The organism is Ferrimonas sp. (assembly GCF_048263965.1).
GTDB lineage: Bacteria > Pseudomonadota > Gammaproteobacteria > Enterobacterales > Shewanellaceae > Ferrimonas.
In genome coordinates this window covers 1-43,351 of record NZ_JBLXDO010000029.1, presented here as the reverse complement: position 1 = coordinate 43,351, position 43,351 = coordinate 1, and the positions used below count along the sequence as shown (strand labels likewise).

31 protein-coding genes are annotated in these 43,351 nt (G+C 57.3%); 28 read left to right on the top strand and 3 right to left on the bottom strand.

What is annotated here, in order from left to right; genetic code table 11:
• The first annotated feature begins 198 nt into the window (after positions 1 to 198).
• From ACN0RV_RS18270 to ACN0RV_RS18180, 19 genes are all read left to right on the top strand, one after another.
• Entirely contained in the window at positions 199 to 1,167 is a 969-nt protein-coding gene (locus tag ACN0RV_RS18270; RefSeq protein WP_417349890.1) for a LysR family transcriptional regulator, read from the top strand.
• Between the two features lie 85 nt (positions 1,168 to 1,252).
• Positions 1,253 to 2,659, top strand: coding sequence for a reductive dehalogenase (locus ACN0RV_RS18265; protein ID WP_417349888.1), 1,407 nt, complete (start codon positions 1,253 to 1,255; stop codon positions 2,657 to 2,659).
• A 1-nt stretch (position 2,660) separates the two neighbouring features.
• Positions 2,661 to 2,936 (top strand): tetrachloroethene dehalogenase, encoded by a 276-nt coding sequence (locus ACN0RV_RS18260; protein ID WP_417349886.1) that lies wholly within the window; start codon positions 2,661 to 2,663, stop codon positions 2,934 to 2,936.
• 288 nt (positions 2,937 to 3,224) lie between these two features.
• The gene (locus tag ACN0RV_RS18255; RefSeq protein WP_417349884.1) at positions 3,225 to 4,592 is read left to right on the top strand and encodes a sodium-dependent transporter; all 1,368 of its coding nucleotides are present in this window, start codon (positions 3,225 to 3,227) and stop codon (positions 4,590 to 4,592) included.
• A 159-nt stretch (positions 4,593 to 4,751) separates the two neighbouring features.
• Complete coding sequence (gene pepN, locus ACN0RV_RS18250) at positions 4,752 to 7,331, top strand: aminopeptidase N (protein ID WP_417349882.1); 2,580 nt, start codon at positions 4,752 to 4,754, stop codon at positions 7,329 to 7,331.
• A gap of 37 nt (positions 7,332 to 7,368) precedes the next feature.
• Entirely contained in the window at positions 7,369 to 7,587 is a 219-nt protein-coding gene (locus ACN0RV_RS18245) for a DUF2835 domain-containing protein (RefSeq protein ID WP_417349881.1), read from the top strand.
• A 302-nt stretch (positions 7,588 to 7,889) separates the two neighbouring features.
• The gene (locus tag ACN0RV_RS18240) at positions 7,890 to 9,965 is read left to right on the top strand and encodes a DUF1302 domain-containing protein (protein WP_417349880.1); all 2,076 of its coding nucleotides are present in this window, start codon (positions 7,890 to 7,892) and stop codon (positions 9,963 to 9,965) included.
• A 15-nt stretch (positions 9,966 to 9,980) separates the two neighbouring features.
• Positions 9,981 to 11,345, top strand: a complete 1,365-nt coding sequence (locus tag ACN0RV_RS18235) for a DUF1329 domain-containing protein (RefSeq protein ID WP_417349878.1) — start codon at positions 9,981 to 9,983, stop codon at positions 11,343 to 11,345.
• 41 nt (positions 11,346 to 11,386) lie between these two features.
• Entirely contained in the window at positions 11,387 to 12,421 is a 1,035-nt protein-coding gene (locus ACN0RV_RS18230; RefSeq protein ID WP_417349876.1) for a WD40/YVTN/BNR-like repeat-containing protein, read from the top strand.
• Positions 12,422 to 12,430: 9 nt separating this feature from the next.
• Complete coding sequence (locus ACN0RV_RS18225) at positions 12,431 to 14,794, top strand: efflux RND transporter permease subunit (RefSeq protein ID WP_417349874.1); 2,364 nt, start codon at positions 12,431 to 12,433, stop codon at positions 14,792 to 14,794.
• 253 nt (positions 14,795 to 15,047) lie between these two features.
• Entirely contained in the window at positions 15,048 to 19,874 is a 4,827-nt protein-coding gene (locus ACN0RV_RS18220) for an NAD-glutamate dehydrogenase (protein WP_417349872.1), read from the top strand.
• Positions 19,875 to 19,934: 60 nt separating this feature from the next.
• The gene (pyrD, locus tag ACN0RV_RS18215) at positions 19,935 to 20,960 is read left to right on the top strand and encodes a quinone-dependent dihydroorotate dehydrogenase (protein WP_417349870.1); all 1,026 of its coding nucleotides are present in this window, start codon (positions 19,935 to 19,937) and stop codon (positions 20,958 to 20,960) included.
• A gap of 192 nt (positions 20,961 to 21,152) precedes the next feature.
• Positions 21,153 to 21,701, top strand: a complete 549-nt coding sequence (locus tag ACN0RV_RS18210) for a cell division protein ZapC (protein WP_417349868.1) — start codon at positions 21,153 to 21,155, stop codon at positions 21,699 to 21,701.
• A 95-nt stretch (positions 21,702 to 21,796) separates the two neighbouring features.
• Positions 21,797 to 23,920, top strand: coding sequence for a bifunctional 23S rRNA (guanine(2069)-N(7))-methyltransferase RlmK/23S rRNA (guanine(2445)-N(2))-methyltransferase RlmL (gene rlmKL / locus ACN0RV_RS18205; protein WP_417349866.1), 2,124 nt, complete (start codon positions 21,797 to 21,799; stop codon positions 23,918 to 23,920).
• On the top strand, positions 23,913 to 24,140 hold the full coding sequence (locus ACN0RV_RS18200) for a glutaredoxin family protein (RefSeq protein ID WP_417349864.1): 228 nt from the start codon (positions 23,913 to 23,915) through the stop codon (positions 24,138 to 24,140). The genes rlmKL and ACN0RV_RS18200 overlap by 8 nt, the downstream gene beginning before the upstream one ends.
• Positions 24,137 to 26,050 (top strand): ABC transporter ATP-binding protein, encoded by a 1,914-nt coding sequence (locus ACN0RV_RS18195; RefSeq protein WP_417349863.1) that lies wholly within the window; start codon positions 24,137 to 24,139, stop codon positions 26,048 to 26,050. Before ACN0RV_RS18200 ends, ACN0RV_RS18195 begins: the two co-directional genes overlap by 4 nt.
• A gap of 9 nt (positions 26,051 to 26,059) precedes the next feature.
• Positions 26,060 to 27,991, top strand: a complete 1,932-nt coding sequence (locus ACN0RV_RS18190) for a DUF3466 family protein (protein WP_417349862.1) — start codon at positions 26,060 to 26,062, stop codon at positions 27,989 to 27,991.
• Positions 27,992 to 28,187: 196 nt separating this feature from the next.
• Positions 28,188 to 28,364 carry a ribosome modulation factor gene (rmf, locus tag ACN0RV_RS18185; RefSeq protein WP_084643812.1) on the top strand — a complete coding sequence of 59 codons (177 nt, stop codon included), beginning with the start codon at positions 28,188 to 28,190 and terminating at the stop codon, positions 28,362 to 28,364.
• A gap of 102 nt (positions 28,365 to 28,466) precedes the next feature.
• Positions 28,467 to 28,952, top strand: coding sequence for a glutathione peroxidase (locus ACN0RV_RS18180; RefSeq protein WP_417349860.1), 486 nt, complete (start codon positions 28,467 to 28,469; stop codon positions 28,950 to 28,952).
• A gap of 66 nt (positions 28,953 to 29,018) precedes the next feature.
• Here the strand turns inward: ACN0RV_RS18180 and fabA are convergent, their stop codons facing one another.
• Both fabA and ACN0RV_RS18170 read right to left on the bottom strand, forming a co-directional pair.
• The gene (gene fabA / locus ACN0RV_RS18175) at positions 29,019 to 29,558 is read right to left on the bottom strand and encodes a bifunctional 3-hydroxydecanoyl-ACP dehydratase/trans-2-decenoyl-ACP isomerase (RefSeq protein ID WP_417349858.1); all 540 of its coding nucleotides are present in this window, start codon (positions 29,556 to 29,558) and stop codon (positions 29,019 to 29,021) included.
• Positions 29,559 to 29,623: 65 nt separating this feature from the next.
• Positions 29,624 to 31,222 carry a S16 family serine protease gene (locus ACN0RV_RS18170; protein ID WP_417349856.1) on the bottom strand — a complete coding sequence of 533 codons (1,599 nt, stop codon included), beginning with the start codon at positions 31,220 to 31,222 and terminating at the stop codon, positions 29,624 to 29,626.
• A 126-nt stretch (positions 31,223 to 31,348) separates the two neighbouring features.
• Between ACN0RV_RS18170 and ACN0RV_RS18165 the strand changes: the two genes are divergently transcribed.
• From ACN0RV_RS18165 to ACN0RV_RS18125, 9 genes are all read left to right on the top strand, one after another.
• Positions 31,349 to 32,629: a tyrosine-type recombinase/integrase gene (locus ACN0RV_RS18165; RefSeq protein ID WP_417349855.1), complete on the top strand. Its 1,281-nt coding sequence runs from the start codon at positions 31,349 to 31,351 to the stop codon at positions 32,627 to 32,629.
• Between the two features lie 302 nt (positions 32,630 to 32,931).
• Positions 32,932 to 34,470, top strand: coding sequence for an AbgT family transporter (locus ACN0RV_RS18160; protein ID WP_417349854.1), 1,539 nt, complete (start codon positions 32,932 to 32,934; stop codon positions 34,468 to 34,470).
• A 107-nt stretch (positions 34,471 to 34,577) separates the two neighbouring features.
• Positions 34,578 to 35,099, top strand: a complete 522-nt coding sequence (locus ACN0RV_RS18155; RefSeq protein ID WP_417349853.1) for an adenylate kinase — start codon at positions 34,578 to 34,580, stop codon at positions 35,097 to 35,099.
• A 199-nt stretch (positions 35,100 to 35,298) separates the two neighbouring features.
• Positions 35,299 to 36,552 (top strand): efflux RND transporter periplasmic adaptor subunit, encoded by a 1,254-nt coding sequence (locus ACN0RV_RS18150; protein ID WP_417349852.1) that lies wholly within the window; start codon positions 35,299 to 35,301, stop codon positions 36,550 to 36,552.
• 11 nt (positions 36,553 to 36,563) lie between these two features.
• Complete coding sequence (locus ACN0RV_RS18145) at positions 36,564 to 37,277, top strand: ABC transporter ATP-binding protein (protein WP_417349850.1); 714 nt, start codon at positions 36,564 to 36,566, stop codon at positions 37,275 to 37,277.
• A 10-nt stretch (positions 37,278 to 37,287) separates the two neighbouring features.
• On the top strand, positions 37,288 to 38,601 hold the full coding sequence (locus tag ACN0RV_RS18140) for an ABC transporter permease (protein ID WP_417349848.1): 1,314 nt from the start codon (positions 37,288 to 37,290) through the stop codon (positions 38,599 to 38,601).
• Between the two features lie 9 nt (positions 38,602 to 38,610).
• Positions 38,611 to 39,813: an ABC transporter permease gene (locus ACN0RV_RS18135; RefSeq protein ID WP_417349846.1), complete on the top strand. Its 1,203-nt coding sequence runs from the start codon at positions 38,611 to 38,613 to the stop codon at positions 39,811 to 39,813.
• A gap of 66 nt (positions 39,814 to 39,879) precedes the next feature.
• Complete coding sequence (locus tag ACN0RV_RS18130) at positions 39,880 to 41,211, top strand: sigma-54-dependent transcriptional regulator (protein ID WP_417349844.1); 1,332 nt, start codon at positions 39,880 to 39,882, stop codon at positions 41,209 to 41,211.
• Positions 41,208 to 42,530 (top strand): sensor histidine kinase, encoded by a 1,323-nt coding sequence (locus ACN0RV_RS18125; protein WP_417349842.1) that lies wholly within the window; start codon positions 41,208 to 41,210, stop codon positions 42,528 to 42,530. The genes ACN0RV_RS18130 and ACN0RV_RS18125 overlap by 4 nt, the downstream gene beginning before the upstream one ends.
• 30 nt (positions 42,531 to 42,560) lie before the next feature.
• Here ACN0RV_RS18125 and ACN0RV_RS18120 read toward each other — a convergent pair whose 3' ends face one another.
• Positions 42,561 to 43,091, bottom strand: coding sequence for a GNAT family N-acetyltransferase (locus tag ACN0RV_RS18120; RefSeq protein ID WP_417349840.1), 531 nt, complete (start codon positions 43,089 to 43,091; stop codon positions 42,561 to 42,563).
• Between the last annotated feature and the right edge of the window lie 260 nt (positions 43,092 to 43,351).

Genomic DNA, 43,351 nt, shown 5'->3' with positions numbered 1-43,351 from the left:
CCGGCCCAGCTCTGAGCAGTGTCTGTTCGAAGCTGTTGGGTGGGGTTCAACAGTTACTTAGGACACAGCCCTTTTTTATGGATGGCTGCCAGGCTTTTCAGTAACTCCTAGTATGGGACAACAGCCAGAGCCAGCTCACACCAATGTCAGGGGAAACCGGTTAGAACGGGTCACTGTTAATTATCAACGGAGCCTGACATGGCAAGACGCCCCCCTCAGCAGGAGTGTAATGTGGAGCAGTTGGCGAGCCAGCTGCGCCTGGATGAACTGACCCTGTTTAACCTTGTGGCCAAACATGGCAGCTTCAGCGCCGCAGCCAAGCAACTGGGGATCAGTCAACCTACGGCAAGCCGGCGCATACGTCGACTGGAGGAGAGTCTCAACTTGCGGCTTTTCGAGCGCACCACCCATTCGGTTACCCTGACCGAAATGGGCGTCGGTTTTCTGAGTCATAGCCGCAGGCTGAGCAGCGACTTCGAAAATGCCATGAGCTTTGTCCGTCGACTTCAGGAGGAGCCGGCGGGGGAGCTGTCCGTGGGGATGCCCCAATGGGTGTTACAGATACTGGAGAGCGGTTTCTTCAGACGATTTTTAGAAAAGTATCCAAAAATCCAATTGGATTTTCATAACCTTTCGCCAGGTCGACTGCTGGTGGATGGCATAGAGTCGGTAGAGATGGATCTGATGATCCACGCATTTCTTCCCGCAGACCGTAAAGTGATTGCTCGCCCAATCAAGGGGTTTACTCTCGACTTCTTTGCCAGCCGCGATTATCTGGCGGCCAAGGGCCCCATTGATCACCCGCAGCAGTTAACCCAGCACCCCTGCCTCTTCGTTAGAAATCAGTTCTGGCAACGAGGAGAGTGGCAGTGGAGTGAAGAGGGTCAACCCCGCTCCATGCTGATAAACCCCTTTGCCAGCTTCGAAACCTTCTCTCCTGCGCTGGATTGGGCCTTGAACGGGGCAGGGGTGATCTGGTGTCCAGAGGAACTGGTGAGTCGCATGGATGTTGACCAGCGGCTGGTCAGGCTGTTCGGCGGTGGGCATGGCACCAGGTTGACCTTACACGGCATCTATCCCACCCGGCGGCTGTTGGCCCCCAAGGTCAGCGTGTTTCTTGACGAGCTTACCGATTACTTTCGTCACCTTGATGCACCAGGGGCATGAGCGGTTTCGATTGGGCCATCTAAAAACAGATAAATTTCAAAAATATAATTCTGAATTACCGAGATGATGATGCAGAGGTAATTCAATGACATCCAAACCAAATCATAACCAGTCCGATACCCCGGAGGACCTTGGGCGACGTAAGCTGTTCAAGTTAAGTGCCGTCGCAGCTGGCCTGGCCGCAACCGGGGGCGCTGCTGCCTGGGTGGGTGGCCGTATACAGGGCGTACCTTTTGATGGCGGCTTTCCCATGCCCGTGGATGAGGCGTTACTCAAACCGTTCAGCCAGCGAAACTGGATCTTTTCCCAAGGGGGATCAGAGAAAAACTGGGCCCAGTTTCCTGAGCGGGACACGGCATTTGCCGAGCTGATTGGCGAACCCGGTTGGTCCTTTCGCGACGGCATGTTTGCCGCCTCAGACTACACTCGTCCGCCGGAGCAGTGGGATGACAGCAAACCGGGCTACCAACAGATCGACTGGGCGCTGTTCTGTGCCGCCTCACACCCTCTGGAGTATCTGGGCAAGATGGCGAAGTTCGGTCAACCTGATGCTCCTGGCATCTGTGGGTGGCAACAGAAGAATCTCGCACCGGTGCAGTGGAAATTCAGCTCCAGACAGGATGCCGCCACGCGCATCAAGCGGGCTGCGTCGCTGTTTGGCGCGACACGGGTCGGCATTACCTACAACGATCCCCGCTGGAACTACGAGCCCATGTACAACATCATGGAATCGAAAGAGGTGTCCTGGGAGGAGTACCCTTTCAAGCCCAAGACCGTCATCGTCATGTTGCATGAGATGGATTACGACGGCATCCGCACCTCTCCGGCGGCCACCTCCGTGGGAGCGGTGAATAAGGCGTATACCGACATGGCCCTGGTTGCCGGCTCTCTGGCCGATTTCATACGGCGACTGGGGTACCAGGCCGTGGCCTCTCACAACGATTCCATCAACAAGGTGGCGTACGGCATTATGGCCGGGCTGGGGGAGGGAGCTCGAAACGGCGCTTTGGTCGCCCCCGGACTGGGCCCCAGGGTGCGGATCTCAGCGGTTCTGACCGATCTGGATTTTGTCGAGTATGACAAGCCCAGAAACTTCGGCATTATGGAGTTTTGTCGCCACTGCAAATTGTGCGCGGATCGTTGCCCATCCAAGGCGATCACCTTCGACGACGAACCCAGCTACCAGCCCACCTTCGAGGGTGCGGACAACCCTGATCTGGCCTGGCATGGGCAGAAAGGGGTACTCAAGTACTACAACGACGCGAAGAAATGCTACAAGTTCTGGGCGGACAATAACGTGGCCTGTACCAACTGCATTAAATCCTGTCCCTGGAACAAGCCGGACTTCTGGCATCACCGCCTGATTGACGCGTCCAACACCTTCACCAGGGGGCCCATCCACTCCTTTATGAGGGAGATGGACAGCCTGTTTGGCTACGGCAATATGGACGTGGCCAAGGCACACAAACTGTTCTGGCACAAGGAGGTCTAAGATGATGGCATTGCAGTGGTATTTGTTGGGGGTGATGACGGTGGCAGCGGGAGTGGGGTATCGAAAGCTGGCGCTCTCCTATCATCTGGGCTGGCAGGCCAGGGGAGTATTGGCGGTATCGGCGCTGCTGTTGGCCCTCTGTTTTGGCTGGTCCTGGGCATCCTTTGCTGAGGGTGAAGCCCAGTCCGGCGCCATGGGCCTGGTGATCTTTGGCCTGGGAGGGCTGTTGCTCCTTGCCGCCGGGTGGCGACGCTGGATTGCGCCTTTTCCGAGGTAGCTGACCGAATTAAGGTTGGTAAAGGCCGCTTAGCGGCCTTTTTTTCGTCTGCAGGGATCGTTTGTGATCCCGCTCTCATTCCGATGGCCGTGCCACCGGCTGTCACTGAAACAGAAGATGGCACTGGCCACTTGCTGGCTGAATAGGGTTATCCCCTGAAAATCCACCTCGCGCCCTCCTAGTCAGCGACCCCCAGCTATGGTAAAGCTATAATAAATAAACAATATATTAACAAAATAAGCCGGATGCATGCCCATGCAGCGAGGTACCGGTGGAGGGAGTCACAAGATGTCTGAGTATCACGGAAGGTGGTCCAACCGATTTACCTACATTCTGGCCGCCACCGGCGCCGCAGTCGGGCTGGGTAATATCTGGAAGTTTCCCTACATCATGGGTGAAAACGGCGGCGGTGCGTTCGTTTTGGTCTATCTGGCGTGCATCGCCCTCATCGGGGTGCCGGTGATGATGGCCGAAGTGATGATAGGTAAGTATGGCCGTCTTGCTCCCTCCAAGTCGGTGATCAAACTGGCCAGGGACTCTGGCCGTTCCAGCGCCTGGCGTGTCACTGGCTGGGGTGGGGTGATTGCCGGTTTCCTGATTCTTTCCTTCTATGTGGTGATCGCCGGCTGGGCGGTGGCCTACACCTGGTACGGGTTCACCGGCAGTTTTACCGGCCGCAGTGCCGATGAGATAGGCCAGCTGTTTTCCAACCTCAATGCCAGCCCCTATCCGCTGCTCGGCTGGAGTGGGGTGATTGTGCTGGGCACCAGCATCGTGGTGGGCAAGGGGGTCCAGAAGGGGCTGGAGAAGGCGGTCAACTATATGATGCCCATTCTCTTCGTGCTGCTGACCATCATGGTGCTCTATGCCGCCAATACCGGCGAGTTCGCCCAGGCGGTGCGGTTCATGTTCGAGCCGGATTTCTCCAAGTTGAGCTGGAACGGGGTGTTGATCGCCCTGGGGCACAGCTTCTTTACCCTGTCTCTGGCGTCGGGAATCATGATCATGTACGGCGCCTATCTGCCCGAGGGCACCTCCCTGGTAAAAACCTCGGTTTATATTGCCCTGATGGATACCCTGGTGGCGTTGATGGCCGGCCTGGCTATCTTCCCGGTGGTCTTCGCCAACGGGTTGCCCGCCGGGGCGGGGCCGGGGCTTATCTTCCAGAGTCTGCCCATCGCCTTCGGACAGATGCCCCTGGGGTCGTTGTTCGGCGGCAGCTTTTTCCTGATGGTGGTGGTGGCAGCCTTTACCTCCTCCATTGCCCTGATCGAGTCCAGCGTGGCCTGGCTGGTGGAGCACCGCGGTCTGCTACGCTGGCAGGCAGCGGCTCTGGCTGGGTTCGCCATCTGGCTGGTGAGTCTGCTAACGGTGTTCTCCCTCACCGGTGCCGAGTGGAGCGTGGTCTCCCTCTGGGGTGACATCAAGATGAGCTATTTTGATCTGCTGGATTACATTACCGCCAACATCATGCTGCCTCTGGGAGGGTTGATCATCTCGGTATTCACCGCCTGGGCAGTGAAGGAGGAGATCAGCCGGAAAATGCTGGACACTGAGCCAGCACTCTACCTCTTGTGGCAGACCTGCCTGAGATACATCGCGCCTGTGGCCATCATGCTGGTATTCCTCAACCTGATTGGGGTCCTCGATCTGTAGAGGTTTCAGCCGAACGCTGAGCAAATCTACAGCAAACGCGCCGCTGCCAACTGGAGCGGCGCGTTTTGTTGTTATAATGCCGCATTACTCTATATCCGGGCGATCACCGACATGGATTCGGTGGCGACATCCGCCCGGCCAGTTCCCAGGAGGAGAACCATGTCGCAGCCGACAGCCCGCCACCGCCTAGATTATCAGGCCAGCCCCTTCCAGATTGACACCCTCCACCTGACCTTTCAGCTGGAAGATCATGCCACCCTGGTGATTGCCCAGAGTGCCATCCGTCGCGCTCAGGCCGGTGCCACCGAGTTGACGCTGGTGGGGGATGAGCTTGAGTTGGTCTCCGTGTCCATCGATGAAGTTGCCCTGGCAGCCGATGAATACCGCATGGAGGAGGGCACTCTGGTGTTGCCAATGGACAGGGATAACGCGGTTCTGACTCTGGTAACCCGTATTGACCCGGCCAACAACACCGCCCTGGAAGGCTTGTACAAGTCGGAAGGCACCTTCTGCACCCAGTGTGAGGCGGAAGGATTCAGGCGCATTACCTACTTCTTGGACCGGCCGGATGTGCTGGCTCGCTACACCACTCGCATCGAGGCAGACAAGGCGGCTTATCCCTACCTGTTGGCCAACGGCAACAAGGTGGACAGCGGCGATCTGGACGGCGGCCGCCACTTTGCAACCTGGGTCGATCCTTACCCCAAGCCCAGCTACCTGTTTGCCCTGGTGGCCGGCGACTTCGATCTGCTGGAAGACAGTTTCACCACGGCCAGCGGCCGTGAGGTTGCCCTGCAGCTGTTTGTGGACAAAGGCCAGAAAGAGCGCGGCCATCACGCCATAGCCAGCCTGAAGCGGGCGATGAAGTGGGATGAGCAAAGGTTCAACCTGGAATATGACCTCGACATCTATATGGTGGTGGCGGTGGATTTCTTCAACATGGGCGCCATGGAGAACAAGGGGCTTAATGTCTTTAACTCCAAATGCGTGTTGGCAGACAGCGACAGCGCCACCGATGCCGAGTTCGACCGCATCGAATCAATCATCGGCCACGAGTATTTCCACAACTGGACCGGTAACCGCATCACCTGCCGCGATTGGTTCCAACTGAGCCTGAAAGAGGGGCTGACCGTGTTCCGGGATCAGGAGTTCTCTTCGGATCTGGGCAGCCGGGCGGTGCATCGCATCGAAGCGGTTAAGGTAATTCGCGGTATTCAGTTTGCCGAAGACGCCGGCCCAATGGCCCATCCGATCCGCCCTGATAAGGTGATCGAGATGAACAACTTCTACACGGTGACCGTGTACGACAAGGGCGCCGAGATCATCCGCATGATGCACACCCTGTTGGGCGAGCAGGGCTTCCAGAAGGGGATGGCTCTCTATGTGGAGCGACATGACGGTCAGGCGGTCACCTGTGACGACTTTGTCCAGGCGATGGAAGATGCCAGCGGGGTGGATCTGACTCTGTTCCGTCGCTGGTACAGCCAGTCCGGTACCCCGGTACTGACCGTGGAGGAGGAGTTTGATGCCGAAACCGGCCAGTACCAACTGCATCTGAGCCAGCACACTCCGGCAACCGCCGATCAGGCTGAGAAGTTGCCGCTGCACCTGCCGGTAAGACTGGAGTTGCTTAACGCTTCGGGGCAGGCCCTGAAACTGAATCTGGGTTGTCAGCCTTTCGACGGCCTCTACAGCCTGACCGAGGAGAAGGCGACCCTGACCTTTGATGATGTGAAGGCTAAGCCGGTGGCCTCCCTGCTGCAGGAGTTCTCTGCTCCGGTGAAACTGAGCTTCTCCCAGAGCGAAGCCGAGCGCATTCACCTGATGAGCTACGCCAACAACGCGGTAGCGCGCTGGGATGCGGCCCAGGGGATCCTGGCCAGTGCGGTACTCGCCACCTTGGACGGCGACCGCCTTGACAGCGGCGCCCTGGTACAGGCCTTTGGCCAGATCCTGGCCGATGGCAGCCTGGACGCCGCCCTGGTGTCTCAAATGTTGACTCTGCCCTCCGTCTCCACCCTGATGGAGATGCGCAGTGGCTGCGACGTGGTGGCCCTGTATCAGGCACGCCGTCAGTTGCAACAGACCCTGGGATGCGCCCTGGCGACCCAGATGGCAGAGGCTTATCGGCGCTGCGTTGCGGCGAACGATGCCCCTCATCGTGCCCTGAAGAATCTGCTGCTGGAGTTTATGGCTCTTTGCGGAGAGTCTGAATTGGTGCTGGCTCAGTATGAGCAGGCCACCAATATGACCGACACCCTGGGGGCGCTGCGTGCCGCCAATCAGGGGCTGCTGCCCCAGCGCCAGCAGATGATGAGCGCGTTTGAGGCCAAATGGCGCCATGATCCTCTGGTCATGGACAAGTACTTCAGCCAGTTGGCCACCACCCCCATGGAGGTGGCGCCGCTGCTTGAGGAGATGACCGAGGCGATGACGCACCCCGCGTTCGACATCAGCAACCCCAACCGGGTCCGCGCCCTGGTGGGTGCCTTCGCCGATGGCAACCCCAAGGCATTCCACCATGACTCCGGTGCCGGCTATCGTTTCCTCACCGAACAACTGACCAAGCTGAACGGCATCAACCCCCAGTGTGCGGCACGCATCATCACCCCGCTGATTGGCTTTAAGCAACATACACCACAGCGCCAGCAGCAGATGCGTCAATGTCTGGAGCAGCTGATGGCACTGGAGGATCTCTCCAAGGACCTGTATGAAAAAGTCAGCAAGAGCCTGAGCTGAGTCGAGGAGGGCGGCCGGTAACGGTCGCCCGTTTTTTATGGATTACGTCTTTGATCTGGCCATAGGTTGGCAACAGATGCAGCGCTATTACCAGGGTCAGGCCCAGGTGGTAATCGTACGATGTTTGCAGGGCAGGGTGATCCACCTGCACCCCAGATATCTGCGCCCCTTCCTCTCGGCTCGAGGCATCCATGGTCGTTTTCAACTGACCCTGGATAACGAGGGCCAATTCCTGAATTTGCAACGACTTGCGTAACAATTGATTAATAGAGCAATAACTTCAAACGCTTGTTGTAATTCTAACTTGCCCAACATTTCCTCATAAAGCCTGATGAATTCAATGGTTTACGCATCTGCGGAATGCAAATGTGTGACATGAATCAAATTTACCCTCCTTGTTTACTGGAAAACTTTACTTAAGCTCCTAAAAATTCAACGGATTCTCTCATCTAAAAAGGTTGCTCCCTCACCGCCGTTGTTGTAACAATGGGGTTAATGTGCCGTTACAGTGACGGCGCACAACAAAACTATAAATTCAGGGATGGGAGAACCGCGACAATGAGACAAGGCGCTAAGGTTTTTCGCCGCTCCGCGCTGGCAGCCAGCATCTGTACGGTGTTAGCTGCTCCGGCCTCAGCAGTTACCTTTAATTGGGGAGAGATAGAGGGGAGCTTTGACTCCACCTGGACAGTAGGTGCGGCCTGGCGAGTCGAGGACCGTGACTATGGTAAGGTTGCCAAATCCAGTCAGCCAGGTCTGGACTGGACTGGCTACGGGTTTGATTTCGCTGGCGGAGGCTTCAATGAAGTCTACGGCGGCGATCAGCTGTTCGCCCTGCCGGGTTCCTACTCTGCCAACCAGGATCTGGGCAACCTGCTTTACGACAATGGCGACACTTTCACTGAGGTGTTCAAAGGTCTGCACGAACTGGAACTGGTGTACGACAACATGGGTGTGTTCATCCGTGGCATGTACTTCTATGACAAGCGACTCGAAGATTCGGACTTCGACTACCGCAACCCGGTGTCCGGCGCAAAGTACGACGTATGTGAAGACTCCAAGGCGGCAGAGTATGCCTGCTCTGACATCCGTCTGCTCGATGCTTACTTCTTTGCCGATTGGGATCTGGGCGACATGCCCCTCTCCATTCGAATCGGTGAACAGGTGGTCAGCTGGGGTGAGAGCACCCTGATTGCCCACGGCATCAACTCCATCAACCCCGTTGACCTTGCCCGACTGCAGGCGCCGGGTGCCGAACTTAAAGAAGCCTTTATTCCCGTTGGCATGGTGTGGGCCTCCCTGGGCCTGACCGAAAACCTCAACGTGGAAGCCTTCTACCAGTACCGCTGGGAACAGACCCGTCTGCCGGTAACCGGCACCTACTTCTCCAGCAACGACTTTGCCGGAGCGGGCGGTTACGTGAACAACGCCCAACTGGGTTTCACCTCCAACCCGGACAATACTCTGGACTGGGTGCTTGAGCAGTATGCGCAGCTGAGCTCGGTTGCGGCGCAAACCGTCGAAGCCGGTGGCCCTGCGGCTCTGGCCGCGCTGGGTTCCGCCGCCATTGCCTACCCAACCAAGGTCACCCTGATCAACTACGAGCAGGAACCCGACGACCAGGGTCAGTACGGTATCAAGCTGGGCTACTTTGCCCCTGAGCTCAATGACACCGAGTTTGGCTTCTACTACATGAACTACCACAGCCGTCGTCCGCTGATCAGCGGCCAAACCGCCAACTTCGGCGCCGAGGCCGTTGGGGCAGACTTGGCCACTCTGGCTGGTCTGAACGGCGAGGTATCTCGTAATGATCTTCTGCAGCTCAACTCCTTCTCCAAGGCGACCCTTGAGTATCCGGAAGACATCAAGCTGTACGGCGTTTCTTTTAACACCACAGTGGGTGATACCTCGGTAGCCGGTGAAATTGCCTACCGTCAGGATGAGCCTCTGCAGATCGATGACGTAGAGCTGCTGTTCGCCGCCATGCCGGAACAGTTGTACAACGCAGATCCCGAAGCTTTCGCCATCTTCGAAAACCTGTCTCAGTACGTGAAGCCGGATGGCACCAAGGTGGGACCAGGAGAGTATGCACCCGGTTATGTGCTGACCGACAGCACCCAGGCGCAGGTCACCCTGACACACATCTTCGGCCCCAGCATGGGCGCAGACAACTTTCTGATGCTGGCCGAAGTCGGCGGTGTCTGGCTGCACGACATGCCCGATTCTGCGGTGTTGAGGATGAACGGACCTGGTACTGAGCGTGCCGGCGCGGAAGGACGTGAAGATAACCTGGCGGTGCTGGATATTCTGCACAACGGTCCGGAAGAGGACGCGTTCCCCACAGACAACGCCTGGGGCTATCGTCTGGTGGCCAAGTGGGACTACTCCAACGTAGCCTTTGGCTGGAACATGTCTCCACGAGTGGTGTTCTCACACGATGTGAGCGGTACCACGCCGGATCCACTGTTCCTGTTCGTCGAAGATCGTAAGTCTGCTTCTTTGACTTTCTCCTTCGACTATCAGAGCCGTTGGTCAGCTGACCTGGCATACAACGCTTTCTGGGATGGAAAGGGTTCCACCAACTCTATGGACGACAAAGATTTTGTCTCCTTTAACCTGAAGTTCTCAATCTAAGAGGGGAGAGGAGTAATGCAAGTTAAACCACTTTTCGCGGCCATGCTGGCCCTGAGCTGCAGCTTTGGCGCCATGGCCAAGGTGACCCCGGAACAGGCCAAGGCCCTGGGCGACACCCTGACGCCCGTCGGTGCTGAGAAGGCCGGCAACCAGGATGGATCCATTCCTGCCTGGACCGGCGGCATCACCGAGGCACCCGCCGGGTATAAGCCCGGTGACTTCCACGTCGATCCCTATGCCGGTGATCAGGCGCTCTATACCGTTACTGCCCAGAACATGGGCGAGTATGGTGCGCTGCTGACACCCGGGGTGAAGAAGATGTTCGAGATGTATCCGGACACCTTCAAGATGACCGTTTATCCGTCTCATCGCAGTGCGTCCTATCCGCAATTCATCTATGACGCTTCCGTTGCCAACGCCACCACCGCCGAATTGGTGGCCGGTGGTAACGGCCTGAAGAACGCCGCCATCGGTGTGCCGTTCCCCATGCCTCAAAATGGCCTGGAAGCGATCTGGAACCACATCCTTCGTTATCGTGGTGCCGACGCCCAGATCCTGCGGGGCCAGGCAGCCCCCACCGCCAGCGGCAGCTACACCCTGGTGAAGACCGATGAGAAGATCAAGTTCCTCTACTCCCGCCCTGATGCCAACGCGGATCAGCTGCAGAAAGACAACCTGCTGTTCTACTTCAAGCAGGTGGTAACCTCTCCGGCTCGCCTGGCAGGTACCGCTCTGCTGGTTCACGAGACCATGGATCAGGAGAAGGAGCCCCGTAAGGCCTGGACCTACAACACAGGCCAGCGCCGGGTACGTCGTGCCCCCAATGTGGCGTTCGATACTCCGGGAACGGCGTCCGATGGCATGCGGACCACCGATGACTTCGACATGTATAATGGCTCTCCCTCCCGTTACAACTGGGAACTCAAGGGTAAGAAGGAGATCCTGATCCCCTACAACAACTACAAGTTGCACGGGGCGGATGTGAAGTACAAGGACATCCTCAAGCCTGGTCACATCAACATGGATCTGGTTCGCTGGGAGAAGCACCGGGTGTGGGAAGTGGAAGCGACCCTCAAAGATGGCATCAGCCACCTGTACAAGACCCGTACCTTCTACCTGGATGAGGACAGCTGGCAAGTGAGCCTGGTGGACCTCTACGATAAGCGTGATCAGCTCTATCGTGTCGGTATGGCCCATGCGGTGAACTACTATGACCTGCCCACTCTGTGGACCACTCTGGAGGTGTTCTACGATCTGAGCTCGCGCCGTTACCTGGCGATGGGCCTGGATAATGAAGATGGCGTAGCCAGCTTCGAAGAGGAGTTCAGCGTTAAGAAGGAGTTCACCACTAACGCACTGCGTCGCAGCGGTCGACGCTAAATCTTAAAACTACAATAAGGGGGCAGGAGACTGCCCCCGGTATGGATACCATTATGCGGTTATTGATGTTGATTCCGCTTGCCCTGATGGGTGGTCACGCCATGGCGGAGCCACCGGCTCCCACTTCCCAGGCGGCGATCCAAGCCCCTAAAGCCCAAACCAGTCCCATGATGAGCCTCTCCCCGGCGGGGAACTCTCTGGTGGCCGTGGGCAGTCGGGGCCAGATCCTGTTCAAGACAAGCGGTAATGAGGGGTGGCAGCAGGCCAAAGCGCCGGTAAGCACTCTGTTGACTCGAGTGTTCATGCTGAATGATCAGCTGGGGTGGGCGGTTGGCCATGATGCCGCGATACTTCACACCGTCGACGGTGGTCAGAGTTGGAGCCTGCAACAATGGCGCCCGGATCTGGAAGTGCCCCTGTTGGATATCCATTTTCAGAATGAGAGGGAAGGGGTCACCGTTGGAGCCTATGGCCAGTTGTTCAGAACCCGGGATGGCGGCAAGTCCTGGCAGTTTGAATACCTTGATAGTCTGCTGATTGAGGACGACCGCCTCTACCTCGAGGAGATTCGGGCCGACAGTGAGGAAGACTATCTGGCGGAACGCGCGGCCATGCTGCCTCACATCAATCGCATCTTGCCTCTGCCCGGGGGTGACCTGTTTGCCGTGGGCGAAATGGGCCTGATGGCGCGCTCCAGCGATTATGGTCGCACCTGGCAACGACTTCCCGAGATCTATTTTGGCTCCCTGTCCGATATGGCCATGGACGCCGATGGGCGCTGGGTGGCGGTCGGCCTTCGTGGCAACGCCTTCGAAAGCCGCGATCAGGGGGAGAACTGGACGCCTCTTGATATGGGCACCAAAGGCACCTTTAACAGCATCCGGCGTTTGTCCGATGGCACCTTGGTGATGGTGGCCAATGGCGGCGACCTTGCCTATCGAAAACCTGGAGAATCTGACTTTACCCTGGTGCGCGTAGCCAAGGGGCAGGACCTGGTTGATCTCGTCGAAAACGGTGAGGGCAACCTGTGGTTGGCCGGCAGTCACGGCGTTCAACCATTCACCATTGAGAAGTAAGGAGTTGTTATGACCACAAGGATGGTGAACTGGGTTGAGCAGGTGCTGTTCCGCAGCAGAAAGACCGTTCTTATCTTTTTCGTGCTGGCTACTGTCGCTTTAGGCTACAGTGCTGGTCAGCTAAAGATGGACGCGGCTTTCACCAAAAATATTCCCCTAAATCACCCCTACATGGAGACTTACCTCAAGCATCGTGAGCAGTTTGGCGGGGCCAACAGCATCATGGTGGCGGTGGAGGACTCCAGTGGAAACATCTTTAACCCTAAATTCTTCGAAGTGCTGCGTGAGATTCACGATCAGCTGTTCTTCATCGAAGGGGTAAATCGCAGCCAGGTTAAATCCCTCTATTCGCCGTCGACCCGATTTACCGAAGTGGTGGAGGACGGCTTCCAGGGCGGACCGGTGATACCCGCCGATTTCCGTCCCACGGAGGAGGGGCTGGCCATTGTCCGTGCCAACATCGAGAAGGCGGGCGCCGTAGGCCGGCTGGTGGCCGATGACTTCAGCGCCGCCATGGTCAGTGCCCAGCTGATGGACAGGATCTCACTCAACGAAGAGGAGCGGGCCCAGGCTCAGGCGGAAGGTCGCAGTGATATGACCAAACCCCTGGATGTGCTCGCCCTGGCTGAGACTCTGGAGCAGGAACTTCGAGAGAAGTACCAGGATGACACCATCGAGGTGCACATCATTGGCTTTGCCAAGATGGCCGGGGATGTGGCCGAAGGCGCCGCCGGCGTGGTGGGCTTCTTTGCCGTGGCTTTGGTGATCACCGCGCTGATGGTGTACTACTTCTGTCACTGCCTCAAGCTGACGATACTGCCTTTGTTCTGCTCCCTGGTGGCTGTAGTCTGGCAGCTCGGCGGCTTGACGGTGCTTGGCTTTGGCCTGGATCCCATGTCGATTCTGGTGCCCTTTCTGGTGTTCGCCATCGGCGTGAGTCATGGGGTGCAGATGATCAACGCCGTGGGTCATAAGGTGGCGGAAGGGCAGAGCGCCAAGGGCGCAGCTCAGTTGGCATTTCGCAGCCTGCTGGTGCCCGGTGGTGTGGCCCTGCTGTCTGACACCATCGGTTTTCTGACCCTGCTCTCCATCGACATCGGCATCATCCGAGAACTGGCCATTACCGCTTCTTTGGGTGTGGCGGTGATCATTCTGACCAACCTGGTGCTGCTGCCGATCCTGCTCTCCTACGTGAACTTTGGTGAACGCTATCTGGACAGGGTCAGGCAAGAGCACGCCAAGGTGTCGCCGGTCTGGAAGGCGATCTCGGTGTTTGCGTCCAAGCCCTGGGCTCTGGTGATCGTAGTGATTGCCGGCCTTGCCTACCTGGTGGGTTATGAAAAGTCCCAGGAGATGAAGATTGGCGATCTGCATGCCGGTGCGCCGGCACTGAAATCGGACAGCCGCTACAACCTGGATACGGCGTTCATTACCGACAACTTCACCATCACCACGGACGTGTTGACGGTGATTGTCGAAGGTTTCCCCGAAGCCTGTACCTACCACCATGTATTGGAGCGCATCGACCGCTTCCAGTGGCAGATGGAAAACGTCCCCGGTGTAGAGTCCGCCGCCAGCCTGGCCTCTGTAGCCAAGGTGGTCAACGGTGGCTTTAACGAGGGCAACCCGAGATGGCGGGTACTGCCTCGTACCACGGCCACCCTGGTGCAGTCCGTGGCGCAGATCCCCACGTCGACCGGCCTGCTCAACAACGACTGTTCGGTGATGCCGGTGTACCTGTTCCTCAAAGATCACAAGGCGGTGACCATTAACACCGTGGTGGACGAGGTCAAGAGGTTGCAGGGAGAGTACGACACCGACGAGCTGAAGTTCCGGCTGGCCTCCGGTCCCGTTGGGGTGATGGCGGCCACCAACGAGGCGGTGGAAAAGGCTCAGGGTCCAATGATGCTCTACGTCTACAGTGCGGTATTCCTGCTCTGCCTGATGAGCTTCCGCTCCATTCGCGCCACCATTTCGGTGATTGTGCCTCTGTACCTGGTGTCGACTCTGGCCCAGGCGCTGATGAGCATGCTGGAGATTGGCCTGACGGTGAGCACCTTGCCGGTGATTGCCCTGGGTGTCGGCATCGGGGTGGATTATGGCATCTATATCCTGTCGAGCATGTCCTCAATGTTGCGCAGCGGTCACTCGGTACAGGAAGCCTACCTCAAGGCCCTGTGCGATCGCGGTAACGCGGTGGTCTTTACCGGCATCACTCTGGCGGTCGGGGTCAGCACCTGGGTGTTCTCCGCGCTGAAGTTCCAGATGGATATGGGGATAATGTTGACGTTTATGTTCCTAGTGAACATGTTAGCCGCGATTATTCTCCTTCCGGCAATGGTTAAGTTGTTGTGGTTTAATCGAAAAGCCTGATTGCTTAAATAGCACTCCTGAATAAAAAGGCCGCATATGCGGCCTTTTTTGCATAGAAAGCGTACATTATTGACGCTTTTTTCAGAAGTTCCTCATTAACCACTTATAAAGCCCAATTTTGAAAGTGGATTCCGCTCACAGATCCCGAAAAATGGTGATACACTTCGCTGCATCCGAGGTGCCGAAGGGGCGCCGATACGGAGCTAAAAAACTACAAAAATCTGGTGCCATAGCAGCAGAGGGAATCAGCAACATGGCTAATAACGACACTATCCCTTCCGTCCTACTCGAAAACGTTGTGGGCCTCATCCACAACAACCTCCCCAAGCAGGATGCCATCCTGCTCGAACGATTTGCCCACGCACTGTATGGCACCCTGTCCCGGGACGATCTCTACGCCCGTAGCGACAGCGATCTCTATGGTGCCATCCTCAGTCTGTGGAACAGCCTGAACCAGGTCTCCGGCGGCAAGACCTTCAGCCGGGTATTTAACCCGCTGCAGAGCACCCATGGTTGGCAGTCCAACCACACGGTGATCGAGATGATTCAACCGGATATGCCCTTTCTGGTGGATTCGGTCTCCATGGCGTTTAATCGTCTGGGGGTCACCTCCCACCTGATGATCCACGTGCCTCTGGCCATACAGCGGGACAAGAAGGGCAGGGTCGTTGAGCTGCGCTCCCTGGCAGAAGCCAAGGCAAACGACGAACGCATCGCCGTCTTCCTCATCGAAGTGGACAGCCTCTCCACCGAGGAGGAGGTCAATACTGTCCACCAGGAGCTGAACTCCGTGGTGACCGACGTGGCCGCCTCAGTAAGCGACTGGGATGCCATGCGTGCCCAGCTCGGTGCCACCGTCCGAGAGATGGAAGAGAACGACAAACAGGGTCAGCACGCTGAAGCCACCGAGTTCCTCAAGTTCCTGCTCAATCACCATTTCACCCTGCTCGGTTTCCGCCGATACGATCTGGTTCCGGTTTCCGGGGACGTTGAGCTTTCTCCCCAGATGGAGACCGGTCTGGGCATGATGCGTTCCAAGGACGACACTGCCCGACACCTGCTGCTTTCCACTCTGCCCGAGTCCGCCCGCAGGGAGGCCCTGGGCCCCGCACCTCTGGTGCTGACCAAGACCAACTCCAAGAGCCGGGTGCACCGTCCCGCTTACATCGATTACATCGGCGTGAAGCGCTTCGATGAAAATGGCAAGGTGGTGGGCGAAGACCGCTTCATCGGTCTGTACGCCAGTTCGGTGTATAACCGCAGCCCCCGTGAAATTCCTCTGCTCTCCGCCAAGCTTAACCGGGTCATGGAACGTTCTCGCCTGGCGCCCCGTTCCCACGACTATAAGGCCCTGCTCAATGTACTGGAGACCTACCCAAGGGATGAACTGATCCAGGCCAACGAGCAGGAGCTGCTGGAGATTGGCCTGGGCGTTCTGCAGATGCAGGACAGAGACAAGGTCCGCCTGTTCCTGCGCAAGGATCTGTTCGGCCGCTTTATCTCTGCCATGGTCTATGTCTCCAAAGACAGGTACAACACCCAGCTGCGGGTGAATACCCAGAAACTGCTGGCGGAATACTTCAGTGCCGAAGAGGCGGTGGAGTTCACTACCTTCTTCTCCGAGTCGATCCTGGCTCGAACCCACTACCTGGTAAAAGTTGAAGATAACGATATGGATATTGATGTTCCTGCGCTGGAAAACAACCTGGTGGAACTGACCCGCTCCTGGGAAGACAAGGTAGACAGCGCCCTTCGCAAGACCTTCGGTCAGGCCAAGGGTAAGGCAATCGCCAACAACTACCTCCCCGGCTTCCCTCGCAGCTACAAAGAGGATGTATTACCCTCCGCCGCGGTAGTGGATGTGGCCAAGCTGGAGAAGCTGAACGACTCTGACCACCTGGGCATGCTGTTCTATCAGCCCCAGGAAGCGGTACTGGACGCCAATCAGGTGCGCCTGAAGCTGTTCCACAAGGATGAACCCATCCACCTGTCCGACGTTCTGCCCATGCTGGAGAACTTTGGCCTGCGGGTGATCGGCGAGCGTCCTTACTGCATCAATACCGCCGACGGCCAGGTGTACTGGGTGCTCGACTTCAACATGACTTTGTCGGGCAAAACCGAAGTAGACATCAATGCGGCTCAGGCCCGATTCCAGGAAGCCTTCGCCAAAGTGTGGGCCAGGGATCTGGAAGATGATGGCTTTAACCGCCTGATCCTGTCCGCCGGCATGACCGGTCGCGAAGCCAGTGTGCTGCGTTCCTACGCCAAGTACATGCGTCAGATTGATGGCACCTTCTCCCAGACCTATGTGGAGGAGACTCTGGCTGAGTACCCTCACATCGCCTCCCTGCTGGTGAAGATGTTTGAGCGCAAGTTCAATCCCAGCTCCAAGGCCAAGCGGGACCTGGAGAAGCAGATCGAGCAGGCCAACACCTATCTGGACGACGTGTCCAACCTGGATGACGATCGCATTATCCGCCGTTACATCGCACTGATTCAGGCGACTCTGCGGACCAACTTCTACCAACACGACGATAAAGGCCACCCGAAGAGCTACATCTCCTACAAGTTCTCCCCGGCGGAGATCCCCGAGATGCCGCTGCCACTGCCCAAGTTCGAGATCTTTGTCTATTCACCGCGGGTAGAGGGTGTGCACCTGCGCGGTGCCAAAGTCGCCCGTGGCGGCCTGCGCTGGTCCGACCGTCGTGAGGACTTCCGTACTGAGGTGCTGGGCCTGGTAAAAGCCCAGCAGGTGAAGAACACCGTCATCGTTCCTTCCGGCGCCAAAGGCGGTTTCGTGTGCAAGAATCTGCCCACCGATCGCGACGGCATGCTGGCGGAGGGTCAGGCCTGTTACAAGATCTTCATCAGCGCTCTGCTGGACATCACCGATAACATCGTCGCTGGTCAGCTGACCCCACCTGATCGTGTGGTCCGTCATGACGAGGACGACCCCTACCTGGTGGTGGCCGCGGATAAAGGCACGGCGACTTTCTCCGACATCGCCAATGCCATCTCCGAAAGCTACGATTTCTGGCTGGGCGATGCCTTTGCTTCAGGCGGCCAGTATGGCTATGACCACAAGAAGATGGGCATTACCGCCCGGGGTGCTTGGGAGTCGGTGAAGCGTCACTTCCGTGAATTGGGCGTGAACTGCCAGGCTACCGACTTTACCGTTCTGGGTGTGGGTGACATGGGCGGCGACGTATTTGGTAACGGTATGCTGCTTTCCAGGCACATCCGCCTGCAGGCTGCCTTTAACCACATGCACATCTTTATCGACCCCAACCCGGACTCAGCCACCTCCTATGCCGAGCGCGAGCGTCTGTTCAAGCTTCCCCGTTCCACCTGGGAGGATTACAACAGCGAGCTGATCTCCGAAGGCGGTGGTGTATTCAATCGCAGTGCCAAGTCCATCAAACTGACCCCTCAGATCAAGGCGATGATCGGCACTACCAAGAATCAGATGGCACCCAATGAACTGATTCGCCAGCTGCTGATGATGGAGGTGGACCTGCTGTGGAACGGCGGTATCGGCACCTATGTGAAGGCAGTGTCCGAGACAGACGCCGATGTGGGTGATCGCGCCAACGACGTGCTGCGGGTAAACGGCAACGAACTGCGAGCCAAAGTCGTGGGCGAGGGCGGTAACCTGGGCCTGACCCAGCTGGGCCGCATCGAATACGCCAAGCGCGGCGGTCGCATCAACACCGACTTCATCGACAACGTAGGTGGTGTCGACTGTTCAGATAACGAAGTAAACATCAAGATCCTGCTGAACCAGCTGGTGGCCCAGGGCGATCTCACCATCAAGCAGCGTAACCAGCTGCTGGAGAAGATGACCGATGAGGTGGCCGAGATTGTGCTGCAGGATTGTCGAGATCAGGCTCAGTCCATCTCTGTCACCGAAGTGATTAACTCGGATCAGCTTAAAGAGCAGATCCGCTTCATGCAGCATCTGGAGAAGGCGGGCAAGCTGGACCGCGCCCTTGAGTTCCTTCCCAATGAAGATGAACTCAATGAGCGTCAGCTCTCCGGCGTCGGCCTGACCCGCCCCGAGCTGTCTGTGCTGGTAGCCTACGCCAAGATGGTGCTTAAGGAGCAACTGGTCTCTGCCGAGATCACCGACAACGAGTTCCTGGCTCGACGTCTGGTGGAGTATTTCCCGGTAGAATTGCAGAAGCGATTCTCCGAGCAGATGGCCACTCACCCCCTGCGAGGCGAGATCATTGCCACCAGTCTGGCCAATGACATCATCAATGAGATGGGTCTTAACTTCATCCAGCGTATGCAAGATGAGACAGGCGCCGCAGTTGAGGAGGTGGCAATCTGTTACACTGTCGCCTGTCAGGTCTTTGATCTCGAAGATCTAAAGCGACAAATCAACGCTCTTGATGACGTTGATGCCCACAGGCAGAGCGAACTGCTTAATCAGGTGCGGCGCACCTTGAGGCGGGTAACCCGTTGGTTCCTGCGTCATCGTAACCGCAGCCTCAGCATCGAAGCCGAAGCGGAATTTTACCGCGGCGTGGTGGAGGAGCTGGATGCAGGCTTCGACGGATTCCTGGTGGAGGACGAAGTGGCGCAACTCTCAGAAGACGAAAGCGCCATGGTGGAGCAGGGCATTACGCCAGAACTGGCACGCCGCATGTCCCACTTGAGTACCCTGTTCTCCGCACTGGATATCGCCGAAGTAGCGAAGTCCGAAGGCAAGCCGGTGGCCCTGGTGGCCGAAACCTACTTTAAGCTGGGTGCCGGTATCGAACTGCACTGGTTCCTGAATCAGATCAGCCAGCAGCCGGTGACCAACCACTGGCAGGCACTGGCGCGGGCAGCGTTCCGTGAAGATCTGGATTGGCAACAGCGCATGCTCACCTCGGTGGTTCTCAAGAACTGTCAGGGCGAGTGCAGCGCCGACGCCATCATTAACCAGTGGGTAGAAGAGAATGAACAGACCCTGGATAGATGGTTACATATGATGGCTGAATTCCACAGTTCCAAGACACATGAATTTGCGAAATTCTCTGTTGCCCTGCGGGAGCTGAACCTGCTCATCATGCGTTGTAATTCCCATGGTTAACCCATAACACCAGAAGCCTCGGCAATCAGCCGGGGCTTTTTTTCGGTAGGAGAAAACACATTGTTCTATAAGATTGCACAAAAGTTCTTGTTCCAGACCAATCCGGAATTCGCCCACAACTTTGCAATCACTTCCCTGCGATGCACCGCCGGCACGCCGCTGGCGATGTTCTACAGCCAGAAGCTGCCTGCGGCCCCGGTTGAGTGCATGGGCCTGACCTTCCCTAATCCTGTGGGCCTGGCCGCCGGCATGGACAAGGATGGTGAAAGTATCGATGCTTTCGTTGCCATGGGCTTTGGCCACATTGAAGTGGGCACGGTGACGCCACGTCCTCAACCTGGTAACGACAAGCCCCGCGCTTTTCGTCTGCGTCCGGCCAAGGCGATCATCAACCGCATGGGCTTCAACAATCTCGGCGTCGACAACCTGGTCAAAAACATAAAAAACAGTAACCGGGGCGATGCCATTATTGGGGTGAATATTGGAAAGAATAAGACGACTCCGCTCGAAGAGGGTAAGAATGATTACCTCTTCTGTATGGATAAAGTCTATGAAGTGGCCGATTACATTGCGGTGAATATTTCGTCACCCAACACTCCCGGTCTGCGTTCTTTACAATATGGTGACATGCTGGATGACCTGCTTGGCTCGCTGAAAGAGAGACAAGAAACTCTGGCTAAGCAATATAGCCGTTATGTGCCTATCGCACTCAAAATTGCACCTGACCTCAGTGATGAAGAACTCAAGCAGATTTGTGACGCCCTGATCAAATTTAAATTTGATGGGGTTATCGCCACCAACACCACCCTCGACAGGGAAGCGGTCAAACACCTGCCTGAACATGTAGAGGCGGGCGGGTTATCTGGTGCACCATTGACCCAACGAGCTACTGAAGTCATTGCCAAGACTGCAGAATACCTTGATGGTGCCATGCCCATCATCGGGGTAGGGGGCATCGGCAGCGGTAAGGATGCCATGGATAAGATCGATGTGGGTGCCAAGATCGTGCAAATTTACACTGGTTTTATCTACGAAGGTCCAGAATTGATTAAGTCGATCACCGAAGATTTCCTTAAGAGAAAATAAGGATCGAACAAATAATGATCAGGCCACCGAGTGTGGCCTTTTTTATTTATTAGATCAAAAAACGATCGAGGATCCATAAGATCTCTATTTTTGATCTTTTCTTTTAATAATAAGATCCGTAAAATAATTTGTTTTATTTCTTGCTCATTCCTTAATAGATGGATTAGTATAAAATTCATCCATAAAGAAAGGATGCCTCTCATGTTGCTTATGCCCACATCAAATTGGCGTTGGTTCTTCGAACCGCAACACTCCAGGTTGGCTCTCGACCTCGGAGATGAAATGGTATTCCTCACTCCCTACGATTCGGGACAGTTAATTCCCGATGCTCTCCGTGGCATGCCATTCTGTGCCGAGCACGCCGAGTTCTACACCCGTTGCCTGCAGGAGCTGGGCAAACAGCTGAACCTGGCGGAACCCCAATTGGTGCAGATTGCGCTCAATGCCACCGCCCTGAGCTTCTTCGCACTGCCAAGGATGCCTAAGAGCTGGTACTTCAATCACAGCCAGAGCATTGTCTACAGCAAGCCCGTCAAGGTGTGCACCCTCAATACTGAGCAAGGCACCGGCCTGTTCGTGGTGGTCCAGGCGGAGGAGCGCAGTTCCCTGCTGATGCTGATCTCCGAAACTCTGGAACTGGGCGGCAACAAGCGCATGGCCCCCTTCGATGCCATCAAGGTGATGAACGATCGCCTGGCACCGGCCCCAAAGGTTGTGAGCCGGGCCTTCACTGCCGCCTGATTGGTGGTATTTCCATCAGCTTTAGGCCATTTCGGTCAGCTCTCCTCGGCACTTAAGGGTATACTACTCCCTTTAATATCAACTGCCGGAATAGCATGAAGCGTTTTTACGCCGCCGTCCCCAAGGGTCTTGAGTACCTCTTGGTGGATGAGCTGAAAGAATTGGGGGCCCAGGAGGTCCGAGAAGGCCTGGCCGTGGTTCATTTTCAGGCGGATCTGACCACAGCTTACCGTATCTGCCTCTGGTCTCGACTGGCCAGTCGGGTGGTGATGGTGATCACCGACCTGGAGTTCGACGATGCCGACGATCTCTACTATCAGGTGAAGGATATCCACTGGCCCTCCCTGTTTAACAGTCTGCGCGGCTTCATGGTGGATTTCCACGGTACCAACCGGGAGATCCGCAACAGCCAGTTTGGTGCCCTGAAGGTGAAGGACGCCGTGGTGGACTGCTTCATGGAGGAGTGCGGCCAGCGCCCCGGGATCACCAAAAAGGATCCTGAGATTCGCATTGATGCCGTGCTCAAAGGCAACAAGCTGAGCCTCGGCCTGAACTTCGCTGGCGCCCCCCTGCATCAGCGCGGCTACCGCACCGAACGTGGTCAGGCGCCCCTGAGGGAGAACCTGGCGGCCGCCATGCTGATCCGTTCCGGCTGGTCTAAAGACACCGCGCTTCCCCTGGTGGATCCCTTCTGCGGTTCCGGCACTCTGCTGATCGAAGCGGCGATGATGGCTGCCGACAAGGCGCCAGGTCTGCTTCGTGAGCACTGGGGCTTCTATGCCTGGCTGGGCCATGATGAGGCCTTGTGGCAACAGATGCACGCCGATGCCTCCCTTCGTGCCAATCGTGGCCTGAAGGCGTGCCAAACCCCTCTGGCCGGTCGCGACCTGGATGGTCAGGTGCTGACCCTGGCCAAGCACAACGCCAAACGTGCCGGCGTGCGCCATCTTATCGAGTTTGAGCAGGGTGATGCCCTGGAGGCGCGCCCCATCGGCGAACAGCCCGGTTTTGTGGTCACCAACCCTCCCTATGGCGAGCGTCTGGGCAATCTGTCCGGGCTTATCGGCCTCTACAGTGAGCTGGGACAGAACTTCAAGCGTCACTGGGGCAACTGGCGTCTGAGCCTGCTCTGTTCCGAGGAGATGCTGTTCAACGCTTTGCGGATGCGTGCCGACAAGGAGTACCGCCTGTTTAACTCCAATCTGGAGGTGAAACTGTGCAACTACGTCATCAAGGACCGATCCGAAGAGGAACTGGCCAAGGCGGCGCCGGCCCCCTTGGGTGGCGAAGAGTTCGCCAACCGTCTGCGTAAAAACCTGAAGCTGCGAAATCGCTGGCTGAAAAAACAGGATATCGACTGCTACCGCCTCTACGATGCGGACCTGCCCGATTACAATGTCGCGGTAGACCGATACCAGGACTGGATCGTGGTGCAGGAATATGCGCCGCCAAAGAGCGTTGACGAGGCTAAGGCCAAGGCACGCCTGGTGGACATCATGGGCCAGATCCCCATGGTGCTGGAGGTGGACCCTGCCCGTATCATCCTTAAGACGCGTCAGCGTCAGAAGGGCAAGAATCAGTACGAAAAGCGCAACACCCGCTCGGTAGACCTGGTGGCCAACGAGTATGGCGCCAAGTTCAAGGTGAACCTCACCGAATATCTGGATACCGGCCTGTTCCTGGACCATCGCCTGGCCAGGCAGATGATTCAGCAGAACAGCAAGGGCAAGTCCTTCCTCAACCTGTTTGCCTACACCGGCAGTGCCTCGGTGCACGCCGCTCTGGGGGGGGCCAAGTCCACCACTACAGTGGACATGTCCAACACCTACCTGGGCTGGGCCGAGGAGAACTTCGAGCTGAACGGCATTAGGGGGCGTCAGCACCAGTTTATCCAGGCAGATTGCCTGCAATGGCTGGAGCGCTGCAATCAGCAGTACGACTTCATCTTCATCGACCCGCCAACCTTCTCCAACTCCAAGCGGATGCAGGCCAGCTTCGATGTGCAGCGCGACCACCTGGTGCTGATGCGCAACCTCAAGCGCCTGCTGCGTCCCGGCGGCACCATCTTGTTCTCCAACAACAAGCGCAACTTCAAAATGGATCTCGAGGGGATGGCGGAGCTGGGTTTGAATGCCAAGAACATCAGCGCCCAGACCCTGTCCGAGGATTTTGCCCGCAACAAACAGATCCACAACGCCTGGCTGGTCAGCCATGTCTGATCCGGTTCTCTACCATACCGACGGCTGCCACCTGTGTGAGCAGGCCGCCGGTTTGCTGGCAGAGTTGGGCCAGCCATTTTCCCGGGCGGACATTGTGGACTCGCCGGAACTGGTAGAGCGCTACGGCGTCCGAATCCCCGTAGTTCAGCGCAGTGATGGCGCTGAACTGGGCTGGCCTTTTGAGCTGGCCGAACTAGAACGATTTTTGGAAGACTCATGAGCCTGATACGCATTAATGATGGCCAGCTCGCCTTTGGCCATATCCCCATGCTGGACCATGCCGAGTTCGTGTTGGAAAACCGAGAACGGGTGTGTCTGGTGGGCCGTAATGGCGCCGGTAAATCCAGCCTGCTTAAAGTCCTGGCCGGTTTGCAGGAGTTGGATGATGGCACCATCACCAGCGACAGTGGGGTGAAGATCGCCTACCTGCCCCAGGACCCGCCCAGGACCCAACAGGGCAGCGTATACCACTACGTGGCCCAGGGCCTGGCCGAAGTAGGGGACCTGCTGGAACGTTATCAGACCCTGAGTCAGAAGGTGGCCGAGGACCCCAACGAGTCCAACCTGGCCAAACTGCACCGTATCCAGGAGGAGATGGACCAGAAGGGGGCCTGGAGTGCCGAGCAACAGATTGAACAGACCCTGAGTCGCCTCCATCTCAATGGTGAGCTGCCCATGTCCGATCTCAGTGGCGGCTGGCAGCGCCGGGCCGCGTTGGCGCGGGCCCTGGTGCGCCGTCCCGATGTGCTGCTGCTCGATGAGCCCACCAACCACCTGGACATCGACGCCATCGAGTGGCTGGAGGAGCTGCTTAAGGGCTTCGACGGTAGCATCGTATTCGTCTCCCACGACCGTGGATTCATTCGCCGTGTGGCGACCCGCATTGTGGATCTGGATCGCGGCCAGTTAAACAGCTTTCCCGGCGACTACGAACGATACCTGGTGTCCAAAGAGGAGCTGCTCCGGGTAGAAGAGGACCAGGCGGCAGAATTTGACCGTAAACTGGCCCTGGAGGAGACCTGGATTCGTCAGGGGATCAAGGCCAGGCGGACCCGCAATGAAGGTCGGGTTCGGGCGCTGAAGGCTATGCGTCAGGAGCGTGCTGAGCGCATTGGGCGTCAGGGTAACGCCAACATGAAGATGGAGGAGGGCGCTCTCTCCGGCAAACTGGTGTTCGACATCAAGGGGCTGGGTTTTGCCTGGGAGGAGAAGACTATCGTCTCTCCCATGGACCGCCTTGTGACCCGGGGCGACCGCATCGCGTTGATCGGCCCCAACGGCTGTGGCAAGTCCACCTTAATCAAGCTGCTTCTCGGTAAGATCACGCCTCAGCAGGGTGAAGTGAAGCAGGGCACCAAACTGGAAGTGGCGTACTTCGATCAGCACCGTAGTGATCTGGACCTGGATAAGTCGGTGCAGGACAATGTCGCCGACGGCAAGCAAACGGTCACCATCAATGGTAAAGACCGCCATGTGCTGGGCTACCTCCAAGACTTCCTGTTTGCCCCGGCCCGGGCGCGCAGCCCTGTGCGTTCTCTCTCAGGTGGTGAGAAGAATCGACTGCTTCTGGCCAAACTCTTCCTCAAACCCGCAAATTTGCTGGTTATGGATGAACCCACCAACGATCTTGATGTCGAAACCCTTGAACTGCTCGAGGCCAAATTGGCCGAGTACTCAGGCACCCTGTTGCTGGTTTCTCACGATCGGGAATTTATCGACAATACGGTCACCAGCACCTGGTGGTTTGGGGGCAATGGACAGTGGCACGAGTATGTAGGTGGCTACAGCGATGCCCAGAGACTGGGGGCGCGATTCTACAGCGAACTGCCGGTTAGCGCCGAGTCCAAACCTGCCACCGACAAGGTGGAAAAGGAGAAAAAGGCTGAGGCCCCCAAGGCGAAGAAGCTCTCCTACAAATTACAACGTGAACTTGATGCGCTTCCTGCTAAGATGGAGGCCCTCGAAGAGGCCATCGAAGCGGCGCAGCAACAGATTGCTGATCCTGGTTTTTTTGACCAGGACCCGAATGACTCAAATAAGATTCTGGCCAAGCTGGCCGAGGATGAACAGGAATTGGAGTGGTGTTTCAGCCGATGGGAAGAGCTGGAAACCATGAAAAGTTCAGGCTAAGGGGAAACAATGAGCCTTAAGACGTTTAACTATAAGAAAACCACCCTGGCCGTTGCGCTGGTGACTGCCTGGGGTGCCCAGGCCGCAGAGCGACAGTGGCCCGCCTATGAGATCACCAACCTGAGTGATACTTTCTCCCTGGGCAACAGCCAACTTGCGGAGACCCGTAACGGCTACGCTGGCCAGATCAACGATCAGGGTGTGGTTGTGGGCATTGCCCAAGGCATCAACAACACCGCCACCGATGACGACAACAGTAACGTTGTCGGCGAAGTGGAGGACGTTGTGTACGGCACCGTGGATGCGCTGACTCCGAACACAACTCGTCCCTTCCAGGGCAACAACTTCCCCTTCGATCTCGATGAGGCTGATGCCTGGAAAGCCAATCACGCTCCTCTGGACGGTCAGCTGGCCCCCAACCTGGATGCGGACGCGACCACAGACGCTTGGTACTTCGGCATCAAGGGTAACGCCGATATTCGTGTCGGCGCGGTAACCGGCCCCCAGGAGAAGATCGACGATCCCAGCCCATCTGAGGATGACGACGATCCCTTCTTCTATGTGCGCAGCTTCGAATCTCGCGCCATTGTGCAAAACGGTGGCAACGAGCTGCTGATCGCACCTCCTTACACCACCTACGAGTCCGACAAGTCCAACGCGACCCCTCTGGACATCGGTGGCTTCTCTGCGGCGGCAGGGATCAACGACACCGACCAGATAGCCGGCTACGTCAGCACTGACATCAGTAACGGTGGTAAGAGTGCACTGGATACCTGTTGGGATCGTGAGGCGGACACCTCCGTCGATACCCCTCTGTCTGTCTGTGTTCAGGCCGCCAAGAACAACGGCAGCATCTCCTACCAGCGCCGCGGAGCGGTCTGGCAGTATGACAGTGCCGCCAACAGCGCCAGCCTGGTGCGCACCCTGGAGTTGCCCTTTACGCCAAAGGACGACGACAACACCACCTATACCGCTCAGGGCCTGGCCATCAACAACGACGGCGTGGTGGTGGGCGAGTCCAATCAGCGCAATAAAGACGGCAACCTGATGAGCTATGAGTGGGCGCAGATCTGGAAAGCAGACGGCACCATCATCAGCCCCACCGACCTGAAAAAAGACGGTCTGCGCGGTTCTACCGCCATCGGCATCAACAACAACAACATCGCAGCAGGCTCTGTGCAGCGCTACATCAGCGGCTACGTACGCACTAAGTTCTGGGTGTATGACGTCAACTCCGGTGATGAGACTTTCACCGAACCACGGGATTTCAACCCCAACTCCGAGACCGAGTTCTCCTCACTGGCCCGTGACATCAACGACGCCGGCCTGGTGGTGGGTAATATCGAAATCGATATCCAGACCGGTGTACTGCGTCGCCGTAACGGCTTTATCTACGATTACACTGCGGATCAGGCCGGCGACACCAACAACTTCGTCAACGTCAACAGCCTGCTGACCTGCGAATCTCGCGGTTATGTGGCCGATGAAGATGGCTCTACCGTCGATGCCGAAGGCAATCGCTGGTCCAAGTACACCGTGACCGACGACACCACCTTTGCCCAGTCCATCACCTACGAGGTGGATTTCACCGTGGTTGAGGCCAACAGCATCAACGAGAACGGCGACATCGTCGGTACTGCCCTGGTGCGTCTGCCTCGGGTGAAAGTGGAAGATGGCAAGGTGGTTACCGAAGAGGTGACCGACCCCAACACCGGCGAAACCGTCACCAAGGTGGTGATCGAAACCGATGGCTTCGGTAAGCCGATCACCGATCAGCTGCCACGCCCCATCGTGCTTAAAGCCAACTCCGGCGCGTCCAGCTGCACCATCCCGCTGGACACCTCCATTGACCCCGAGCCGAATGAGCGCTCCGGTGCCTCCTGGCCGCTCGCCGGGCTGTTTGCGCTGTTGCCGCTGGCCTGGTGGCGTCGACGTAAATAACCACAAACAGAGAGAAGGGGAGCAGAGGCTCCCCTTTTTTTGTATAAAATAGTGCGTTTGTTCTCAATAGCTTAATCTTGCTGTCATGCTTTTGTCTTTTTTAGGGGTTGAACGAGGCGACAAAATCGCCAATAGTGGAGGTTGAAGCGCAAGCTTCCTCAACCTGTAAAGCCTAAGAAAGAAGGATGAGTGTTAAATGAAGAGACAGAAACGGGATCGTTTGGAAAGAGCAGAATCAAGAGGATTTCAAGCCGGTTTGTCAGGGCGCTCTAAGGAACAGTGCCCCTATCAGTCCCTAGATGCAAAGATGCGGTGGTTAGGCGGCTGGCGAGATGCCATCGATAATCGAGTAACGGGACTCTTTAACAAGTAATCCATCTTAAGCCTCCAGAATCGGAGGCTTTTTTCTTAATCCCTTGTCAATTCCAGTCCTCTCGTGGGATGCTTGGTTCAGAGTTCACTCAGGGAGAGAATGATGAACGACCAGCAATTCTACGACTTTTCCGCCGAATCCAATCGCCACGAAAGCATCAGCATGGAAACCTACCGGGATACCGTGGTGCTCGTGGTCAATACCGCCAGCAACTGTGGCTTTACCCCGCAGTACGAAGGCCTGGAGAAGCTGCAGCAGCGGTATGGTGATCGCGGCTTTACTGTCCTGGCGTTTCCCTGCAACCAGTTTGGTAAGCAGGAAGCCGGGTCCGATGACGAGATACGCCAGTTCTGCGACCTGACCTTCAACATCAGCTTTCCTCTGTTTGCCAAGGTGGAGGTCAACGGCCGCGGTGCCCATCCCATCTACCAGTGGCTGAAGAGGGAGAAGGGCGGCCTGCTGGGGGATGGCATCAAGTGGAACTTCACCAAGTTCCTCATCGACCGACAGGGCAGGGTGGTGAAGCGTTATGCGCCCACCTACAAGCCAGAACTGATTCGCAAGGACATTGAAGCCTTGCTCGGATAGCAGTCGAGATAACAAAAAGGGAGCCATTGGCTCCCTTTTTTAGTTCTTTCGCCCCTGTCGGCGGCTTTAGAAAGTGCTTGTGTCCTGGAACACGCCCACTTTCAGGTCGGTGGCCTGGTAGATCAGGCGACCGTCGACCATCAGGTCGGCATCGGCCATACCCATGATCAGCTTACGGTTGATGGTGCGCTTCAGGTGAATGTGGTAAGTCACCTTCTTGGAGGTCGGCAGGATTTGGCCGGTGAACTTCACCTCACCCACACCCAGTGCACGACCCTTACCCTTGGCGCCTTGCCAGGCCAGGAAGAAGCCAACCAGCTGCCACATGGCATCCAGGCCCAGACAACCAGGCATTACCGGATCGGATTCGAAGTGGCAATCGAAGAACCACAGGTCTGGATTGATGTCCAGTTCAGCGATCAGCTCACCTTTGCCGTGCTTACCGCCGGTGTCGCTGATGCGCACAATGCGGTCAAGCATCAGCATGTTGTCTTTGGGCAGACGTGGAGAGTCGTTTCCAAAGAGTTGGCCGTGGCCGCTGGCGACAAGTTGTTCTTTGCTAAATTGGTCTACCCGCTCTACGGGCAGCTCGGCGGTAGCTTGCATAGCTGGACATCCTCTGATTAAGATGACGACAGATTAGCGAACACCTGTTCTCTGAACAACTCCGATCAGCTGAATCCGAGACGATTTTTTAATCTTTCCCACAGAGTTGGGTGGTCATCCTCTGACCCGACCAGTTGTTCAAGACGTTGTTGAACCTTGCCATACAGGCTGTTTTCAGGGTAGCGACCCTGGTCGTCAGCCTCGGCCAGCGGGATATCAGACACCAACTCCAGGGCCTGTTCCACCTTATCGACCTGATAGAGGTGGAAGCGCCCCTGTTCCACTGCTTGAATCACGTCTTTAGAGAGATTCAGCTGACGCGCGTTAGCTGTAGGCAGGATCACACCCTGGTCTCCGGTAAGACCACGGCTGTCACAAACCCGGAAAAAGCCCTCCACCTTCTGATTGATGCCGCCAATGGCCTGAACATTGCCAAACTGGTCAACCGCACCGGTCAGTGCCAGGTTCTGGGCAATGGGGGCATCGGTGATGGCGGAGATCAGGGCGCAGTACTCCGCCAGGGAGGCACTGTCGCCATCGATGGTCTGATAGGACTGTTCAAACACGATGTTGGCGTTGAGATGCAGGGGGGCATCCCGGCCAAAGAGTCGATAGAGGCAGGCTGAGAGGATCATCATCCCCTTGGCGTGGATGTTTCCGCCCAGATCAGACTTACGCTCCACGTCCGCCACTTCACCGTCACCATAATGCACCGTGGTGGTGATGCGCGCCGGTTCGCCATAACTGTGGCCGCAGTAGTCGACGACGGTCAGCCCGTTTACCTGGCCAACCATCTCACCCTGAGTCTGCACCAGCACCATCTGTTCGAGAATGGACTCGTGAGAGCTCTCTTCGATGGCATTGTGCATCTGGGTCTGGGCCATCAGGGCCTGCTCAATCTCTTGCTCGGTGACCTCATTGAGGCCGGAGGAATCCAGGCGCTTGAGCAACCGGGTCATCTCGGCCCAGCTCAGACTCAGCTTGCCCTGGTGCTCTACCAGGCGGCTGGCATGGCTGGCCAGTCGCTGCGCGGCCCCCAGAGAGAGGGGGCGGCCGCACAGTTCACTGCACAGGGTCGCCACGGCGCTGAGCCAACGGGGCAGGGCGCCTTCAACACTGATGTCCAGCTCCGGCTGACACTCGGCATAGAGGCCAATCAGGTCGCCGAAGTCCTGGTCGAAGCCACAGAGGTTGTCGTAATCCCCATTGGAGCCGATCAGCACCAGCTGGCAACGAACCTGATGTCGCTGATTCTGCTCATCCAGATAGAAGCCGCGGGCCAAAGCCTGCCTCAGAGGCCACCAGTTTGCGGGTCGCTCCAGCAGGAACTCGACCGGCAACAGCAGTAAGCCTTCGAAGCTGAGCAGGCCGGGTTTGGTGCGATCACCATAGAGTGCGGCTCGGCTGAGGATGCGATCAACCATCTTGGTTGACCGCTCATCGCCGTGATTGAGCTGGTCGATCAGTGCCAGTGGATCCAGGCCGGGTAGGGTGGCCAGATAGAGATGCTGGTCACTGCGCTGACACAGCGCCTGCCAACTGCCGACGACCCGCTCCTGTCCCAGCAGAAGGGGAGCATCAGGCTGCGGATGAAAGCCGGCGTCTGAGCCGAACTGAATGGCCAGTTGAACTGCACTGAGCCGATAATGTTGCCGATTGACCAAGTGGCCGGTCTCCAAGGGGGAAAAGGGGCGACTATACCATAACTGTTAACCAAAACTGAGGACCTTGCAGTACCTTTGGAACGTGATACTGTATATGCATACAGTTACTTGGCGAAGCGCGGAAAAATGACACCTAAGGCCATGCCACTGTTCGATACCCTGAGTCGGTTCGAACACCCCAATCACAGCGTCAATCAATATCTGGCTCGGCTTATTCAAAGCGGCATTGATGACGCTGGAGTGACCTATGAACACTGCTATGACTGGCTGCTGGAACAGCGCAGCATAGAGAACAACTTCAAGAGTCACCGCAGCGAACTGACCATCTTCCTTCACTGGCTGTGGCAGGTAGAGCAGCGCACCATAGTTCAGGTCGACAGGCAGGTGCTGTCCCGTTACCTGGAGTATTGTCGGCAGCCGCCCATGGAGCAGATTGGCTTTTGCAATCTGCCTCAGTTTAAGGAGGTACAGGGAGAACGCACTCCCAATGAAAAGTGGCGGCCATTTTTGGGCAAACTCAAAGACGGTGAGCCTTTGGCTTATCAACTGTCGCATTCGGCGATACGTACTAAGCTGGCGCTGCTGTCGGCGTTTTTCAGCTATCTCATCGACGTGGATTTCCTGGATCGCAACCCGGCGGCCATCTTGCTGCGGGCCGGTCGCTATAAGCTGAGCCAGCAGCATCAACGTGCCGGCGAAGACGATGAGCAGCTCAAAGCCTTCAGTGAACTGCAGTGGTCCTATGTGATGGAGTGCTGCGACCGGATGGCCGAAGCGGAGCCAGAGGTGCATGAGCGCACGCGTTTTCTGATTCATTTGATGTACAGCTGTTATCTGCGAATCTCAGAGGTGGCTGCCAGGCCTGGATACACACCGGTGATGGGTCAGTTTCGCCGCGACAGAAAGACCGGTGTCTGGGGATTCTTTGTGCCCATGAGCAAGTCGGGCAAATCCGGCACTGTGGCGGTGTCCGATCAGCTGCTGGCATCGCTGAAACGCTACCGAATCTTCCTAGGGCTCAGTGAACTGCCGGGGCCGGACGAACAGACGCCGCTGCTTATCCGTCACAAGGCGTCGGGCCGTGGCCGGGACGCCGGGGTTCGCCAGGCCAATCTGGGGATTCGTCAGCTGAGGGAGATCATCGACGCGGTGATTGTCGCGGCGGCTGAATTGGCAGAGGCAAATGGAATGAGTCAGGACGCCGCGGAGATGCGCGCGCTCTCCAGCCACAGTTTGCGCCACACAGGCATCAGTCACGACATCAATCTGCACGGCCGACCATTGTCCCATGTGCAGGCGGACGCACGACACGACAGCATCGATACCACCAGTCGTTATCTGCACACCAGCCGGGTTGAACGCCACGAGACCGCAGCGCGCAAACCCATGGACACCTTGGCCCGGTAAAGCCGATAACGCCATTTATCGGCATTGGGGCAAGCGACAGCCCCAGTGCCTGAGGCTCCCATACCAATATGCGCACAATGTATATTATGGTAAATTACATTTAAGGCTCTCCAATCTTGCCAAACCGGCCCACGCTTGGTCACACAGAGACTCATTCCCTACAGCGCTGCCCTAGCTTGAATTTGGCGCGTCATGAATATCCAGCCCTGAACTTGATAATGTTCTGAAAACTAACGATGTTAGAAAGACCTACCCAGGGAGTCGCGGTGTGGTCTCCTGCCATTAAAAGGAAAGAACAACAGATGAGCTCAGTCCCCGGTCGTGGCGGGTTAACCCGAGTATTGGATGGCATCGAAGTCGTTGGCAACAAACTGCCCGACCCGGCGATGCTGTTTCTTATTTTGATGGTGCTGGTGTGGGCAGTCTCCGCCGCACTGTCCGGTTTCAGTTTTACCGAAATTGATCCGCGCAGTGGCTCAGCCGTGGTGATCACCAACCTGCTTACCGCTGAAGCCCTGACCGTGTTTCTCACCAACCTGGTGGGCACCTTTACCGCGTTTGCCCCTTTAGGCGTCGTGCTGGTGTCGATGCTGGGTGTTGGCGTGGCAGAACACTCGGGGTTTATCAATACTGCGCTCAAAAAGATGCTCAAGGTGACCCCGGCAAAACTGATGACCCCCGCCGTGGCCGTGGTCGGCATTGTCTCTCACACCGCCACCGATGCTGGCTATGTGGTGGTCATTCCTCTAGCTGGCGTGATCTTCTATGCCATGGGCCGTCACCCCATTGCCGGAATCATGGCGGCCTTTGCCGGGGTGTCCGGCGGCTTTTGTGCCAACTTCATTCCGTCGGCCATCGACCCGTTGCTGCAGTCCTTTACCGAAGCCGCTGCGCAGACCATAGACCCCAACATCAGCCTGAATCCACTGAACAACTGGTTCTTTGCCGCCTCCTCGACCATCCCAATCATCCTGATCATCTGGTATCTGACCGACAAGGTGATGGAGCCTCGCCTGCTGACGTCTGCGCCGCTGAATGACGATGTGGACACACCAGAGATGGACGGCATCTCCGCCCAGGAGAACCGCGCATTTCGCTGGGCCAATCTGTCTATGCTTCTGGCTATGGCATTGGTGGCGCTGGCTGCCTTTCCCGAAAACTCTACCCTGCGTGATGCCAACGGCTCACTGGCGAGCTTCAGTGCACCGCTGATGAAGTCCATTGTGCCCCTCATCTTTATCTTCTTTGTGATACCGGGCGTGGTCTTTGGTTACCTCAATGGCCAGTTCAGTCGCTCTGTCGATGTGATCAGGGCGATGACCAAATCGATGGAAGGCATGGGCGCCTACATCGTCATGGCCTTCTTCTGCGCCCAGTTCATTGCCGCCTTTTCGGCTTCAAATCTTGGGGTGCTTATTGCGGTAAAAGGCGCCGCCTTCCTGGAGTCCTTGGGCATGCCCGCCACGGTAACCATAGTTGGACTGGTGATCCTGGTTGGCTTTGTCAATCTGTTCATGGGCAGCGCTTCCGCAAAGTGGGCGCTGATTGGGCCGGTGTTGGTGCCGATGCTGATGCAGTTGAACATCTCCCCGGATCTGTCCCAGGCGGCCTATCGTATCGGCGACTCCTCAACCAACATCATCACGCCGCTGATGCCGTACTTTCCCCTGGTGGTGGTCTATTGCCAAAAATACGTTAAGAGTACCGGCATTGGCACTCTGATTGCCGCAATGCTGCCCTACTCTATTGCCTTGCTGGCGTGTTGGACCCTGTGGTTGCTGCTGTACTGGAGCCTTGGCCTGCCTCTGGGGCTGAATGCCAGCTATACCTATGGGCTGTAATCTCAGTACCCTAGGAAGAATAGCCCGATGGTGCCCCCCGTTGAGGAGCGACACAGACACCAGATTTGAGCACAAATCGATAATTAAAACGGTCAGTCGGAGTTAAGGTGAAAAAAGTCGTTGTGATTGGAAAGCCAGGTAGCGGCAAGTCCACCCTAAGCAGGCAGCTTTCCCAGGCCCGAGCCATGCCTCTGTACCCGTTAGATTCCATCCTGTATCACCCCGATGGCTCAAGAAGGGGAAGTGACGACTATACACGGGAGCATGATCTAGTACTGAGGTCAGAGCGCTGGATCATCGATGGCTTTGGTACTCCGGGGCTCCTGAACAAACAGATTGAACACGCTGATACGGTGATCTACATCGATTTGCCCTATCCGATTAGCTACTGGTTGGTGACCAAACGGATGCTAAAGGGCGCGATCATCAAGCCCAAAGGATGGCCGGAAGGCAGTTCGGTGATCAAAGGTAGCATTCAAAGCTACAAGACCCTGCGTTTGTGCCCAGGGTTTTGGAATGAAAAGTTTCTGGTTCAGCTTAAGGCGCGTTGTGAAGACAAAGCGCTGCATGTCATCCGCTCGCTCAAGGAATTAGAGGGTTTCTCCAAACAAGTCATCAAACAGACATAAGTGCTTTTCCAGCCTGCGATCGTGTGCGGACAGTAAAAGTGTCCGCACCGGACACTTCGGACAGACCGGACACCACCACCCCACCCTGGCAAACCAATAATATCTTAGTATTACAGTGCATTAGGCGATTTCATTCCTGTTGGCACAGCTCCTGCAAACGTAACAGTAATCGATAAATCAGTTACAAACGGACACTGTGATGATTCAGGATACCTCAGGACAAGATGTCTCCCGCCAGAGCAAGCCTAAGCGCCGCTGGCTGGCGCCGGCCTTTGGGTTGTGCCTGGTGTTGGCCAGCAGCGGCTATCTCTGGGCGAGCTATGGTCAGGGTCAACAAAGCGTGCGCGGCAGCCGGCTGCAACTGGCCACCGTTGAGCGTGGCGACATGGTTCGTGAAATTGCCGCCCGCGGCCGCATCGTCGCCGCCAATGCACCGGTGATCTACAGCCCCTCCGCCGGGCGCATCTCCTTGAAGGTTCAGCCGGGTCAACTGGTGGAGACAGGTCAACCTCTGGCGGTGATTGACAGCCCTGAGCTGGAATCGGAACTGTCCCAGGAGCAGGCAGTAGCAGCCAGCCTGGCCCTGGGTCTTCAGCGCCGGCAACTGGACGCCCGCCGTAAGGAACTGGAACTTCAACGTCGGCTGGATCAGGCCAAGGTGACACTGGTGGCGGCGGAGCGGGAGAAACGCCGGGCCGACAAAGCGGCGCAAACCTCCCTCATCAGCGACATCGACCACCAGAAAGCCCAGGATGAGTTTGCCAGCGCCAAGATCGCCTTTCATCACGCCAAGCAGGAGATTGCCCTGGCCCGCGATACCCTGAAATTCGAGCAACAGGCCGCCGAAGTGGAGCTGAAGCGACAGAACCTCAAAGTCGCCGAACTCAGCCGCCAGGTGGATGCCCTCGCCCTACTCTCTCCGCTTTCCGGCCTGGTGGGCAACACCTTGGTGGAGGAGCGCGAACAGGTCGCGGATAACCAGGCGCTGCTCTCCGTGGTCAGTCTGACCGACTACCAGGCAGAGCTTGAAGTACCCGAGAGTTACGCCGACGAACTGGGACTAACCATGCCAGTGGAGTTGTCCGTTGGCGGACAGGCGGTAAGAGGCGAGATCGCCGGGATCTCTCCGGAGATTGTCGCCAATCAGGTCACGGTGCGCGTCAGTTTCGACGGCAGCGACCTGCGTCTGCGTCAGAATCAGCGGCTGACAGCCCGAATTCTGCTGGAGTCTCTGGAAAATGTGCTGATGGTGCGCCGCGGCGCCTTCGTTCAGTCCGGCCATGGCCGAATCGCATACCGGGTGGAGGGGCAGCTGGCCCACAAGACCCCGCTTTCACTGGGCGCCACCAGCCTGACCCACGTCGAAGTTGTCGACGGGCTCAGCGTTGGCGACCAGATCATCATTTCCGATCTCTCAGGGCTGCTTCAGAGCAGCGAGATCATCATCAAATAAAGGAGTGCCTCATGCTGCACATGGATAACATTGGCAAGGTGTTTCGCACCGACCTTATCGAAACCCACGCCCTGAGAGGCTTTCATCTGGAGGTGAAAGAGGGAGAGTTTGTGGCGGTGACCGGTCCTTCCGGTTCAGGCAAAACCACCTTCCTGAACATCGCCGGTTTGCTGGAAAGCGCCAGCAGTGGCCGTTACTACCTGGATGGTGAAGAGATCAGCATGCTCACCGACCGGGAGCGCTCCCAGTTGCGTAACGAGAAGATTGGCTTCATTTTCCAGGGCTACAACCTGTTGCCGGACCTCAACCTGTTCGACAACGTGGATGTGCCCCTGCGCTATCGCGGATTTAATGCCAGCGAGCGCAAGCGCCGCATCGAGCAGGCACTGGAACAGGTCGGTCTGGCGGCCCGGATGAAGCACCTGCCATCACAGCTGTCCGGCGGACAGCAGCAGCGTGTCGCCATCGCCCGAGCCCTGGCCGGTGAACCGCGTATCCTGCTGGCCGATGAACCCACCGGCAACCTGGACTCCATGATGGCCCGTCAGGTGATGGAACTGCTGCGCGACATCAACCGCAATGGCACCACCATCATCATGGTGACCCACGACGCCGAGCAGGCGGCCCAGACTCAGCGAAACATCCACATCGTCGACGGCCAGGTGTGCGATCTGGCGATGCTCAATCGCCGTCGTGCCCCGGAAACCGCAGCCGCCCAGGCCTGAGGAGACAACCATGCTTGCTTACTACCTGAAGTTGGCCTGGCTCAGCCTGAAACAGAGCCCGGTGATCAGCGCCCTGATGGTGCTGGCCATCGCCATTGGCATAGGCACGGCGGGAACCAGCCTGACGGTGCACTACACCATGAGCCATAACCCCATGGCCCACAAGGATGACCGACTCTATGCCCTGCAGCTCAAGAGTCACGCAGACACCCACAATACCGGCACCGAGGATGGGCTCTATTACCAGATCACCTATCAGGATGCGGCTAACCTGAGTCAACAGGCAGGACCGGTGCGTCAGTCTCCCATGATTCGCACCGGCTTTACCGTGAAACCAACCAAGCCCGATGCCTACCCCTTTATTGCCGATGGCCGCGCCGCCACCCGCGACTTCTTTCCCATGTTCGAGGTGAGCTTTATCCACGGCGCTCCCTGGAGTGCTGAACAGGATCAGCTTGCCTCCCCGGTCACTGTCATCAGTCAGAGCCTTAACGACAAGCTGTTTGGCGGGGGCGACAACGTCGGCAAGACCATCGATGCCAATGGCAAAAGCTACACCGTGGTGGGCATTGTCGAAGACTACCGGCCCCAGCCGCTGTTCTATGACGTCAACAACGGCGCCTTCCATATGCACGAGGAGATGTTTATCCCCTTCAGCCTGCTGCCGGTGCACGAGGTCGAGGCCTGGGGTAACACCAACGGCTGGAAACAGGAGGAGATCAACAGCTATGCAGACAGGCTCACGTCAGAGCAGTATTGGGTTCAGTACTGGGTCGAACTTGATGGGCCTGAGCACAAGTCAGCCTATTTGCAGCAGCTGACGGCCTATATCGAGCAGCAGAAGGCTTTGGGGCGCTTCCCGTCGGAAACCGCCAACGCCAGCCTTCGTACTGTGGGTCAGTGGCTGGAATACAACGAGGTGGTCAGCGAGGACAACCGTATCCTGCTGGCACTCTCTTTCCTGTTCCTGCTGGTGTGTCTGGTGAATATGGTCGGGCTGCTGCTGGCGAAGTTTCTGCGCCGGGCCAACCACGCCGGTATTCGCCGGGCGTTGGGTGCCAGTCAAAGCCAGATCCTGGCGCAGCACCTGATGGAAGTGATGGTGATTGGTGTGTTGGGAGGCCTGTTGGGCAGCCTGTTCTCCCTGTTTGGCCTGGCGGGACTGAGACAGCTTTACCCCGGCTATGACCAGTTGGCGCGGATGGATTTCACCATCTTGGCGGCGCTGATGGCGCTGTCCCTGGTGGCGGCTCTGCTTGCCGGATTGTTTCCGGCCTGGCGCATCGGCCGGACCAACCCTGCCACTTACCTCAAAAGCCAGTAGGAGAACACCATGTTTGAGATAAAACCCATCTTCTCAGCCCTGCTGCGCAGTAAGAGCGGGCCGTTACTGATCATACTGCAACTGGCCCTGACCCTGGCGGTGGTGGCCAATGCGGGCCACATTATCCAGGAGCGCCTGGAGTTAATGGCCAGAGACACCGGCATTGCCGAATCCGAGCTCATTGGCTTCACCGTGTCCGAGATGCACATGGACAAGGATTTCATCAATCAGCGGCGCCAGGATGAACAGGCTCTTCGTGCCATCCCCGATGTTATCGACGCGTCGGCCAGTAACCAGATCCCCCTGACCAACAGTGGCAGCTCCACCACCATCACCTCCAGCCTGGATGATAACGGGGTGGATCTGAATGTCGGCTACTTCCAGGGTAATGAGCACCTGTTTACCACCCTGGGCTTGAGCCTGGTGGAGGGCCGGGCCTTTACCGCCAACGACATCATGACCGATTTCAAAATGGGTGCCCTGCCTACCCAGGTGATGCTGAGCCGCTACGCCGCCGAGCTCTATTTTCCTGGCGACAGTGCCGTGGGCAAACAGGTGTACCTGCGAGAGACCCCCATCGAAGTCATAGGGGTCTACGACAGGTTGCAGACTCCCTGGACCCACAGGAATCATACCTATGCCAGCGCCCTCATCCCCATGGAGAACGCCTCCTTCTTCGCCCGTTACCTGGTGCGCGCCGAAGCGGGACAGCGGGACGAGGTACTGAAGCTGATCGAGGAGACCTTACTCAAGGTGGACCCGGATCGGGTGATCAGCGGTTTGCGTACCTTTGATCAGATCCGTGACCGGGCCTATCGCAACGACAACGCCATGGCCAAGATGCTGGGGGTGGTGATTGTGCTGTTGCTGGTGGTCACCGCCCTGGGTGTGGTCGGGCTGGCCAGCTACAGCGTGGGTCAACGCCGCAAACAGATTGGCACTCGTCGCGCCCTGGGCGCCACCCGCAGCGCCATCGTTCGCCATTTCCTGACGGAAAACCTGATGATCTGCCTGGCGGGCGTCTTCCTCGGCAGCCTGGGCGCCTTGGCGCTCAGCCAGTATCTGATGAACCACTATGAGTTGACCCGACTGCCGCTGTTCTACCTCTGGACCACCCTGGTAGGCTTGGTGGTACTGAGCCAAATGGCTGCGGCGGCCCCGGCACTGCGAGCAGCACGTATCTCCCCGGCGCTGGCCACCCGGTCAGTTTAATGGGGTACTGGATACTATGTTAAAAATCCGTAACCTATGGGGAACCCATCAAGGAGAAGTGTGGCCATGGACAGGATCTTAATCATCGACGATAACCCGGCAATCGGAGAGGCCCTCTCTTTGCTGCTGGAGCTCGATGGCCACAGCCCGTTGTGCTGCAGTTCTCCTGACGAGGCACTGGAGGTGTTGGAGCAGGAGGAGATTGCCCTGGTGATTCAGGACATGAACTTCAGTGCTGACACCACCTCCGGTGAGGAGGGGCGCACCCTCTTCCACCAGCTTCAGGCCAAACAACCTGGCTTGCCCATCATTTTACTCACCGCCTGGACCGATCTGGCCATGGCGGTCGAGCTGGTCAAGGCTGGCGCGGCGGACTACCTGGGTAAGCCCTGGGATGACCAAAAGCTGCGCCTGACGGTGAGCAACTTGCTGGAACTCTCCCGTCTGCGCAGACAGGAGCGTGCCCGCCAGTATCAGCAGGCCAACCAGCTTAACCAACTCTCAGGCTTTGACCTCTGCGGCATGCAGGTGCACAGCCCGGCCATGGTCTCCCTGCTGGAGACCGCCACCCGGGTGGCCCCTTCGGATCTTCCGGTGCTGATCACCGGCCCCAATGGCGCAGGCAAGGAGCGGATCGCCGACATTCTCCAGGCAAACTCGCCCCTGAGTGACAAACCCTTTATCAAGGTGAACGTCGGCGCCCTGCCCGCAGAACTGATGGAGGCAGAGCTCTTTGGGGCCGAGGCCGGCGCCTACACCGGCGCCAGCAAGACCCGGGTTGGCCGCTTTGAGGCGGCCGACGGTGGCACCCTGTTCTTGGATGAGCTGGGTAATCTGCCCTTGTCCGGTCAGGTAAAGTTGCTGCGGGTACTGCAGACCGGTGAGTTTGAGCGTCTCGGCAGCCACCAGACCCGTAAGGTCAAGGTCAGGGTGATCAGTGCCACCAACGCCGATCTGCCTGCCGCCATCGCTGCCGGTGGGTTTCGCGAGGATCTCTACTACCGGCTCAACGTGGTGCAACTTGCCCTGCCGCCACTGGCGGAGCGCCCCGAAGAGATCCTGCCTCTGGCCTATCATTTCCTCGGCGATAAAGCCGAGTTACAGGAGGACGCAAAAGCGGCCCTGTTGGCCCACCCCTGGCCGGGTAACGTTCGTGAACTGGAGAACGCCATTTCTCGAGCCAGTCTGCTGAATCAGAACGGAAAGATCACCGCCAGTGATCTGGCCCTGCAGGTACCACCACCGGTTGCGGCAATCGCACCGACTGAGCTGGACAGCCAGGCTATTACCCAGGCGTTGGCCCGTCATGGCGGCGTGATCGCCCGGGCGGCACGAGCGCTGGGCGTGTCACGTCAGCAACTCTACCGCCGAATGGAGAAATTGGGGATGGAACGTTGAGCCTGAGACTCCTGCTTGTAGTGATGTCGCTGCTGGCCGCTGTACTGGCTGCGGTCATCGCCAAGGCGATACAACTCTTTCTTCCCAGCTTTGGACCGATGCCCGCCTGGGTGGAACTGGCGGTATTGGTCACCCTGCTCTTCCTGCCTCTGGTCAGCCTGCTGTTCTACCTGACCCGGCCGCTGCGCCAAGGCCTGGCGTCTCTGGAGGCCGGTGTGCTCAATTTTTCCGATTCCGATTTCAGTGCCTCATTGCCGGTGCGAGGGTCACCGGAGATCAGAGCACTGTCGACCCACTACAACCAGATGGCGGTCAAACTGCGTCAGGAGCGCTACACCCTGCACCAACGGGAGTTGATCCTCGATAAGGTGATACAAAACTCGCCGGTGATGGTGCTGCTGACCGATCAGGATCGCCGCATTATTCTGGCAAACCGGGAAACCGAGCGGTTTTTCGGTCAAAGCCAGCTGGAGGGCCTGTCTCTCGATGTGCTTTTGCAGAATCAACCAGACGCGGTGGGCGACATGCTAAGGGCTCATCAGGATGGTCTGTACCAGCTAAAGCTCGGCGAAGGCAGCAGCGACACCTATCATCTGGTGCAGGGCCGGTTCCAACTGCACAATCGAGCCCACCGGCTGATCCTGGCCCGCTGTCTGACCCGGGAGCTGGCCCGACAGGAAGCGGCGGCCTGGAAGAAGGTGATCCGGGTAATCAGCCACGAACTCAACAACAGCCTGGCGCCCATCAGTTCAATGAGCCACAGTGGCCGAGCCCTGTTGGATGCACAGAGCGATCCCAGGCTGCACAGGGTGTTCAACACCATCGAAGAGCGCTGTGACAGCCTGAATCGATTCATTCAGGGCTACGCCACCTTCGCCAAGCTTCCTGCCCCGCGCCCCGAAGCGGTAGACTGGACGAAGTTTATCCACGGGTTGTCGGCGCAGTATGGGTTTCACCTGCAGGGGAGCCTACCCAAACACCCAGGCTGGTTTGACCCCAGTCAGGTGGAGCGAGTGCTGGTAAACCTGCTGAAAAATGCCGCGGAAAGCGGCAGCGATAAGGAAGCAATCACCCTGTCCGTCATTGCCGATGATGTTGGCGTACAGATGGTGGTCAGGGACAGAGGCAGCGGCATGAACCCGGCTGTACTGGATCAGGCACTGCTGCCCTTCTACTCCACCAAACATCAGGGTACCGGTCTGGGTTTGGCGCTTTGCAGGGAGATTGCCGAAGCCCACGGTGGCCAGATTCAGCTGCAAAACCGCCAGGGTGGCGGCTTAAAGGCAGCGATTTGGCTGCCGGGACGTAACAATGATTAAGCCCATTCATGCCCTGTCGACAACGGTCGTTTATTGGTTTCTTTCTGCGTAATCCGCTTTGGTGATCGTGTAGATTTCGCAATCTATCTGCCTGATGGGTTGCGTATGGCTGTAGGTTTCACCAATTCTCCCTGCGACCTGTTTAGAGGCGTGGTTGTCAGGGTGAATAATGCTGATTACCGAAGCCAACTTTAAATGATCAAACGCCCACTGGAGCGACGCATTTGCCGCCTCGGTGGCATAACCTTTCCCCCAATGCTTGGGGCTGATCCCCCAGCCCAACTCGACCCCTGGCCAACCTTCCGGCTCCCATAAACCTACACGGCCAATGAGTTCACCTGTCTCGGCAAGCTCTACAGCCCAGAGGCCGAAACCCTTTAGCGCCCAATGACCGGCAAATACGGCCAAAACCCGCCAACTGTCTTCGCGGGACAAAGGCTGCCCATTGCCAAGGTATTGGACAAACCGAGGATCGGCATTGAGTGCAGATAAGGCCTCTGCATCGCTATTGTTCCACCCTCTGAGGGTGAGCCTCTGTGTTTTGATAACGGGTATTGTCATTAAAGCTCCCTGTGAAACAGCCGCATGCTGCGATAGTGAACCACTGATAAAGTCGGCGCATAGTACATCAGCATGGATAGTCTAGACAGGCGCGAACGGCCAATCAGAGCAGTCAAAACAGCACTTCAGAGGTATGTAGTGGTTTAATGATCCCGGACACCGCTTTAGGTGGTAAAGTCGCCACCGTAACAAGAGGTGTTCAATGACAAGAAAGCGTCGCTCATTCACTGCGGAGTTCAAACTGGAAGCCGCATGCCTGG

Coding starts and splice junctions, on each gene's coding strand:
- ACN0RV_RS18180 (WP_417349860.1), top strand. CDS start 28,467: ATGAACGACCAGCAATTCTACGACTTTTCCGCCGAATCCAATCGCCAC.
- ACN0RV_RS18230 (WP_417349876.1), top strand. CDS start 11,387: ATGGATACCATTATGCGGTTATTGATGTTGATTCCGCTTGCCCTGATG.
- ACN0RV_RS18150 (WP_417349852.1), top strand. CDS start 35,299: ATGATTCAGGATACCTCAGGACAAGATGTCTCCCGCCAGAGCAAGCCT.
- ACN0RV_RS18120 (WP_417349840.1), bottom strand. CDS start 43,091: ATGACAATACCCGTTATCAAAACACAGAGGCTCACCCTCAGAGGGTGG.
- ACN0RV_RS18195 (WP_417349863.1), top strand. CDS start 24,137: ATGAGCCTGATACGCATTAATGATGGCCAGCTCGCCTTTGGCCATATC.
- rlmKL (WP_417349866.1), top strand. CDS start 21,797: ATGAAGCGTTTTTACGCCGCCGTCCCCAAGGGTCTTGAGTACCTCTTG.
- ACN0RV_RS18140 (WP_417349848.1), top strand. CDS start 37,288: ATGCTTGCTTACTACCTGAAGTTGGCCTGGCTCAGCCTGAAACAGAGC.
- ACN0RV_RS18235 (WP_417349878.1), top strand. CDS start 9,981: ATGCAAGTTAAACCACTTTTCGCGGCCATGCTGGCCCTGAGCTGCAGC.
- rmf (WP_084643812.1), top strand. CDS start 28,188: ATGAAGAGACAGAAACGGGATCGTTTGGAAAGAGCAGAATCAAGAGGA.
- ACN0RV_RS18255 (WP_417349884.1), top strand. CDS start 3,225: ATGTCTGAGTATCACGGAAGGTGGTCCAACCGATTTACCTACATTCTG.
- ACN0RV_RS18130 (WP_417349844.1), top strand. CDS start 39,880: ATGGACAGGATCTTAATCATCGACGATAACCCGGCAATCGGAGAGGCC.
- ACN0RV_RS18200 (WP_417349864.1), top strand. CDS start 23,913: ATGTCTGATCCGGTTCTCTACCATACCGACGGCTGCCACCTGTGTGAG.
- ACN0RV_RS18240 (WP_417349880.1), top strand. CDS start 7,890: ATGAGACAAGGCGCTAAGGTTTTTCGCCGCTCCGCGCTGGCAGCCAGC.
- ACN0RV_RS18165 (WP_417349855.1), top strand. CDS start 31,349: ATGACACCTAAGGCCATGCCACTGTTCGATACCCTGAGTCGGTTCGAA.
- ACN0RV_RS18225 (WP_417349874.1), top strand. CDS start 12,431: ATGACCACAAGGATGGTGAACTGGGTTGAGCAGGTGCTGTTCCGCAGC.
- ACN0RV_RS18190 (WP_417349862.1), top strand. CDS start 26,060: ATGAGCCTTAAGACGTTTAACTATAAGAAAACCACCCTGGCCGTTGCG.
- ACN0RV_RS18160 (WP_417349854.1), top strand. CDS start 32,932: ATGAGCTCAGTCCCCGGTCGTGGCGGGTTAACCCGAGTATTGGATGGC.
- pepN (WP_417349882.1), top strand. CDS start 4,752: ATGTCGCAGCCGACAGCCCGCCACCGCCTAGATTATCAGGCCAGCCCC.
- ACN0RV_RS18265 (WP_417349888.1), top strand. CDS start 1,253: ATGACATCCAAACCAAATCATAACCAGTCCGATACCCCGGAGGACCTT.
- ACN0RV_RS18210 (WP_417349868.1), top strand. CDS start 21,153: ATGCCTCTCATGTTGCTTATGCCCACATCAAATTGGCGTTGGTTCTTC.
- ACN0RV_RS18260 (WP_417349886.1), top strand. CDS start 2,661: ATGATGGCATTGCAGTGGTATTTGTTGGGGGTGATGACGGTGGCAGCG.
- fabA (WP_417349858.1), bottom strand. CDS start 29,558: ATGCAAGCTACCGCCGAGCTGCCCGTAGAGCGGGTAGACCAATTTAGC.
- ACN0RV_RS18145 (WP_417349850.1), top strand. CDS start 36,564: ATGCTGCACATGGATAACATTGGCAAGGTGTTTCGCACCGACCTTATC.
- ACN0RV_RS18245 (WP_417349881.1), top strand. CDS start 7,369: ATGGATTACGTCTTTGATCTGGCCATAGGTTGGCAACAGATGCAGCGC.
- ACN0RV_RS18135 (WP_417349846.1), top strand. CDS start 38,611: ATGTTTGAGATAAAACCCATCTTCTCAGCCCTGCTGCGCAGTAAGAGC.
- ACN0RV_RS18220 (WP_417349872.1), top strand. CDS start 15,048: ATGGCTAATAACGACACTATCCCTTCCGTCCTACTCGAAAACGTTGTG.
- ACN0RV_RS18270 (WP_417349890.1), top strand. CDS start 199: ATGGCAAGACGCCCCCCTCAGCAGGAGTGTAATGTGGAGCAGTTGGCG.